At 40.5% G+C, this 57,671-nt stretch carries 56 protein-coding genes and 3 pseudogenes (1 of these 59 running past the window's edge); 51 read left to right on the top strand and 8 right to left on the bottom strand.

All coding sequences use genetic code 11. From position 1 onward, the window contains the following. From pcrA to yhdJ, 10 genes are all read left to right on the top strand, one after another. Positions 1-2,043: the 3' portion of a DNA helicase PcrA gene (gene pcrA / locus C231_RS0105215; RefSeq protein WP_018659578.1), read on the top strand. Its footprint begins 189 nt before the window's first position; 2,043 of the gene's 2,232 nt are visible here — the last part of the coding sequence; its start codon lies beyond the left edge, outside the window; its stop codon occupies positions 2,041-2,043. A gap of 1 nt (position 2,044) precedes the next feature. Beyond that, entirely contained in the window at positions 2,045-4,072 is a 2,028-nt protein-coding gene (gene ligA / locus C231_RS0105210; protein WP_040408055.1) for an NAD-dependent DNA ligase LigA, read from the top strand. A gap of 6 nt (positions 4,073-4,078) precedes the next feature. Further along, positions 4,079-5,203: a CamS family sex pheromone protein gene (locus C231_RS0105205; protein ID WP_018659576.1), complete on the top strand. Its 1,125-nt coding sequence runs from the start codon at positions 4,079-4,081 to the stop codon at positions 5,201-5,203. 19 nt (positions 5,204-5,222) lie between these two features. After that, complete coding sequence (gene gatC, locus C231_RS0105200; RefSeq protein WP_018659575.1) at positions 5,223-5,528, top strand: Asp-tRNA(Asn)/Glu-tRNA(Gln) amidotransferase subunit GatC; 306 nt, start codon at positions 5,223-5,225, stop codon at positions 5,526-5,528. 1 nt (position 5,529) lies between these two features. Beyond that, on the top strand, positions 5,530-7,011 hold the full coding sequence (gatA, locus tag C231_RS0105195; protein WP_018659574.1) for an Asp-tRNA(Asn)/Glu-tRNA(Gln) amidotransferase subunit GatA: 1,482 nt from the start codon (positions 5,530-5,532) through the stop codon (positions 7,009-7,011). Further along, positions 7,008-8,441: an Asp-tRNA(Asn)/Glu-tRNA(Gln) amidotransferase subunit GatB gene (gene gatB / locus C231_RS0105190; RefSeq protein WP_018659573.1), complete on the top strand. Its 1,434-nt coding sequence runs from the start codon at positions 7,008-7,010 to the stop codon at positions 8,439-8,441. The genes gatA and gatB overlap by 4 nt, the downstream gene beginning before the upstream one ends. Positions 8,442-8,456: 15 nt before the next feature. Beyond that, on the top strand, positions 8,457-9,470 hold the full coding sequence (locus C231_RS0105185) for a diacylglycerol kinase (protein WP_018659572.1): 1,014 nt from the start codon (positions 8,457-8,459) through the stop codon (positions 9,468-9,470). 46 nt (positions 9,471-9,516) lie between these two features. Next, positions 9,517-10,893 (top strand): 23S rRNA (uracil(1939)-C(5))-methyltransferase RlmD, encoded by a 1,377-nt coding sequence (gene rlmD, locus C231_RS0105180; RefSeq protein WP_018659571.1) that lies wholly within the window; start codon positions 9,517-9,519, stop codon positions 10,891-10,893. A gap of 264 nt (positions 10,894-11,157) precedes the next feature. Next, positions 11,158-11,340: an AbrB/MazE/SpoVT family DNA-binding domain-containing protein gene (locus C231_RS0105175; RefSeq protein WP_018659570.1), complete on the top strand. Its 183-nt coding sequence runs from the start codon at positions 11,158-11,160 to the stop codon at positions 11,338-11,340. Continuing rightward, positions 11,337-12,242: an adenine-specific DNA-methyltransferase gene (yhdJ, locus tag C231_RS0105170; RefSeq protein ID WP_018659569.1), complete on the top strand. Its 906-nt coding sequence runs from the start codon at positions 11,337-11,339 to the stop codon at positions 12,240-12,242. The genes C231_RS0105175 and yhdJ overlap by 4 nt, the downstream gene beginning before the upstream one ends. Positions 12,243-12,288: 46 nt before the next feature. Here yhdJ and C231_RS0105165 read toward each other — a convergent pair whose 3' ends face one another. From C231_RS0105165 to C231_RS08285, 5 genes are read right to left on the bottom strand one after another with little or no spacing between them, the layout of a single operon-like run. After that, entirely contained in the window at positions 12,289-13,386 is a 1,098-nt protein-coding gene (locus C231_RS0105165) for a hypothetical protein (RefSeq protein ID WP_018659568.1), read from the bottom strand. Beyond that, positions 13,383-13,604, bottom strand: coding sequence for a helix-turn-helix domain-containing protein (locus C231_RS0105160; RefSeq protein ID WP_018659567.1), 222 nt, complete (start codon positions 13,602-13,604; stop codon positions 13,383-13,385). Before C231_RS0105160 ends, C231_RS0105165 begins: the two co-directional genes overlap by 4 nt. A gap of 29 nt (positions 13,605-13,633) precedes the next feature. Next, complete coding sequence (locus tag C231_RS0105155) at positions 13,634-15,463, bottom strand: AAA family ATPase (protein WP_018659566.1); 1,830 nt, start codon at positions 15,461-15,463, stop codon at positions 13,634-13,636. Positions 15,464-15,468: 5 nt separating this feature from the next. Next, complete coding sequence (locus C231_RS0105150) at positions 15,469-15,921, bottom strand: ABC-three component system middle component 2 (RefSeq protein WP_018659565.1); 453 nt, start codon at positions 15,919-15,921, stop codon at positions 15,469-15,471. Further along, positions 15,914-16,915, bottom strand: a complete 1,002-nt coding sequence (locus tag C231_RS08285; RefSeq protein WP_018659564.1) for an ABC-three component system protein — start codon at positions 16,913-16,915, stop codon at positions 15,914-15,916. Before C231_RS08285 ends, C231_RS0105150 begins: the two co-directional genes overlap by 8 nt. Before the next feature lie 95 nt (positions 16,916-17,010). On the opposite strand from C231_RS08285, the gene C231_RS08280 reads away from it, so the two are divergent. The 36 genes and pseudogenes from C231_RS08280 to C231_RS0104965 all read left to right on the top strand — a co-directional run. Further along, positions 17,011-17,307: a hypothetical protein gene (locus C231_RS08280; RefSeq protein ID WP_018659563.1), complete on the top strand. Its 297-nt coding sequence runs from the start codon at positions 17,011-17,013 to the stop codon at positions 17,305-17,307. Between the two features lie 301 nt (positions 17,308-17,608). Further along, positions 17,609-18,151, top strand: coding sequence for an RNA polymerase sigma factor (locus C231_RS0105135; protein ID WP_018659562.1), 543 nt, complete (start codon positions 17,609-17,611; stop codon positions 18,149-18,151). Positions 18,152-18,216: 65 nt separating this feature from the next. Beyond that, entirely contained in the window at positions 18,217-18,996 is a 780-nt protein-coding gene (locus C231_RS0105130) for a phage antirepressor KilAC domain-containing protein (RefSeq protein WP_018659561.1), read from the top strand. Between the two features lies 1 nt (position 18,997). Further along, the gene (locus C231_RS0105125; RefSeq protein WP_018659560.1) at positions 18,998-19,432 is read left to right on the top strand and encodes a DUF7768 domain-containing protein; all 435 of its coding nucleotides are present in this window, start codon (positions 18,998-19,000) and stop codon (positions 19,430-19,432) included. After that, positions 19,429-21,786 carry a virulence-associated E family protein gene (locus C231_RS0105120; protein WP_018659559.1) on the top strand — a complete coding sequence of 786 codons (2,358 nt, stop codon included), beginning with the start codon at positions 19,429-19,431 and terminating at the stop codon, positions 21,784-21,786. The genes C231_RS0105125 and C231_RS0105120 overlap by 4 nt, the downstream gene beginning before the upstream one ends. A gap of 224 nt (positions 21,787-22,010) precedes the next feature. Continuing rightward, positions 22,011-22,292: a VRR-NUC domain-containing protein gene (locus C231_RS0105115; RefSeq protein WP_018659558.1), complete on the top strand. Its 282-nt coding sequence runs from the start codon at positions 22,011-22,013 to the stop codon at positions 22,290-22,292. Further along, positions 22,273-23,625, top strand: a complete 1,353-nt coding sequence (locus C231_RS0105110; protein WP_018659557.1) for a DEAD/DEAH box helicase — start codon at positions 22,273-22,275, stop codon at positions 23,623-23,625. Before C231_RS0105115 ends, C231_RS0105110 begins: the two co-directional genes overlap by 20 nt. Then, positions 23,622-23,846: a hypothetical protein gene (locus tag C231_RS0105105; RefSeq protein ID WP_018659556.1), complete on the top strand. Its 225-nt coding sequence runs from the start codon at positions 23,622-23,624 to the stop codon at positions 23,844-23,846. Before C231_RS0105110 ends, C231_RS0105105 begins: the two co-directional genes overlap by 4 nt. Positions 23,847-23,911: 65 nt before the next feature. Beyond that, positions 23,912-24,295 carry a DUF1492 domain-containing protein gene (locus C231_RS0105100; protein WP_245533377.1) on the top strand — a complete coding sequence of 128 codons (384 nt, stop codon included), beginning with the start codon at positions 23,912-23,914 and terminating at the stop codon, positions 24,293-24,295. Between the two features lie 94 nt (positions 24,296-24,389). After that, entirely contained in the window at positions 24,390-24,773 is a 384-nt protein-coding gene (locus tag C231_RS08455; RefSeq protein WP_425386748.1) for an HNH endonuclease, read from the top strand. A 118-nt stretch (positions 24,774-24,891) separates the two neighbouring features. Next, positions 24,892-25,431, top strand: coding sequence for a P27 family phage terminase small subunit (locus C231_RS0105095; protein ID WP_018659553.1), 540 nt, complete (start codon positions 24,892-24,894; stop codon positions 25,429-25,431). A gap of 1 nt (position 25,432) precedes the next feature. Then, entirely contained in the window at positions 25,433-26,596 is a 1,164-nt protein-coding gene (gene metK, locus C231_RS0105090) for a methionine adenosyltransferase (RefSeq protein ID WP_018659552.1), read from the top strand. Further along, positions 26,586-27,821 carry a site-specific DNA-methyltransferase gene (locus C231_RS0105085; protein WP_018659551.1) on the top strand — a complete coding sequence of 412 codons (1,236 nt, stop codon included), beginning with the start codon at positions 26,586-26,588 and terminating at the stop codon, positions 27,819-27,821. Before metK ends, C231_RS0105085 begins: the two co-directional genes overlap by 11 nt. 102 nt (positions 27,822-27,923) lie before the next feature. Continuing rightward, on the top strand, positions 27,924-28,613 hold the full coding sequence (locus C231_RS0105080) for a hypothetical protein (RefSeq protein WP_018659550.1): 690 nt from the start codon (positions 27,924-27,926) through the stop codon (positions 28,611-28,613). Further along, positions 28,600-28,830, top strand: coding sequence for a DUF4314 domain-containing protein (locus C231_RS0105075; protein WP_018659549.1), 231 nt, complete (start codon positions 28,600-28,602; stop codon positions 28,828-28,830). The genes C231_RS0105080 and C231_RS0105075 overlap by 14 nt, the downstream gene beginning before the upstream one ends. Next, positions 28,820-28,999, top strand: coding sequence for a DUF5049 domain-containing protein (locus C231_RS0105070; protein ID WP_003762693.1), 180 nt, complete (start codon positions 28,820-28,822; stop codon positions 28,997-28,999). The genes C231_RS0105075 and C231_RS0105070 overlap by 11 nt, the downstream gene beginning before the upstream one ends. A gap of 4 nt (positions 29,000-29,003) precedes the next feature. Next, complete coding sequence (locus C231_RS0105065; RefSeq protein ID WP_018659548.1) at positions 29,004-29,228, top strand: DUF7678 domain-containing protein; 225 nt, start codon at positions 29,004-29,006, stop codon at positions 29,226-29,228. A gap of 112 nt (positions 29,229-29,340) precedes the next feature. Further along, on the top strand, positions 29,341-30,942 hold the full coding sequence (locus C231_RS0105060; RefSeq protein ID WP_026314359.1) for a terminase large subunit: 1,602 nt from the start codon (positions 29,341-29,343) through the stop codon (positions 30,940-30,942). Between the two features lie 15 nt (positions 30,943-30,957). After that, positions 30,958-32,280, top strand: a complete 1,323-nt coding sequence (locus tag C231_RS0105055; RefSeq protein ID WP_018659546.1) for a phage portal protein — start codon at positions 30,958-30,960, stop codon at positions 32,278-32,280. Then, entirely contained in the window at positions 32,216-32,947 is a 732-nt protein-coding gene (locus C231_RS0105050; protein ID WP_026314358.1) for a head maturation protease, ClpP-related, read from the top strand. Before C231_RS0105055 ends, C231_RS0105050 begins: the two co-directional genes overlap by 65 nt. 16 nt (positions 32,948-32,963) lie before the next feature. After that, the gene (locus tag C231_RS0105045; protein WP_018659544.1) at positions 32,964-34,160 is read left to right on the top strand and encodes a phage major capsid protein; all 1,197 of its coding nucleotides are present in this window, start codon (positions 32,964-32,966) and stop codon (positions 34,158-34,160) included. A gap of 12 nt (positions 34,161-34,172) precedes the next feature. Continuing rightward, positions 34,173-34,397 (top strand): Head fiber protein, encoded by a 225-nt coding sequence (locus tag C231_RS0105040; RefSeq protein ID WP_018659543.1) that lies wholly within the window; start codon positions 34,173-34,175, stop codon positions 34,395-34,397. 22 nt (positions 34,398-34,419) lie between these two features. After that, the gene (locus tag C231_RS0105035) at positions 34,420-34,728 is read left to right on the top strand and encodes a head-tail connector protein (RefSeq protein WP_018659542.1); all 309 of its coding nucleotides are present in this window, start codon (positions 34,420-34,422) and stop codon (positions 34,726-34,728) included. 3 nt (positions 34,729-34,731) lie between these two features. Next, entirely contained in the window at positions 34,732-35,073 is a 342-nt protein-coding gene (locus C231_RS0105030) for a head-tail adaptor protein (protein WP_018659541.1), read from the top strand. Beyond that, positions 35,060-35,491: an HK97-gp10 family putative phage morphogenesis protein gene (locus C231_RS0105025; RefSeq protein WP_018659540.1), complete on the top strand. Its 432-nt coding sequence runs from the start codon at positions 35,060-35,062 to the stop codon at positions 35,489-35,491. Before C231_RS0105030 ends, C231_RS0105025 begins: the two co-directional genes overlap by 14 nt. Beyond that, on the top strand, positions 35,488-35,832 hold the full coding sequence (locus C231_RS0105020) for a hypothetical protein (RefSeq protein WP_018659539.1): 345 nt from the start codon (positions 35,488-35,490) through the stop codon (positions 35,830-35,832). Before C231_RS0105025 ends, C231_RS0105020 begins: the two co-directional genes overlap by 4 nt. 2 nt (positions 35,833-35,834) lie before the next feature. Then, entirely contained in the window at positions 35,835-36,428 is a 594-nt protein-coding gene (locus C231_RS0105015) for a major tail protein (RefSeq protein WP_018659538.1), read from the top strand. Positions 36,429-36,431: 3 nt separating this feature from the next. Continuing rightward, on the top strand, positions 36,432-36,815 hold the full coding sequence (locus C231_RS08745; protein WP_018659537.1) for a hypothetical protein: 384 nt from the start codon (positions 36,432-36,434) through the stop codon (positions 36,813-36,815). A gap of 205 nt (positions 36,816-37,020) precedes the next feature. Further along, on the top strand, positions 37,021-39,627 hold the full coding sequence (locus C231_RS0105005) for a phage tail protein (RefSeq protein WP_018659536.1): 2,607 nt from the start codon (positions 37,021-37,023) through the stop codon (positions 39,625-39,627). 12 nt (positions 39,628-39,639) lie between these two features. Continuing rightward, positions 39,640-40,416 (top strand): distal tail protein Dit, encoded by a 777-nt coding sequence (locus C231_RS0105000; RefSeq protein WP_018659535.1) that lies wholly within the window; start codon positions 39,640-39,642, stop codon positions 40,414-40,416. 4 nt (positions 40,417-40,420) lie between these two features. After that, on the top strand, positions 40,421-42,946 hold the full coding sequence (locus tag C231_RS0104995; protein WP_018659534.1) for a phage tail spike protein: 2,526 nt from the start codon (positions 40,421-40,423) through the stop codon (positions 42,944-42,946). Positions 42,947-43,148: 202 nt separating this feature from the next. After that, complete coding sequence (locus C231_RS0104985; protein ID WP_018659532.1) at positions 43,149-43,733, top strand: hypothetical protein; 585 nt, start codon at positions 43,149-43,151, stop codon at positions 43,731-43,733. Further along, complete coding sequence (locus tag C231_RS0104980) at positions 43,733-46,201, top strand: glycosyl hydrolase family 18 protein (RefSeq protein ID WP_018659531.1); 2,469 nt, start codon at positions 43,733-43,735, stop codon at positions 46,199-46,201. The genes C231_RS0104985 and C231_RS0104980 overlap by 1 nt, the downstream gene beginning before the upstream one ends. A gap of 60 nt (positions 46,202-46,261) precedes the next feature. Beyond that, the gene (locus tag C231_RS0104975) at positions 46,262-46,672 is read left to right on the top strand and encodes a phage holin family protein (protein WP_018659530.1); all 411 of its coding nucleotides are present in this window, start codon (positions 46,262-46,264) and stop codon (positions 46,670-46,672) included. Between the two features lie 2 nt (positions 46,673-46,674). Next, positions 46,675-47,613, top strand: a complete 939-nt coding sequence (locus C231_RS0104970) for a GH25 family lysozyme (RefSeq protein WP_018659529.1) — start codon at positions 46,675-46,677, stop codon at positions 47,611-47,613. A gap of 157 nt (positions 47,614-47,770) precedes the next feature. Beyond that, positions 47,771-48,055, top strand: a pseudogene (locus C231_RS0104965) (conjugal transfer protein); the annotation flags it as partial. Positions 48,056-48,381: 326 nt separating this feature from the next. Here the strand turns inward: C231_RS0104965 and C231_RS0104960 are convergent. Next, positions 48,382-49,653 carry a helix-turn-helix domain-containing protein gene (locus tag C231_RS0104960; protein ID WP_018659527.1) on the bottom strand — a complete coding sequence of 424 codons (1,272 nt, stop codon included), beginning with the start codon at positions 49,651-49,653 and terminating at the stop codon, positions 48,382-48,384. Between the two features lie 366 nt (positions 49,654-50,019). On the opposite strand from C231_RS0104960, the pseudogene C231_RS08845 reads away from it, so the two are divergent. Continuing rightward, positions 50,020-50,088 (top strand): annotated as a pseudogene (locus C231_RS08845) (hypothetical protein); the annotation flags it as partial. A 216-nt stretch (positions 50,089-50,304) separates the two neighbouring features. Here C231_RS08845 and aph(2'')-IIIa read toward each other — a convergent pair. After that, on the bottom strand, positions 50,305-51,225 hold the full coding sequence (gene aph(2'')-IIIa, locus C231_RS07880) for an aminoglycoside O-phosphotransferase APH(2'')-IIIa (RefSeq protein ID WP_018659526.1): 921 nt from the start codon (positions 51,223-51,225) through the stop codon (positions 50,305-50,307). A 356-nt stretch (positions 51,226-51,581) separates the two neighbouring features. Here aph(2'')-IIIa and C231_RS0104950 point away from each other — a divergent pair, with 356 nt between their 5' ends. From C231_RS0104950 to C231_RS08445, 4 genes are all read left to right on the top strand, one after another. Continuing rightward, positions 51,582-52,145 (top strand): recombinase family protein, encoded by a 564-nt coding sequence (locus C231_RS0104950; RefSeq protein ID WP_425386747.1) that lies wholly within the window; start codon positions 51,582-51,584, stop codon positions 52,143-52,145. A 25-nt stretch (positions 52,146-52,170) separates the two neighbouring features. Then, positions 52,171-55,128: a Tn3 family transposase gene (locus C231_RS0104945; protein ID WP_018659524.1), complete on the top strand. Its 2,958-nt coding sequence runs from the start codon at positions 52,171-52,173 to the stop codon at positions 55,126-55,128. 126 nt (positions 55,129-55,254) lie between these two features. After that, positions 55,255-57,174 carry a tetracycline resistance ribosomal protection protein Tet(M) gene (gene tet(M) / locus C231_RS0104940; protein ID WP_018659523.1) on the top strand — a complete coding sequence of 640 codons (1,920 nt, stop codon included), beginning with the start codon at positions 55,255-55,257 and terminating at the stop codon, positions 57,172-57,174. 118 nt (positions 57,175-57,292) lie between these two features. Beyond that, positions 57,293-57,460: a cysteine-rich KTR domain-containing protein gene (locus C231_RS08445; RefSeq protein WP_000336323.1), complete on the top strand. Its 168-nt coding sequence runs from the start codon at positions 57,293-57,295 to the stop codon at positions 57,458-57,460. A gap of 59 nt (positions 57,461-57,519) precedes the next feature. Here the strand turns inward: C231_RS08445 and C231_RS07875 are convergent. Beyond that, positions 57,520-57,671, bottom strand: a pseudogene (locus C231_RS07875) (XRE family transcriptional regulator); the annotation flags it as partial.

Here is a 57,671-nt window from a genome sequence, read left to right as displayed (position 1 = left end):
ACGAATAAAGCAGCAAGTGAAATGAAAGAACGCGTGAATGCTTTAATTGGCAAAGGATATGATGAGGTACTTGTGTCTACTTTTCATGCATTATGTGTGCGCATTTTAAGACGTGATATTGAAGCAATCGGCTATCAGCGTAACTTTACGATTGCGGATACTTCCGTCCAAAAAACATTAATCAAACAAATATTAAAACGACTGAATTTATCAGAAAAAATGTATAATCCACATCTGATGCTCAGTCTGATTAGTCAGGCAAAAAATGAACTCATAAATGAACGCGACTATAAAGCTAAAGCCAAAACGGTCATTGAACAGCGGGTTGCGGAAGTGTATGAAGCCTATCAGAGAGAATTACGTTTGGCACAGTCTTTGGATTTTGATGATTTAATTATGCAGACCGTTCGTTTGTTTCGTCAGCATCCCGATACTCTAGCATATTATCAGCGCCGTTTTCAATATATTCATGTCGATGAATATCAAGATACAAATCATGCACAATATGAGCTTGTTCACTTATTGGCACAGCGTTTTCGCAATCTATGTGTCGTGGGAGATTCCGATCAAAGTATCTATGGTTGGCGTGGTGCGGACATTACGAATATATTAGAATTTGAAAAAGATTACCCTGATGCGAAAGTGATCTATTTAGAACAAAATTATCGCTCAACGCAAACGATTTTAGATGCTGCAAACTCAGTGATCCATCATAACCCGCAGCGACGATTCAAAAAATTATGGACAGAAAATGAGTCTGGCGACAAAATTAAATTATATGCTGCACAGGATGAACGTGAAGAAGCGCGATTTGTCGTAGAAAAAATCGAAGAAATACGTACCAAAGACTTATCCAAAACATATGGAGATTTTGCTATTTTATATCGTACAAATGCCATGTCACGTGTAATGGAAGAAGTACTCATGGCACATCAGATACCTTATCATATTGTGGGTGGGACTGGTTTTTATGAGCGAAAAGAGATACGTGACATTATGGCATACTTAACGCTCGTAGTGAATCCCACAGACAATTTAAGTTTTCAACGTGTAGTCAATGTTCCCAAAAGAGGAATTGGAGTGGCATCTGTTGAGAAATTGGCGCAAGCGGCTCAAGCACGTAATATTTCTTTATATGAAGTGGCATTGGATGCATCTGATATTGGATTGAGTGCTCGTGCTGCTAACAAGGTCATGGACTTTGCTAAGATGATTAGCGATTTTAAGAAAATGAGTGCCTATGTGTCTGTGACAGAATTGACTGAGACTATTTTAGATAAGACAGGTTACCTTGACGATTTAAAGGCGCAACAAACATTAGAAGCTGATGCACGCATTGAAAATATTGAAGAATTCTATTCTGCAACAAAAGCATTTGATGAACAGATTAAGGCTATTCCTGAAGCGGATGTCTTATTATCCTTTTTGACTGAATTGTCCCTTTTAGCACCTGCCGATCAAATCGAACCTAAAAAAGGCGAAGTGACACTGATGACTATTCATGCTGCTAAAGGTTTGGAGTTCCCTTATGTTTTTATTGTTGGAATGGAAGAAGGGATCTTCCCTAACCCTAGACGGGACGATACACCTGAAGAAATAGAAGAAGAGCGGCGACTCGCTTATGTTGGAATTACGCGTGCTGAGAAGCAGTTATTTTTAACGCATACAAATTATCGGACATTGTATGGCCGCCCTACATATCCTTCTGCTTCTCGTTTTATTGAAGAGATTGATCATCATCTTATAGAAGAAGTTGAAAACAATCGTAGTCCATATTCTTTACGAAGTGAGGGCCTCGATTTTGTTCCCCCTATTTCTGCGACCTCGCCTAAAAGAGGAGCTTCCCATATTGTACGGCCACAAGTTAAGACAGCCTCTGATATGGTATGGAATGCTGGTACAAAAGTACGCCATGCAAAATGGGGTGAAGGAACAATCGTTCAAATTAGTGGTGAGGGTGATGATATGCAGCTCGATATTGTTTTTGAAACGGTCGGCTTGAAGAAATTACTGGCATCATTTGCCCCAATTGAGAAAATGTAAAATGGAGAGGAATCTGGAATTGAAAGAAAAATATTCTAAACAACAGATGGACCAGCTAATTGCTGATTTAAATCGCTACAGCTATGAATATTATGTTCTTGATTCACCGACGGTTACCGATAGTGAATATGATCAACTTTATCGTTTGCTTCAAACAATTGAAAAAGAGCATCCGCAGTGGATACGTCCGGACTCCCCAACGCAACGTGTCGGTGATACGCTTTTGTCGGGGTTTGCTAAAGTCCAACATGAAAAACCGATGCTCAGCTTAGAGAATGCATTTAATGAAGAAGAATTAATGGAATTCGATCGGCGCATTCGAAGTTTGACATCACGACCGATTCAATATCATGTTGAACTGAAAATTGACGGATTAGCCGTCTCTCTCAAATATGAAGAGGGACAATTTGTTCAAGCTGCAACGCGTGGGGACGGAACAATTGGCGAAGATATTACCGCTAATGTGAAGACCATTCAAGCGATTCCGCTTCGTCTGCAGAAGCCGCAGTCCATTGAAGTGCGTGGCGAAATTTATATGCCAAAAGCCAGCTTTAAATTATTAAATGAAATGCAAGAAGAAAAAGGGCAAAACATTTTTGCCAATCCGCGAAATGCTGCTGCAGGAACGTTGCGCAATTTAGATCCTAAAGTAACGGCAGCGCGCAAATTGAATGTATTTCTCTATGCAAGTCCTACGCTTGATGAACAGGACTTTAGTCAATATGAATTATTATCCGAATTAAAAAAGTTAGGCTTTAGAATTAATCCTGAACGAGCTGTTTACGATACTATGGCGGAAGTGCTGAAATATATTGAAAAATATACAGCCAAGCGGCATGAATTGCCATATGAGATAGATGGCATTGTGATCAAAGTCAATGATTCAAAAGCTCAAGAAGAAATTGGCTACACTGTCAAAGCGCCGCGTTGGGCAATTGCTTACAAATTTCCAGCTGAAGTGGCGAAGACTAGAATTGTTCAAGTAGAGTGGACAGTAGGGCGTACAGGTGTTGTGACACCTACTGCAGTAATGGAGCCTGTATTCTTAGCAGGTTCTACAGTTGCTCGTGCAAGCTTGCATAATGTCGATCTAATGAAAGCACGTGATATCCGAATTGGGGATTATGTTTATATACATAAAGCGGGTGATATCATCCCAGAAGTGATTCGTGTCGATTTGGAAGATCGCTCCATTCATAGCAGACCTTATACTTTTCCAGTGGCATGTCCTGTCTGTGGCAGTGAATTAGTCCATATGGAAGATGAAGTAGCACTGCGATGTGTGAATCCAAATTGCCCAGCACAATTGCGGGAGCGCATGATTCACTTTGCTTCAAGAGATGCGATGAATATTGATACGCTCGGAGAATCACGTGTCAATCAATTATATAAAGCAAATCTTGTAAAAGGTATCACTGATTTATATCATTTAAAGCAGCATGACCTGATGACATTGGACCGTATGGGAGAGAAATCTTCCGAAAAATTATTAGAAGCTATCGAAGCATCCAAGCATAATTCATTAGAGCGATTATTATTCGGCTTAGGGATTCGCCATGTTGGAGCCAGCACTGCCAAACTTCTAGCTGCTGAATTCAAGACAATGGACCGCATTGCTGCAGCTACAGTTGAAGATATTATGACAATCGAAGGTATTGGCGCAATTATTGCTGAAAGCATTGTTGCTTTTTTCCAAATGCAAGAAACAAAACAATTGCTTCATGAATTAAAACAAGTTCACGTTAATATGACAATGATTGACCGCTTTTCGGATTTACATGAACATCAAGCGGACTCACCTTTTCATGAATTAACCGTTGTCTTGACTGGAAAGTTAGAACATTTTACTCGAAAAGAATTAAAAGCACGATTAGAAGCCTTAGGTGCAAAAGTAACAGGCAGTGTATCCAGTCAAACGGATCTAGTCATTGCGGGTGCAAAAGCAGGGAATAAATTAGATAAAGCGCAAGAATTAGGCGTTGAGATTTGGAATGAAGAACAAGCATTACAACATTTACCAAAGGAGTAGAAAGCGGTGAAACAATTGACAATTAAAAAACAGTGGCTAGCAGTAGCAACAAGTTGCTTAATGCTTACTGCTTGTGCTGCTCCTCAATCAAGAACTCCCCAAAATAAAGGAGAAGATGTTCAAAAAACAACGGTGATCACTGGCGAAACGAATGATCGCTATTATCGTCCATTGCTTGATGAAGCAGGTCACTATAAAGTGAGCAAAAATCGAGGCATTACAAGCGAGATGAATTCTCCAACGAATATGAAATTGATCGAAAAAGATTTGACGCGCTTATCACAAAAAGAATTCAGCTCTGAAGATCATGTGATGCAAGAAGGGCAATATTTGCCAGCAGATTTAATTAGTACGTGGCTTGCGCGAAAATCCGAAGATAATGAAGAAGGATTGAATCCAGCTAAAAGCGGTGATGGAGAAGATCGTGCTCCAAATTATATTAGCGTAATTGTCGAATATGATTTTTTTAAGAAAAAAGGAGACGGCGTAGAGCTAGCTGGTATCGCATTAGGATTGGGAATGAACTCCGTTGATTACTATCCAGAGTATGAATATGGACCGATTGCTGAGCAAAAAATCAGTCATGACGAAGTACTCACAAGAGGCCGAGAAATGGCGAATGCTATCGTAGCACGTACCCGTCAGATTGAGGGAGCGGAAAAAGTTCCTATCTTTGTTGGAATTTTTGAGCAATCCGAGCAAGATGATTTAGCAGGAGGCGTGTTCTTAGCGACTGGTAAGAGTGAACAAGGCGCAACGAATATTGCTTCATGGAATAAATTAAATGAAAAGCGGCTAATTTTCCCGTTAGAAGGGGACAATACGGCAGAAGGTAATGCCTTTTCTAATTTTCAGTCGGAGGTCGAATCATTCTTTCCAAATATTAGTGGCGTTACAGGACAAGCACACTACATTGATGATAGCTTGTTTGACCTGACAGTTAGAGTTACCCCGCATTTTTATGGAAGAGCTGAATTAGTAGCTTTCACGCAATTACTACATAAATCGGCGACAGATTTCTTGCCAAAAGAAGGCAGTACAGAAATTGTGGTCGAATCTTTAGATGGTGTACAAGCCATTTTAACGCGATACTACGGCGAAAAAGAATATAAATCCTATGTGTTGAATTAAAAAAGAAGGTGAGTGGAGAATGATCGATAAAAAACAAGTTCTAGCGTTAGCTAAAACAATGAAATTTTCGCTAACAGATGAAGAAGCAGATCGTTATAGTCATAAATTATCAGAAATTATCAATTATCTAGAGTTGATTCAAGAAGTAGATACAACAGATGTTACCCCTACCTATTATGGAATCGTCGGACAGTTGGCTTCTTTACGCGAAGATGTGGCGGAGCAAAGCACGCAGTCTGAACAACTTTTAAATAATGCAAGCGACACAGAAGGCGCGTATGTTCGCGTCCCTGCAATTTTAAATGATGGACAAGGGGGAGCGTAGAATGTTCTTAAATGAAACGATTGAATCGTTACATCGTCAACTCGTTAGTGGTGAAACAACAGCGACACAGCTTGTCAACCGAGCTTTCGATGCGATTGCAGAAACTGATCCACAGTTACGTGCTTTTTTGGATTTAGATCCAGAAGGTGCACGCGAAGTTGCTAAGAAGATTGACGAAGAAGGCATCAAAGACGATGAATTGTATAAAGGTATTCCAATTGCGATTAAAGACAATATTGTCACAACGCAAATGAAAACAACCGCTGCAAGCAAAATGTTGGAGAATTTTGTTTCGATTTATGATGCAACAGTTGTACATAAATTAGAAGATGCGGGCATGATTATCATTGGAAAATTGAACTTAGATGAATTTGCAATGGGAGGAACAACTGAGACCTCTCATGCCCACACGACAGCCAATGCTTGGAATATACAACATGTACCAGGCGGAAGTTCAGGTGGATCAGCGGCTGCCGTTGCAAGTGGCATGGTGCCAGTCGCCTTAGGAACAGACACAGGTGGCTCGATTCGCCAACCTGCAGCATATAATGGAATCGTTGGAATGAAGCCAACATATGGCACAATTTCACGTTGGGGTGTAATTGCCTTTGCCTCCAGTCTGGATCAAGTGGGACCTATGACAAAAACCGTTAAAGATAATGCCCAAATGTTGAATATCTTGTATGGACAAGATGGTCATGATAATACATTAGCAACGATTGAAGCAAAAGATTATACTGAAAAAATCGGCCACCCAATCGCTGGAATGGTCATCGGCGTTCCAAAAGAAACGATGGACGCAACGCTTGTGGATAAACATATTATCGACTGTACAAAACATGCTTTAAAGCAACTAGAATCACAAGGTGCAGTCATTAAAGAAATCAGCCTCCCACTATTAAAATATGGAGTACCTGCCTATTACACCATTGCAACGGCTGAAGCAAGCAGTAACTTGCAACGATTTGATGGCATTCGTTATGGATTCCGCGCTGAAAATGCACAAGATTTAGAAGATGTCTATGTCAAGACAAGAACAGAAGGATTTGGTGAAGAAGTCAAAATTCGCTGCTTGTTAGGAACTTACATGCTAAGTGCAGAACGCTATGAAGATTATTTCAAACATGCCGCCAGAGTGCGCACATTAATTTCGCAAGATTTTGAAAAAGCATTTGAGAATGTTGATGTCATTGTAACACCGACCACGACCACGACAGCACCTAAATTGAAAGAATATAACACAGTTGAAGAAGAGGCAGTGGACCGCTACAGTGCGGATCTATTAACCGTACCTGTTAACTTGGCAGGCATTCCTGCACTCAGCCTTCCTTGTGGATTTGTGAATGGTTTACCCGTTGGTTTGCAATTGATTGGGCGCTCATTCGATGAAAGTACATTATATCAAGTGGGCTATGCCTTTGAACAAGCGACAGATTATCATACACAACATCCACATATGATGAAAGGAGAGGAAAGCAGATGAATTTCGAAACAATTATCGGACTCGAAGTCCACGCTGAATTAAATGCAAATTCAAAAATGTTTTCACCTGCGCCTGCGACTTTCGGAGCAGAGCCTAACTCGAATACGAATGTCATTGACTGGGCATACCCAGGTGTTTTACCTACGCCAAACCGCGCCGGTATTGACCTCGCTATTAAAGCGGCCTTAGCCCTTAATTGCAAAATTCATCAAGATACGCGCTTTGATCGTAAGAATTATTTCTACCCAGACAACCCTTCCGCTTACCAAAAAACACAAGACAAATATCCGATCGGCTATGACGGTTGGATCGAAATCGAAGTCAAAGGAAAAACGAAAAAAATTCGCATTGAACGCGTTCATCTAGAAGAAGATGCAGGCAAGAATACGCATGGCACTGACGGCTATTCCTATGTCGACTTAAACCGCCAAGGCTCATGCTTATTGGAAATTGTCTCCGAAGCAGATATGCGAACACCGGATGAAGCCTATGCATATCTTGAGAATTTAAAACAGATCATTCAATTCACTAAAGTGTCTGACGTTAAAATGGAAGAAGGCTCCATGCGCTGCGATGCAAATATTTCATTGCGTCCCTACGGCCAAGAAGCGTTCGGCGTCAAAAGCGAACTGAAAAACTTAAACTCTTTCAATAATGTACGCAAAGGCTTAAATTATGAACAAGCTCGCCATGAAAAAGCACTACTTGCGGGCGAACAATTACTCCAAGAAACGCGACGATTTGATGCGAGCACAGGAGAAACAATCTTAATGCGTATCAAAGAAACAAAAGATGACTATCGCTATTTCCCAGAACCAGACATCTTACCAGTCAAAATAAGCGATGAGTGGATTGAACAAGCCCGTCAATCTCTTCCTGAAATGCCTAAAGCACGTCGCCAACGTTACGTGGAACAATTCAACATTCCATCTTATGATGCACAAGTGCTAACTGCAACAGTCCAAATGTCAGGTTTCTTTGAAGAAATGGTGGAATTTGGTGCAGATCCTAAACAAGCATCAAACTGGTTGATGGGTGAAGTCAGTGCTTACTTAAATAAAGAACAAATTGAACTTGATCACACAACACTTACGCCGAATGCTTTGGCACAGATGATTGCGCTCATTAAAGATGGCACGATTTCCAGTAAGATTGCGAAGAAAGTCTTTGTTGAATTAACGAAACAAGTTGTAGAAGATGTTAATGCCCTTGTCGAAGAAAAAGGCTGGGTACAACTTTCCGATCCGAAAAAACTTTTACCAATTATTGAAAAAGTGCTCGATCAAAATGAACAATCCATTATCGACTATCGTGAAGGTAAGGATCGTGCCCTTGGTTTCCTTGTCGGTCAGATTATGAAAGAAACACGTGGTAAAGCTAATCCAGGGGCTGTTAACCAATTATTGAAACAAGAAATTGATAAGCGATAAAAGGTGAATAATATCATGCAAAAACGTGCAAGACTAATTTATAATCCTACCTCTGGACGTGAATCATTCATTCATCATTTACCAGATATCTTAAAAATTTATGAGCAGGCAGGGTATGAAACGAGCACATTTCAGACCACTTCCGAACCTTTTTCTGCAAAAAAAGAAGCCGCACGCTGTGCAACAGTTGGTTTTGATTTGATTATTGCGGCTGGCGGAGATGGAACACTCAATGAAATTGTGAATGGGATTGCTGAAAAAGAGTTCCGACCTAAAGTTGCGGTTATTCCAGCGGGAACGACCAATGACTTTGCACGCGCTTTACATGTCCCTACACGCGATTTCGTAGCGGCGGCCAAAGTCATTAACAAACATCGCACAGTCTTTATGGATATTGGCAAGCTCAAATCCCATGACACCTTTTACTACTTTACAAACGTCGCTGCAACGGGAACGTTGACGGAGTTAACTTATGAAGTCTCCCCCCAAATGAAAACGGCATTCGGCTATCTTGCATATCTCATTAAAGGATTGCAGATGCTGCCACAAGTTCGCAATGAACAAATTCGTGTAACCTATGACGGGCAAGTATATGAGCAAGAAGTCGCCATGGTCCTGATTGCTTTGACGACTTCCATCGGCGGTTTTGAGAATATTGCACCAGATAAAGTAATGGGTGATGGCGAATTTACTCTGATTATTATCCAACCGTCCAACTTGTTAGAGATGGCTGAAATCGTCCGCCAACTTCTCGAAAGCAGTAATGAACAGATTCATCATCCGAATTTGCTATATATTAAGGCGGATGAAGTGAAGTTGGAAGTCTTATCAGGAGATAGAACCATGCCCGTCAACTTAGATGGAGAATATGGTGGCGACTTGCCTGCTGAATTTATTAATTTACAGCAGCATATTGAATTTGTTGCCGATTGGGAAAAGTTTGAAAGTGTCGATACTGAAGAAAAAAGAATGATGGAGGCTCAAATTCAAGCAGAGATTGATTCCATCGAAAAAGAATATAAAAAGTAAGTCGAAAAGGTACGCTTTGCGTGCCTTTTTTAGAAAAGAGGAGCGTATGCGAACAGTTACATTTAAAGTCGGCGATATACTCTCAGGTGAAGTGACAGATCTAAGCCATATCGGTGAAGGAGTGCTACACATTGACGGATTTCCCATCTTTGTTGCACAAGCCCTTGTAGGAGAACATATTCAATTTGAAATTGATCATATCGGCCAACATCGTGCTTTCGGTCATGTCATTAGATGGTTAAGTAAGAGTCCTGATCGTGTAGAAATAGCGGATACAATCTATGAAGAAACAGGGACAATGCCTCTGCAGCACCTTGCATATCATGCACAATTAGAATTTAAGCAACATCAAGTACAAAAACTTTTTAAAACAGTAGCGCAAATGCCACATATTGAAGTAAAGCCTACAATTGGCATGGAAGATCCTTACGCATATCGCAACAAAGCACAGATTCCAATTCGCATGGTGGATGGACAGTTGACGAGCGGCTTTTATCGCCGAAAAAGTCATGACCTTCTCCCCATGGAAAATTTCATTATTCAAGAACCAGAGATTGACCGAGCCATTATTGTCGTGCGCGATATCCTAAGAGCCTATCAAGTACCTGCCTATGATGAATATTCACATTCAGGAGTTGTTCGACATCTTATTGTCCGCCGAGGGCATTATACCCAGCAACTCATGTTAGTGCTTGTTACAAATGGCCAAGTACTTCCCCACGCAGCAGAGATTGTAAGCGAAATTATCAAACAACTGCCTGAAGTAGTTAGCATTATCCAAAATATTAATGAAGAAAAAACGAATGTTATCTTAGGTCGTCAGTCAATGGTACTTTATGGGCAGGACTATTATAATGATCAACTATGCGGCCACACATTCAATATCTCGCACCAATCATTTTATCAAGTGAATACCATTCAAACAGAAAAATTATACAAAAAAGCAATAGAATTCGCACAATTAACTGCGCAAGACATTGTCGTAGATGCTTATTGCGGCATTGGAACGATGACCCTAGCCTTTGCCGAAAAAGCAAAACATGTATATGGCGTAGAAATAGTACGCGATGCAATAGAAAATGCAAAAGAAAATGCAACCATGAATCAGATCAAAAATGTAACGTTCACAGCAAAAGATGCGGGACAATGGATGGTTCAGCAAAAAAATAAAGGCCTACGTCCGAATGTCATTGTCGTAGATCCACCACGAAAAGGATTAGATCGCAAATTTATTGATGCTGCACTGCACGTATCCCCTGACCGTATCGTATATGTCAGCTGCAATCCAGCAACGTTAGCCCGCGACGTAAAAATAATCACAGACTCTAATTTATACGAAGTCAAAGAAATTCAACCCGTTGATATGTTCCCTCAGACACATCATGTGGAGACGGTAGTATTGATGTCAAGGGTGGATAAGTAAGAGTGTAATAAGATAAGTAAATAAGGGTTTTCCGTGGTTTGAGGTCTGGTTCTAAGCCGGAGGGATAATCACGGATTTTTGCTTTGAGGGAAGTTATCCAAGATTGATGAATTTGAAAAGTCATCGGCTAATACGGTTATTGAGTTGGTGAGTTGATAAGATGGTTGGCAAAACAATGCTGAGTTGACAAGATGATTTATGAAAAGCAATTGACATTAGTCTGTTTTTGGTCTATAATCAGACTGAAAGATTGGAGGGGTTACTATGGGTAACGAATTAGTTTACTTAGACACATATATTTTGCAACAAGATATGAGGATACGTTTGCCAAAAACAATTCTACAAAACATGAACGTTGAAAAAGGGGAGACACAGTTTGATATATATCTGAATAAGGAAGATCAGTCACTTATTCTGAAACCAACGAAAAAGGAGAACGATGAATGATAGAGCTATTTAAGGATACTAACTTTGAATATGTAGAATCTGAGGATTCTTTAATCATATTCAATGACTGTATAGCGACATTAAAATCAATTAAGGATAAATCAGTAAATCTGATTTTTGCAGATCCACCTTATAATTTAGGGAAAGATTTTGGGAATGATAGCGATTCATGGGAAAATAAAAACGAATACCTAAATTGGTGTTACAGTTGGATCGATGAATGCTTTAGAGTATTAAAAGATAACGGTACATTTTATTTAATGAATTCAACCCAAAACATACCTTATATATCCATTTATATCCAAAATAAATACCATATAATTAATGATATTGTATGGGTATATGATAGTTCTGGGGTTCAATCTAAGAAGAAATACGGCTCCTTATATGAGCCAATATTGATGGCCACAAAAAGCGATAAAACAAAGTACACTTTTAATCATGAAGATATTTTAGTTGAAGCAAAAACCGGTGCTAAGAGAGGGTTAATTGATTATAGAAAAACCCCACCCCAACCTTACAACACACAAAAAGTACCAGGGAATGTTTGGGAATTCCCTCGAGTTCGATTTAAAATGGATGAATATGAGAACCACCCTTCACAAAAACCCGAGGCGCTACTTGAACGTATTATTAAAGCGTCTAGTAATTTAGGTGATGTTGTACTAGATCCCTTTGGAGGAAGCTTTTCCACCGGTGCAGTTGCTGTACGTTTAGGTAGAAAAATAATTAGTATGGATATCAATAAAGAGTACTTTAAAATTGGGATTAGACGGACAGGTATTGCTACAAAATATGAGGGGGAAATCTTGCAAAAGGATAAAAGTAGAAAAACGAAGAATACATCAAAAAAAGACCATCAACAAAATCAGGATGGTCAGATGAGTTTATTGATTGAATAATGAGATTAGGAAGCTGATAGTTAATATCAACTTCCTATATTTTCTTTTACTCAATATTATATTCTACTTTACATTGAATTATAAGTTCATCTACCATTTCAGTTAAGAATCCTTTTGTTATATTACTAATTAACATCTTATTTAATGTTGGAATAGTTATAATCTCTTCAAAACTTGAAATATAGGAATTAAGTATAGATGGATCAGAATAATTCATTTGAGCTTCATTAACAATGCGCTCCATAGCTTCAGTAGGTTCAATATCTTGTTTCACCACAAATGTGATCGGATAATGAATTAGTTTGTCAATATCTAAAAAATATTTTCTGAAATCAAGTACCTCGGTGACTTGAAATATACGCCCTAGTGGTTTCATTATATAATCAATTCCACCATCATTAGCGTTAGTTCTTCCAACCTTATAGACCATTAAGGAAACTGAATGGTCTTTTTCATCATTTATGGAATAAGTAATTTTCTGAGTTATGAAATGATACTTGATGATGACATAAGAAACAATCTCAAAAATTCGAGCATCAGAATTAGGATTCAATAAGTCAGAAACATATTCAACAACAGATTCAGGATTAGTTGTAACAATTTTCTTAAGTCCAATTAAATCATCAAAAAATGTATTAAAATTCATCATTTTTAGAGCAACATATTTTTCTACAATCTCATTACAAATAGGAGCAATATTTATGACTTGATCGCCAATATCAATTTTTAGCAATGATTCATTAATCCAGTACCTTCTTGTGACTAGGTCCCTTATAATGGGTACTTCGTGCGTATACGTGCTAAAAAATTTCCTGAATTCATCATTGCAGCGGTTGTTCAAAGCATGATTTTGTATTTTTGCACCAAAAGGGAGTTCCCTTGTTCTCCTGAGCGCCTCTGTGAAAATCAAGCCATCATAAGTAGAATAATCTGTTGTTTTATCTAAAAAGCCTTTTTTTATATAATCTTCTATCAAAACATAAATAGCGTAAAGATTGGCATAAGAACCTCTCGCCTTTGACGATCTATCAACAGATCTGGTTTTTTTATCTAAATATTGCAATATATACGAACTTGTGTAAACCTGTTTTGCCATATCTTCTGTAAAATGGTCATCCAAAATATCAATTATAAAATTCTTCATTGTTTAGTCTCCTTGTCTAGAATCGTCTCCATAATGTCTTCAAGCCTACAATCAAGTGCTTCACATATTTTAAGCAGAATATCTGTAGTGATATTCTCACCTTTACCAAGCTTTGCTATGGATGCAGAGCTTATTCCGGTGGCATTTTTTAAATCTTGTTTGTTCATATTTTTATCAATTAACATTTTCCAGAGTTTGTTGTAGCTAATCTTGAGCATATTTCTATCTCCTTTATTGGATTCTCATCCTAATTACTATATACATCATGTAAAAAACCATAACGGCTTTCTTTATACTTGCTTTTATACTTGTCTTGAGTAAATTCTATGACCTTCGCCCCACTTTCTTCATAATCCAATTCTGGAAGATCCTTTGTGTTTTCTACAACTATCATCTGTCCTTCGGATTGATTGTCAATAAAGTATTGGAATAACGCGGTTCTCATACTATTAGGAGCACTATCATCAACACCTTGATCTAAACCTAATAAAGGTGTATCTACTACAAAAAGCCCTGGCTTATAAACAGCATCTTCCTGTAAATACTGCCTGAAAGTTAATCCTACAATGGTATTTATAAAAGCCCAATAACCTTTACCGTGACTATCTTCTTTTGCATAGCCGTTTATTTCCAAATCAAATGTTCCCATGTTGAAATGAGCCGTATTCAAATTTTCGTATTTACAGTCAACTAGAATTGAATATGCTATTTCATCTATACGTGTATTAAAATCGACTGGGAAGTGTTCTTTTGGCTTAAACTTAGGGTTATCCGAATCATCACTTTCTTGCTTTTGTAATTCAACAATCCATTCTTGTGAAACGCTTTGCAATACAGTTGATTCTTGTTGTAATTGTATATAAGAGCGATATTGTTTTATTCCTTCTCTTAGTTTATTAGATTGAGGAGTAAGTTCAGTTTCGATTAATTTATCTATCCCCGATCTTTGTCTTTCAAGATGATCGATTTTTTCACGAACTTCATTTAATGATGAAACGACATCTTCTTCACTCTCAGACAAGCCCTGCAATTGAGTAATGATGCGATTCAGTTCAGCTCTTGATGCTTTAATGTATGATTTTCTCTCTGCTGGTTGCATATTACCATCACAAAAAGGACATTTTTTATTTTTATCAACAGAGTGTAGATGTACCTCTCCATCTACAATAAATGATAATCTTTTTATATCAGCTGTATATTGGCTTCGTAGCGATTGAAAGTGAGAATAAGTAACTTGGTTTTCTGCTTCTTTTTCCTTTAAATCGAGTAAAGTACCTAGTAAATCCTTACTCTCTTCTGTAGCAGCCGCAATAGCAGCTTCAGTTTCAGAAAGATTGTCAATTAGCTTTTGCATTTCATCTTCCACATCTAAATCGCCATAGGCCGATAATGCTTTTTGTAGTTCTTCTCTCTTTTTAGACATCTGAGAAATTCTACCGTTTACAAATTGGCGAACAGCATCTTTTTTAGCTTTGCTGATTTCATCCTTGTCATGTTCCTCCATATCTGGGAATTCATTTCCTGTGAGAAGATATAGAAGGGATGCAAAAAAATAAGGATTCTGAGTAGGCGATGAAGGTAAAAGCACCGATTTTGGATTTTCAATTTCTTGTTCTTTTAACCAAAACAATCCCATAAGAGTTTTCCATGAGAGGCGTTGTCTAGCAAAATCTTGATTTTTTATTATCATTGGCAGTTTTTTAATACCAATCAATTTAAGCCAAAGTTCATTTAAAACAGGATTTTTATTCCCGATACTCTTATATTTAACGTCATAGTCACCACCATCAATTGAGTTAATTTGGCTGACCACGTTTACTATATTCTTTCCAACTATCCGAGAGAGATGAATAGTACCTTCTGGGGTGTTAATATCTAGGCTGACGCTATCATATCCTGTTTGTTCTTTTTCAAAAGGCTTTTCAATTACACCCATAGCAAACTGGATGCATTTTAATATGCAGGTCTTTCCGGAATCGGAAACTCCACAAATGATATTTAATCCTTTATCAAAAGTTACAATAGCAGGGGACTTCCCTGTGCCGGTTGCTGTGACTTTAGAAATATAAAACGCCATACAGGTTACTCCTTCCTTAACGATTTAGACGCTTCTCTACTAATCAAATTAAGAAGTTCTTTTTCGTTTTTCGAATCCATATAAATAATAGCTTTGTGTGCATACAATCTATATTCATTGGCATAATCAGAAGCTAGAGAATTGCTTAAGGCAAGTCCACGTTCTGTAATGGAATATATAAAGCCGTCATTTGAATAAGAAACCTTAACCAAGTTTTCTAAAACAAGCTGTTTAATAGCTAGTTGAGATAAGGCTCTCCTCGCAGAAAATTCAGAAAAACTAAACTCATTTTCACCGTGAAGGTTATTGTGAGATAGTCCAAACTCTTTTGAGTAATTTGAAATAAAATCTGCTGTCACCAGGTTATCAAATGTAAGCTTTCTCTTTTTAGATAAAGTTAAGAGAAGTAGTAATCTCATAGATATTTCAAATTCAGTATTGAAAACCTTATCATTCATCTTCATCCACCCAGCGAACGCAACCGTCATTAACCAATAGATGACAGGTTCCTTTCTTTTCTTTTGGACCTACAAGATTTTGGAAATTATCGACAACTGATGTGGTAGAACAATCTACAACCTTTTTCATTACAGCTAAAAGCCTCTTGTATCCATCATCGTAATCATCCCATAAAGTATCTTTAATGTAATCATGTGTTTCAGACTTCCACTTCTTTGAATGTTCTTCGCCTTTATCTATAGATTCTCGAATAAAGCGGTCAATACGCAATGCACTATAATAATTGATTCGTTGATCAGAGAAGTTTCTTTTGAATTTTGTAGGTAACGAGTCTAAATCAGCTTTTGTCAAATTACCAGATTTTATAGCTTCTGCATAAGCTGCAAGAAGCTCACTAACATATTTCTCTTCTTCAGGAGCAATGTCTTGTGGAGGCTCGATCTCCTTAGGAATAGATATTTCAACATTACCTATATGTAATTTTCCATCAGATTCGTCATAATAAATAGTTTGAGAAGGTAAAGATGCTAATTTAGAAGAGGAAGTTGCATTATTAGAAACATTGATGCTAGACGATTCTCTGCCTTCATAAATGTCATCTAGAATTTGAAGAAACAAATCAGCACAAGCATATCCTAAAACTTCATCGGGATTGAAGCCTGGAATCATTTTTTTGATTTCATCCTCAATAGCCATCTGATTATGATCGTTTAAATTACTTATGTAATTTGCAAATTTATCTGTATCTTTACGACTAATAACTACATGTACCTTTTTGGGGTTCAAAGGATTACTACCCTTTAGCAATCGATCTAATGAGTCTGGTTTGAGAACACCAAAAGGGTTATATCTATCATTCTCAGACAATTTTATTTCTTCCACCGTTTGAGGGGCTCTCATGATATTGTCAAAAAGCGACAGAAAAAACTCATATGGTTTATATGATGTACCACTGTGTTTATAAAGTATATTCGCAAATTCACTAAAGAGCATTATCTGCCACCTCCAACTATATTTCCGAATCTTTCCGAACCTCTCCGAGTCCTTCCTTAATGGAAGGTCTTTTTTTTATACAATTTTATTAGTGATTGAGTGATATTGAAGAAGAAATTGCAAGCAAAAAAGACTGCTTAAATTATATCACGAAAAATCACACATTACCAGAAGAAAAATTCACAAAAGCAAATATTTTATCATTTATTGTTGAATTTATCTTCAAAAATGGAAAGGAGGTAGTGCAGATGGCCAAACGTAATACGAAGCAAACATCAAAAAGAGTTGCGTCAAAAGCAAGCAAAATTCTTAACGATGGACGCTACAGTAAGAAATCCAAGTCAGTGGCTGGCAGTGCTTTAAGTCAAACTAGACCAAGCAAGAAAAAGTAATTTTCAGAACAGATGATAGGTAGCGACAGATTTGAATAATCAGCCTACTTATCCTCCCTAAGGGAGAAATCTATCCAGAGCGGTTATCGCTCAACAAAATCAATCTCAAAGTCCTAGTGCGCATACGGACGGCGGGATGCATAAGAGTTCAGAACACAGTAATAAAGACTGTGTTTGGAATGAAGATGCACCCACCGTAATTTCGTGCGCTCTTTTTTTGGACAAGCGAAATTTGTGGTCATCTTATCCGCAGGCTCTTTTGCATTCCGCCACCCATTACCGGGACGGAAAGGAATGCAAAATGAAAATACGAGTTTTATATGAAGAAAACATCAAAAACGGTCACAGGAACTACACCACAATTGAAATTCCAGATGGAGATTACAGCGTCATGCTGGATATCGACTATGAACAACGTCTTGCAGATGCAAAGCCTGAAAAGAAATCGGAGGTGAAGCGCTGTGAGACTCTACAAGAAATGTTCGACCTCATGAACAACAAGGAATACAACCATTGGCGCCGCTACCATAGGCATCTTGGTAATCCAAAGACACCATATCGAAAAGATGATGAAGTTGAAATAGATGTCATGGATACTTTTGCTGATAATTCTCAGGAGATAGAACGCATCCGAGAAAGTGAACGTGAAGAAGTTTACCAATGGATACGCACCGCTCTTGGTAAAAAGCAGGATTGGGCAGATATGTTTATCGCAGTACGCATTGACGGTATGTCGATTCGAGAATATGCCAGTTCCATCGGTGTAAGTGAAAACAATATTACTCAGAAATTGAAGCGAGCCACTAAGAAATTAGAACAAGAATATAAAAACCGTCAGATTTGACCTTCTCCCAAGGCTACTAGGTAGGAGGTCAAGACCTCCAAAAAAAACACAAGGAGGTAATTCGAATGGAATTACAAGTATACAAAAATGCAGAGTTTGGCTCTGTACGTACTACAACGATTGGCGGTCAACCATATTTTGTTGGCAAGGATGTAGCAAGCATTCTTGGTTATGCAAATACTCGAAAAGCATTAATTGATCACATTGATGAAGAGGACAAGGGGGTAACGAAATGTGACACCCTTGGTGGGAAACAGGATTTTATTATCATCAACGAATCCGGTCTGTACAGCCTCATCCTCTCAAGCAAAATGCCAAATGCTAAAAAGTTCAAACGCTGGGTCACCAGTGAAGTCCTTCCTGCTATTCGTAAACATGGACTTTATGCAACAGATGATTTAATCGCAAATCCAGACCTTGCCATTGCAGCTTTTACTGCACTGAAAGAGGAACGAGAAAAGAACAAGGAACTGATGGCGGCCGTTGCGATTGGACAGCAGCAGATTGCTGAGATGAAACCCAAGGCTACTTATTATGATGTGGTTCTTAAATGCAGGGATGCAGTCAATATTTCTGTTATTGCCAAAGATTATGGCTGGAGTGCTATGCGTATGAACGAACACCTTCATGAAAAAGGGATTCAGTTTAAGCAAGGTGACATTTGGCTTCTTTATCAAAAGTATGCTCCAAACGGATATACCAAAACCAATACTCACATTTATGAAGATAGCAAAGGTATCCAACATACGAAAGTCCATACCAAGTGGACGCAAAAAGGCAGACTCTTTATCTATGAACAGTTGAAAGGCGACGGCATTTACCCGCAAATTGAGATGGAGGTGTGATATGGGAATCAATAAATTCAATGCAGAAGGATATTATGACACAACTCCCCATGAAGCACTTAACAATATCACCCGTGAGGAAAAGGCAGCAGCAAAAGCTGCCTTTAAGCCCCTTGTCTATATTTGCTCTCCATTTAGTGGCGATATTGAAAACAACAATAAGCGCACACGAGCATTTTGCCGTTTTGCTTTAGATAAGGGAAATATTCCTCTGGCTCCCCACCTCATGTTTCCACAATTCATGAATGACAATGATGAGAAAGAGCGTGACCTTGCTATTTTCATGGACATTATCTTGATGGGAAAATGCCAAGAAGTCTGGGTACTCGGTGATGTGATTTCAAGAGGTATGAGTATTGAAATTGAAAAAGCAAAGAAACGCAGACAGCCGGTCAGATACTTTAATAAAGATTTTGAGGAGGTAGAGTCTCTATGAAGATAGCATACGGCAACAGCCGAATGGATAAAAAGTGGAAAAACACAGACATCAGCTGGGAGGACTTCTGCTCCCGGGTTAAGAACACACAGCGTACCACTGAAACCGTAGAAGAATATCGAAAAATGAGAAAAGGTGGTCAAGATTCCATTAAAGATGTCGGAGGTTTTGTTGGCGGTCACTTAAAAGATGGTAGACGTAAAAAAGGGAATGTTCTATCACGCTCAATGCTAACCCTTGATATGGATTATGGCACAAGTACTATCTGGGAAGAAATTTCTACCTTTTTCCCTTATCAGTGTTGTATCTATTCTACTCATAAACATACTCCAGAAAAACCAAGACTAAGGCTGATTATTCCTCTCTTTCGTGATGTGGGAGAGGAAGAGTATGCTGCTGTTAGTCGCATGGTCGCAAAAGAAATCGGCATCGACCTTTTTGATGATACGACCTATGAACCAGAACGATTAATGTATTGGCCGTCTACTTCTAGAAACGGCATTTTTGTGTATGAGGAAAAAGATGGTTCTCTCCTTGATCCTGATGTATTTCTAAATAAATACGATGATTGGCGAGACACCAGTACTTGGCCCGTATCCTCCAGGCAGTCAGAAGTACTTGATCGCTCATTAAAGGAACAAGCCGATCCACTTTCTAAAGAAGGTGTCATCGGTACTTTTTGCCGTACCTACTCAGTTAGCCGAGCGATTGATACGTTTTTAAAGGATATATACGAGCCTTCAGTAATGGTTGGTCGATATGATTATATCCCGGCTGACTCCAGTGCAGGGGTTATCCTCTATGATGATAAGTTTGCCTATTCTCACCACGCAACAGATCCTGCAAGTGGGAGGCTGCTTAATGCTTTCGACCTTGTTCGCATTCACAAGTTTGGTCATTTAGATGATCGAGCGACAGAAAGCACACCTCCAAGTAAGTTACCATCCTTTATCAATATGTGCGAATTTGCCATCCAAGACGATGAAGTAAAAGCACAGTTTACGAAAGAGCGGATGGAACAGGCAACAATCGATTTTACTGAAGATAACTGGCAGACAGCACTTGAACTAGATAAGCAAGGAAAGATTAAGGACACCTTGGATAATATCGTTCTTATCATCCGCAACGATTCAGAACTAGAATCCATTGCCTTTAATAAGCACCGTGATGGAATCGATGCTAGAGATGGATTGCCTTGGGAACAGATGAAGGGTGGCTGGAATGATTCAGATAATGCAGCCCTTAAAGTTTATCTATCTAATAAATATGGCATCTACTCCCCAACCAAAACAAAGGACGCAATACTAGCAGTCGCAGCAGAGCGATCCTATCATCCTATAAAAGAATACCTGGATCATCTACCAGAGTGGGATGGAACCGATCGCGTTGAGACCTTACTGATTGATTATTTTAATGCAACAGATAATTCCTATACCAGAGCCGTTACTAGAAAAATGATGGTGGCAGCAGTCGCTAGAATTGTTCATCCTGGCACGAAATTCGACAGCGTTTTAATTCTGAATGGACCACAAGGCATCGGTAAGTCTACCTTCTTTGCAAAGCTTGCAGGCGATTGGTTTTCTGATAGTTTAACCCTCACGGATATGAAAGACAAAGCAGGCCCTGAAAAACTTCAAGGATACTGGATCTTAGAACTGGGCGAACTAGCTGGCATGCGAAAAACCGATGTGGAGGTTGTGAAATCCTTTATTTCAAGATCGGATGATAAATATCGTGCCAGTTATGGTGTGAATGTTGAAAGCCACCCACGTCAATGTATCATTGTCGGTTCTACCAATGCAGAGAGTGGATTTTTGCGAGATATCACGGGTAACCGAAGATTCTGGCCAGTGCGTATTAGTGGTGATGGTAAAAGAAAAGCATGGCAGATGTCCGTATACGATGTAGAGCAGATTTGGGCAGAAACTTTGGTGCTTTATGCCAAAGGTGAAAAGCTCTATTTAGAGGGCAGTGATGTAGAGTTGGCAACGAATGAGCAGGCAGATGCCATGGAAAGTGATGAGCGAGAAGGCCTTGTTCGCAGCTATCTCGATACGCTTTTACCCGATGATTGGAATGCCCTGTCCTTATACGAGCGAAGAAATTACCTAAACGGTAGTGAATTTGGTGGGGAATCCCGTGTTGGCACGGTAGAACGTACGATTGTTTGCAATATGGAAATTTGGTGTGAATGCTTTGGAAGGGATGCCTCCGCCATGAAGCCTGCGGACTCCTATGCCATTGCAGGCATTATGAAAAAGATTAATGGGTGGAACAAGTACCAAGGGAACAAGAACGGAACAAGTAATTTTCCCATTTACGGTAGGCAACGTTGTTACGAGAAGAATGAGTAAGGTCGTTCCTTGTTCTATGGTTGTTCCTTATGCTTGTTCTCTTAAAAACCCAGTCATTACCGACATTTTGGCTTTACTGGAATGAGTGGAACAAGAGTTTTACTACTTAGTAATAAATTAATAAATAGTAGTAGTAAAGCATCGTGAGCGTGTGTATGCGCGCGTATAGGAAAAAACGTTAAAAGTTGTGCTTGTTGTTCCTAATCAATTTATGGAGGTCATTTATGCAAGAAAAATATATAGAACAAAAACTGGTAGCGACAGTAAAAAGCATGGGAGGTATGGCACCTAAATTTGTGAGTCCTGGGATAGATGGAATGCCCGACCGTATTGTGTTACTTCCCATGGGAAGAATCGCCTTTGTCGAATGTAAGGCGACAGGAAAAAAGATGCGACCTTTACAGAAAAAAAGAAAGAAGCAATTAGAGGCATTAGGTTTTCTAGTCTATTGCCTTGATGATGTAGAACAGATTGGAGGGATACTTAGTGAAATACAAGCCACATGAATATCAAAGTTATGCCACTGAATTCATTTTATCCCATCCCATATCGGCTGTATTTCTTGAAATGGGTTTAGGTAAAAGTGTGATTACCTTATCTGCCATATTTGATTTGTGTTTAGACAGTTTTCTCGTATGTAAAGTGCTAGTCATTGCTCCGCTTCGAGTAGCAAGAGATACATGGCCTGCTGAAATTAATAAGTGGGATCATCTAAAAGGACTCTCTTATTCGGTGGTAGTGGGAACAGAAAAAGAAAGAATCGATGCCCTCAAGAAACAATCAACGCTATACATCATCAACCGTGAGAACGTGGATTGGCTGGTTCATAAAAGTGGTATTCCTTTTCATTTTGATATGGTGGTCATTGATGAATTGTCATCCTTTAAGTCCTATGGTGCAAAGCGGTTTAAGAGTCTACTTAAAGTAAGACCCTCTGTAAAAAGAATAGTCGGCCTTACCGGAACTCCCTCCAGTAATGGATTGATGGATTTATGGGCAGAATTTCGAATTCTTGATTTGGGTCAAAGGCTTGGACGCTACATTAGTCATTATCGAAATACCTATTTTAAGCCAGATAAGCGAAATGCTCAGATTATATTTTCTTATAAACCACTACCCGGTGCGGAAGAGGAAATCTACAAACAAATATCAGACATCACCATTTCTATGAAATCTACTGATTATCTCAAGATGCCTGAATATGTCAGCAATGAAGTATTTGTCACTTTAAGTGATAAGGAATGGAAGGTTTACTCAGATTTCAAGGAAGACATGGTGGCTAACTTAGGTGATGAAGATATTGATGCGGTTAATGCGGCAGTCCTTTCTGGAAAACTGCTACAGATGGCAAATGGTGCAGTATACGATAGCGAAAATAAAGCTCATGTGATTCATGACAAAAAGCTAGATGCCTTGGAAGATTTAATCGAAGGAGCAAATGGGAAACCAGTCCTTGTTGCTTATTGGTATAAGCATGATTTAGAACGGATTAAAGAGCGATTTCCAGTCAGACAGATTCAGTCATCAAAGGATATTGAGGCTTGGAATGATGGAAAGATACCCATTGCTGTTATTCATCCAGCCAGTGCCGGTCATGGTCTTAATCTTCAAAGCGGCGGTTCAACGCTTATCTGGTTTGGTCTGACCTGGTCACTAGAGCTGTATCAACAAACTAATGCAAGACTTTATAGGCAGGGTCAAAAGGATACAGTTATTGTTCACCACATCATCACCAAAAACACCATCGATGAAGACGTACTGCTTGCACTCACAAAAAAAGAGAAAACTCAAGATGCCTTGATTGATGCGGTAAAGGCAAATTTAGAGGTGATGCGATGACAGAACCTTATCAAAACTTAGCCAATGCCATCATTTTAATGGCTGTTAAGGATTATCGGACAGCCTTAAAGAAACTAAAAAAGCGTCCAAAGTATGGACCTGCACAAGATTTGAAAAACGAGGTGGAGAGGTTCTTCCGCTCTGATTGGTATAGAGAACTTACCTCTGTTGATGGAGAAATCCTAATCAAAAAGCTACAAGCGGAGGTGAGCGAGAAATGAAAGCAAAAGAATATTTACATCAAGCCTACAGGCTAGATAAAAGAATTCAATCCAACATTGAGGAAATGGAAAGGCTAAGAGAGTTATCGACCAGTGTTTCCTCCCCCAGTTGGGGTGAGAGAATACAGACACAACGGCATACCGATGCTTTGTTTGTCAGATACCTGGAGCGAATTGAAGAACTTCAAATCAAGATTAATGATGAGGTGGATCATCTTGTAGCACTTAAAGCAGAGATTCGAGATGTGATTAATAAAGTAACGGATATCGATGAACGCATGGTGTTACGTTACCGCTACGTTCATAACTTTACCTGGGAGCAAATCGGTGATGAGCTGAATGCTGATAAGAGTACCATTCGCAGATGGCATGGCAATGCCTTAAATCATGTTGTCGTACCTGAGAATCCAATTGTTATTCAAATGTTGAACAGCAATGAGCACTTTTGAGCAGAGATAAGCACCTCATCTTCATGTTACATTATAATCAGCAAGATAGAATACTTACCAAGCCTTGTGGGATGCGCCCTGCAGGGCTTTTTCTATGCCCAGAAAGCGAGGTGATATGATGCCAAGAAAACCAAAACGACCATGCAGTACACCAGGCTGTCCCAACTTAACCGATGGCCAGTACTGTGAAGACCATCGAGTAGAAGAGCGTAGGCGCTATGACAAATATCAACGGTCAAAGGATGTTAATAAGAAATACGGCAGAGCCTGGAAAAGAATCCGTGACCGCTATGCACGAGAACATCCCCTGTGTGAGATGTGTAAAGAGGACGGACGACTGACTCCCACTGATGAAGTGCATCACATCCTCCCTGTTTCTCAAGGTGGTACACACGATAGAAGTAATCTGATGTCCTTATGTAAATCCTGTCACAACAAGATTCATTTAGAACTCGGTGATCGACAAATTCGCAACTGAGCCAAGGGGGAGGTCAAATCTCTAGACCTTTTATGGCGGACAACGGCCTGGGGCTTCGCGTGTAAAAATCAGAAATCAAAGGGGGTATTAAAGACTTTTAGGAAAGTGGGGTGAAAACATGGCGAAAGACGGTACAGCAAGAGGCGGTCAGCGTGTTGGTGCTGGAAGAAAATCAAAGGCTCTAACCGACAAAATCGCTGATGGCAGATTAAATGGTGCCATGATCCTGCCAGAGCCAACGGATATAGAAGGTGCAGATGTGCCAGCTGTAAAAGATTATTTAAAGGCTACTCAGAAAAATGGCAAAGACCTCTGTGCAGAAGATATTTATATCGAAACTTACAAGTGGCTGAAAGATCGTAGCTGCGAAATGTTAGTAAACAACCAGTTAATCGAGCAGTATGCCATGAGTGTTTCTCGTTGGATTCAGTGCGAAGAGTGCATTTCAGAGTATGGCTTTCTTGCCAAGCATCCAACCACTTCCGCTGCCATCGCATCACCTTACGTTGCGATGAGTCGTGAATACATGAAACAGGTCAACCAGTGTTGGTATCAGATTTACCAAATTGTAAAAGAAAACTGCTCTGTGGAGTTTGGTGGCAGAAGTCCACAGGATGATTTGATGGAGCGGTTATTATCTGCTCGGAAAGGAAAATAAAATGGAAAAATATAGAACGTGTGAAAGCGTATGTAAAGGTCATCCTGATAAATTATGTGACCTTATTTCAGATAGCATTTTAGATGCGTGTTTAAGAAAAGATAAATCCTCTCGTGTTGCTTGCGAGGTGATGGCTACCAAAGGACACATCATTGTTGCCGGTGAGATTACCTGCTCAAAGAGAATTGATATCAGAGGTGTTGTTCGCCGTGTTCTGACGGATGTGGGCTACAATCCTAGAAAGTTTTTAGTCTTTGTCTATGTCCATCAGCAAAGTAAAGATATCGCAGGTGGTGTAGATCAAGCTTTGGAATCTCGTGAGGGTGATACGTCATGGTATTCCATGTTAGGAGCGGGTGACCAAGGTACAGTCTATGGCTATGCCACTAACGAAACCAGTGAGAAGTTACCTCTCCCCTTAGTCTTATCTCATGCCATTTGCGAAAAGCTAGATAAGGTGATGAAGAATGGTGTGATCAAAGACATTGGCCCTGATGGTAAGGCTCAAGTTACCGTTGAATATGAAGGTGACAAACCAAAACGAATTAAGACCATTGTAGTTTCCGTTCAACACAGTGCAGATAAAGATTTAGATGTCTTGCGAAATGAAGTCATCGCTCAGGTGCTGTGGCCCGTCTTTGAGAAGTATCCATTTGACGATGAGACTGAGATCCTCATTAATCCTAGTGGACGATTTGTTGAAGGAGGACCAGCAGCTGATACCGGTCTTACGGGAAGAAAAATCATGGTTGATACCTATGGCGGACTCGCCGCTCATGGTGGCGGTGCATTTTCAGGCAAAGACCCGACCAAAGTTGACCGCAGTGGTGCCTATATGGCAAGAGCCATTGCAAAGAACATCGTTCGGTGTGGCTTTGCTAAACGATGCCAGGTAGCAATTTCCTATGCCATTGGAAAAGCAGATCCTGTTGCCCTTGAGATTGATACCTTTGGAACAGGGACGGTTGAGGAAAGTATCCTTTGCCGTGCTGTGTTAGATGTATTCAATCTAAGGCCTGCAGCCATTATTGAAAAGCTAAAGCTGACGGATGTCATTTATGCAGATACAGCTACTTACGGCCATTTCAGATATGGCTTAAGCACGTGGGAATTTCTAGATTGCTATACAGAACTAAGGGAGGCGGTAAACAAATATGTTGATTGAAAAGAAGAACACAAAAGACCTCATCCCTGCAACATACAATCCTCGTAAAGATTTGAAACCAGGAGATGCAGAATACGATAAATTAAAACGATCCATTGAACAATTTGGTTATGTAGAGCCGGTTATCTGGAATAAGGTGACCGGCCATGTTGTTGGTGGGCATCAAAGACTGAAGGTTCTCATGGATATGGGCATCACAGAAGTTGAGTGTGTCATCATTGAAATGGACGAAGAAAAAGAAAAAGCACTCAACATCGCACTCAATAAAATCAGCGGTGATTGGGACAAGGATAAATTGGCCCTTTTAATTTCAGATTTACAAGGTGTAGATTTTGATGTTTCCCTAACTGGATTTGACCCTAAAGAACTGGATGACTTATTTAAAGACACGCTGAAAGAGGGGATCCACGATGATGACTTTGATGTGGAGACAGAACTAAAAAAGCCTGCCATCAGCAAGCTTGGTGACATCTGGACGCTTGGCAGACACAGGCTTATCTGTGGTGACTCCACCAAGGAAGAAACCTATGATGTGCTGATGAATAAAAAGAAGGCAAACTTGTGTGTAACAGACCCTCCCTACAATGTGAATTATGAAGGCACTGCAGGAAAGATTAAAAATGATCATATGGCAAATGATGCCTTTTATCAATTCCTCTTAGATGCCTTTATCAATATCGAAGAAGCACTGGCAGACGATGCCTCCATCTATGTATTCCATGCCGACACCGAAGGGTTTAATTTTAGAAAAGCCTTCTCGGATGCCGGTTTTTATTTATCCGGATGCTGCATATGGAAAAAGGACTCCCTTGTACTGGGTCGTTCTCCCTATCAGTGGCAGCACGAACCAGTGCTGTTTGGTTGGAAAAAGAAAGGCAAGCATCAGTGGTATACAGGCAGGAAAGAAACCACCATCTGGGAATTTGATAAGCCAAAGAGAAATGGCGACCATCCTACGATGAAGCCTATTCCTCTTCTCGCCTATCCAATTTTGAACTCCTCTATGAGTAACACCATTGTGCTTGACCCATTTGGCGGAAGTGGTAGTACCCTAATTGCCTGTGAGCAATCAGAACGCATCTGCTACACCGTGGAACTAGATGAGAAGTTTTGTGATGTCATTATTAAACGCTACATTGAGCAGGTTGGAACTTCCAAAGAAGTCAGTGTTCAAAGGGATGGACTAAGTTATAAATATGATGAATTGGTGGAAACCAATGAATAAGGAATACTAGTAAAGTTTCCCACAAGATAATTGATAAAAAGCTTGCTATATAAGTGTTTTAGAGTGATATATGTACATACCAAAACAAAGGAGGTTTTGTACATGGTCATTAAATACAATGTAACAGGAGCAGAAAGAAAAAGGCTGGTAACGACTCTTAGTACTCTCACAGGAGTTAAAGCAAAGTACCTAGGAATGCCTAGTATGGGATATGAGGTAGGTGACTTTACCATCGACAAGAATGGAAACCTTGAACTCAGTGACAAGGTAAACAGCGAAGAAATCGAACGTGTGGCAGGACATTTAGCCAGCGAGGGTTTTATTGCTGAGGAAGAGATAAGCGTTACAGAGGGCAGACAAACGGCAGACAGCGAGGAGTTTGGCCTTACAGTTTCCATGCTAAGGAGCAACTTTTCTGAAGGCGCACTTGAAAACTTACAAGCACTTGTTGAGGCAAAAGGAGAACTAATTCGTCATGCACTTGATGTAGAAGAATTGCCGATTGAAATTTCTGAAGATGAAGTTTCATTCCCTTGGTTTGAAGAGTTACCAACACCAGAAGAGGTAAAAGCATATAACCACTTCATTTCAGCTCTAAGTCAGATGGCGATAAATCAGAAACGCATCACGGTAAAAGAGAAAGAAGTAGAAAATGAAAAATACGCTTTCAGATGCTTTTTACTCCGCCTTGGCTTTATTGGCAAAGAATACAAAGATGAGCGAAAAATACTGCTTAGAAACCTGACAGGTTCATCGTCATTTAAAGGAGGAGCAAAAAATGAGGATAATTAGTAAAGAACGGTTACAGAATCTTCGTGAGAAGTACCCTGTAGGATGCCGAGTAGAACTTCTAAGAATGGATGATATTCAAGCTCCTGCGATTGGAACAAAAGGAACAGTCATAGGTGTTGATGACATCGGATCAATCATGGTGTCTTGGGAAACTGGCTCCAGTTTATCAGTCGTTTTTGGAGAAGACCTGTGCAGGAGGATTGAAGATGACAAGTAAGATAAAAGAACAGATTCTTGCCATTCGAGATACCGGTGAAACCAATATGTTTGATGTGCGAAAAGTACAGGAAATCGCTCTGAGGGAAGGGTATAACGAGCTACTTGTTTACCTTGCAGATAACGTGGGGGCCTATTCCAGATTCATTCTGACAGGCAAGGAGGAATAAAACCGTGTGGAAAGAAGGTAGCATTAAAGTTCATGACAGCATCATCCATTATTGGGTAAAGTGCTATGAGAAAAGTTCGGAATTTGGCATTGACAAGGGGCTCATCTCAAAGCTGATGCTTAAGCGCAAAGAAGAGATTATTGCAAATTATGACCGAGGCTGGGACATTGAGCCTGTGGATGAGGATGCAGAAATTGCACTTGCAATCTTATTATTAGAACACAACTAAATAGCAATAGAGGACAGTGCCAACATTGGCTCTGTTTCTCGTATAGAAAGAGTAATAAGGCTTGCTTGATGCGGGTCTATTTTTATGCTCATTTTGAAGGGAGGTGACCGCAATCAGAAAACTTAAGAAATATAAACCAACTCCTTTTATGGCAAAGGACTCTATCTACGATAAAGATGCTGCAGATTATGCGGTCAACTTTATTGAGTGTTTAAGTCATACCAAGGGGAAATGGTCTGGAAAACCATTTGAACTGATTGATTGGCAAGAGCAAATTATCAGAGATCTCTTTGGAACACTGAAACCAGATGGCTATCGGCAGTTTAATACAGCCTATATTGAGATTCCTAAGAAAATGGGGAAATCTGAATTAGCGGCAGCTGTCGCATTACTGCTTACCTGTGGTGATGGCGAAGAAAGAGCCGAGGTTTATGGATGCGCTGCAGACAGGCAACAGGCGTCCATCGTATTTGAAGTGGCTGCTGATATGGTACGTATGAGCCCGGCTCTAAGTAAACGAGTTAAAATCTTATCGGCAACAAAGCGGATCATTTTCCAACCGACTAATAGTTTTTATCAAGTGCTTTCAGCAGAGGCTTATTCAAAGCATGGTTTTAATATTCATGGTGTTGTTTTTGATGAGTTGCATACGCAGCCCAACAGAAAACTCTTTGATGTCATGACCAAAGGTTCTGGTGATGCCAGAACGCAGCCTCTTTATTTTCTGATCACCACGGCAGGATCTGATACAAAATCAATCTGCTATGAAACCCATCAGAAAGCCAAAGACCTCATGGAGAAAAGAAAGATTGACCCTACTTTTTATCCGGTTATTTATGGAGCAGATGAGTCAGATGATTGGACAGATCCGAAGGTGTGGAAAAAAGCGAATCCAAGCCTTGGCATAACGGTAGGGATTGATAAGGTAAAAGCCGCTTGTGAATCAGCCAAGCAAAACCCTGCAGAAGAGAATGCCTTTAGACAGTTACGACTTAATCAGTGGGTCAAACAGGCGGTTCGCTGGATGCCAATGGACAGGTGGGATAAATGTGCCTTTGCCGTAAATGAAGAGGATTTACTTGGAAGGGTATGCTATGGCGGACTAGACCTTTCTAGCTCCATTGATATTACTGCCTTTGTATTGGTGTTTCCTCCCCTAGATGAGGATGATAAATACATCATTCTTCCCTACTTTTGGCTGCCAGAAGAAACTCTAAGTGCCAGGGTCAACCGTGACCATGTTCCCTATGATGTCTGGGAAAAGCAGGATCACATTAAAACAACCGAAGGAAATGTAGTTCATTACGGTTTTATTGAGAAGTTTATTGAAGAACTTGGCGAAAAGTACAATATTCGTGAGATTGCCTTTGACCGTTGGGGAGCCGTACAAATGGTTCAAAACCTAGAAGGCATGGGTTTTACTGTTGTCCCCTTTGGTCAAGGATTTAAGGATATGAGTCCACCGACTAAGGAACTGATGAAACTAACGCTAGAAGAAAAGGTTGCTCATGGTGGGCATCCTGTACTTCGTTGGATGATGGATAACATTTTTGTTCGAACAGACCCGGCAGGCAACATCAAGCCGGACAAGGAAAAATCATCAGAAAAGATTGATGGTGCAGTGGCAACGATTATGGCTCTTGATCGAGCGATTCGTTGTGGCAATGATACGAGTGCTTCGGTTTATGACAACCGAGGCATTCTCTTTATATGAGGGAGGTGATTGGTTTTGGGATTTTTATCATCCATTTTTAAGGCGAGAGATAAGCCTACTGATAGAGCGGTGAGTTCCAACTATACCTTTTTAATGGGTTCAAGCACAGCAGGTAAAACAGTGACCGAGCGGTCGGCACTTCAAATGACGGCCGTATACTCTTGTGTTCGAATATTAGCTGAAGCAGTAGCAGGGCTTCCTCTGCATCTTTATTGTTATACAGAAGATGGTGGCAAGGAAAAAGCAATTGACCATTCCTTGTATCGACTTTTGCACGATGAACCAAATGCTGAGATGAGTTCTTTTGTGTTTAGAGAAACACTGATGACTCATCTTTTATTATGGGGGAATTGTTATGCGCAGATTATTCGCAATGGCAAAGGTGAAGTTGTAGGACTCTACCCCTTGATGCCAAATCGGATGTCAGTTCATCGAGATGAGAGTGGGCAGCTCTATTACTTATATACCAGAGGTGCAGATGATGTGAACAGTACGAAGAGAATGACAGTAAAACTTAGTACCTCCGATGTACTTCATATTCCCGGACTCGGGTTTGATGGACTGGTTGGCTACTCCCCGATTGCGATGGCTAAAAATGCGATTGGTCTAGCCATTGCAACAGAGGAATATGGAGCCAAGTTCTTTGCTAACGGTGCTGCTCCAAGTGGTGTGTTGGAGCATCCGGGAACGATTAAAGAACCTGGGAAAGTCAGAGAGGCTTGGCAGTCACAATTTGGTGGCAGTGCCAATTCCAATAAAATAGCCGTGCTTGAAGAAGGGATGAAATATACACCGATTTCCATTTCACCAGAACAAGCACAATTCCTTGAAACAAGGAAGTTTCAAATCAATGAAATTGCTCGGATTTTCAGAGTCCCTCCTCACATGGTAGGCGACCTTGAAAAATCGAGCTTTTCTAATATTGAGCAACAATCCCTTGAGTTTGTGAAATACACCTTAGACCCGTGGGTAGTGCGTTGGGAGCAAACCTTAGCCCGCACCCTTTTTACAACGGAAGAAAAGAAAAAGTACTTCTTTCGTTTCAATGTGGAAGGCCTACTGAGAGGGGATTATGTCAGTCGTATGAGCGGATATGCCACAGCAAGGCAGAACGGTTGGATGAGTGCAAATGATATTAGGGAACTTGAAAACCTAGACCGTATCCCTTCAGAGGATGGTGGTGACATGTACCTTGTCAACGGCAATATGCTCCCTCTTACAAAGGCAGGTGCATTCGCAAATACAAACGAGGATGGAAAGGAGGAAGACTTGGATGAAGAACAAGATGTTTTGGCGATGGAAGAACCAAGCAAGCGAACAAGAAGAACGAGTTCTTGAGCTTTATGGAACAATCGCTGAAGAAAGCTGGTTTGATGATGATGTAACCCCACAGATGTTTAGAAACGAACTCTTTAGTGGAAAAGGACCCATCACCTTATGGATTAACTCACCGGGTGGAGATTGCATTGCCGCAAGTCAGATTTATACCATGTTGATGGATTACCCAGATGAGGTAACCGTCAAGATTGATGGGATTGCAGCATCAGCCGCTTCTGTCATTGCCATGGCAGGAACAAAGGTACTAATGGCTCCGACAGCACTCATGATGATTCATAACCCAGCAACCATCACGATGGGTGATCATGAAGACATGAAACGAGCGATTGAGATGTTAGATGAGGTGAAAGAAAGCATTATCAATGCCTATGAGATTAAGACTGGAGTATCTCGCATCAAACTATCTCATCTGATGGATGCTGAAACCTGGATGAATGCCAACAAAGCCATAGAACTTGGCTTTGCAGACGATGTGCTAAAGGATGAGAAACAATCCGAACCCACTTTTTCTGCCTATGCGTTTTCTAGAAAAGCAGTGGCTACGAATCTGCTAAATAAAATTGCAGAAAAGACAATACCAATTCAGGCGGAGGAATCTGCCAAACCCCAAGGGCGCTCAATTGATGAACTCAAGGAGCGTCTTTTAATTATCAAAAAATATATGTAAATGGAGGAATTTTACTATGACGATTACAGAAATGCGTAACAAGCGCAAAAAGCTTATTGAAACGATGGACGGGTTCTTGGACACTCATAAAACCAAGAATGGCACATTATCCGGAGAAGATGATAAAACCTACAAAACCATGGAAGATGAGATCACTGAACTCACGAATGAAATCCATCGCATGGAAAGACGTGAAGCAATCGAGGCTGAACTTGAAAAACCTGTCAGCAAGCCAATCATTGAAAATCCGATGAATGGTCGAATGGATAACAGTGAAATTAAAACTGGCCGAGCAGCTGATTCTTATAAGACAGCAATGCTTTCAGCTCTTCGTTCAAACTTCCGTAATGTATCCAATATCCTGCAAGAAGGTGTTGATGCTGATGGTGGATATCTGGTTCCAGAAGAGTATGACACGAGACTGATTGATGGGCTGAAAGACGAAAATATCATTCGTAAGCTGAGTCATACCATTACCACATCTGGTGAGCGAAAAATTAATATTGCAGCTACAAAACCTGCAGCTGCATGGATTGATGAGGGCGAGGCACTGACCTTTAGTGATGCAACCTTCTCTCAAATCAATCTGGATGCCCACAAACTTCATGTAGCCGTAAAGGTTACTGAAGAACTACTTTATGACAATGCCTTCCAACTGGAGAACTACATCATTGAGGAGTTTTATAAGGCACTGGCCAATGCCGAAGAAGATGCCTTTATTAATGGTAATGGTACAGGAAAACCACTGGGCATTCTAGCTGCAAGCGGTGGAGCTGAAGTCGGTGTGACTGCAGCATCCGCGACGGCTATTACTGCTGACGAATTGATTAACCTGGTGTATTCACTGAAGCGTCCTTACCGTAAAAATGCCGTGTTCATTTTAAACGACCAGACCATTGCAGCCCTTAGAAAACTAAAGGACGGTAACGGAGCCTATATGTGGCAAGCAGCTCTTGTTGCAGGTGAACCAGATAAACTACTGGGCTATCCTGTGTATACATCCGCTTATATGCCTACTATTGAGGCAGGTGCTAAGACCATTATCTTTGGCGATTTCTCTTACTACAACATTGGAGATCGTGGTTCTCGTTCCTTTGCAGAACTTCGTGAGTTGTTTGCTGGTAATGGCATGGTCGGTTTTGTTGCGAAAGAACGTGTAGACGGCAAACTTGTCTTGCCTGAAGCCATAAAAGTGCTTCAGCAGAAAGCCTAGTGAGGTGGCACGATGAGTTATTCAGCTAAAAACTATACCGAACAAGGCGGTAACAAAACCGTTATCGGTGGAACGCTAGAGATTAAGGAGGGAGCAACCGTGACAGGTCTCCCTTATTCTTTTACTCCTGCAGAAAACCAAGCACCTAGTGTGGCAGAAGATATTACGAGTTTAGTTGCTGATTTTAATGCATTGCTTTCAAAGCTAAAAACAGCCGGACTCATAGAAGCTGATTAAAAAGAGAAAGGATGGTAGCGGTATGACACTGATTCAAAAGGTAAAGGCAAACTTGATTTTAGAGCATGAAGCTGATGACGAACTCTTAGAGATGTTCATCGTCGCTGCTGTCAGTTATGCCGAGAGTTATCAGCATGTACCAGAAAATTTCTATAGCGACAATCCTATGCCACCGACTACAGAGCAAGCCATTATTATGCTTTCCTCTCATTTCTATGAAAGTAGAGATGGCAGTACGGGTGGCTTCTTTGCTGACAATGTGCAAGCCGGTCAGCAGGTGTGGAATACGGTCAATCTTCTTTTGCGACTTGATCGGGATTGGAAGGTGTAAGAGATGAGTTTTGGAAAAATGAATAAATTTGCTGATATTAAAGCAATTACAACAACGAAAGATAGTGAGGGATTTGCCACTACATCACAGACCATACTTGCCTCAGTTCGAGTTTATAGAGAAGGACGTCATGGCAGTGAGAAATGGGCAAATCTCGCTGCTTTTTCTGAAGCTACGGATCTCTTTAGATTTCGTGCCATTCCTGGAGTGCTGGTAACCACAGAGCATTTTATCGAGTGTGAAAGAGAATTATTTGATATTACATCGGTGGAAAACGTAAAAGGTCGAGGGATGTATACAGAAGTATTGGCAAAGAAGGTGGTGAGCAGTATTGGCAAAAGTTGATATTAAGGTGCCCGATGATTTTTTGCTCAAGATTTCAAAGCTTGGATCTGACTTTGACCCTGTTGCCGAAAAGGTGCTAAAAGCAGGTGGTGAAGTCGTCTTTAAGAGAACGAAAAGTAATCTATCTGCAGTGATTGGTAAAGGTACAAAGCATGAATCACGATCAACGGGTGAATTAGAAAAGGCACTCGGTGTCACTTCAGTCAGGCTAGATAGGAACGGAAACCACAATATAAAAATTGGATTTTCTGAACCAAGGCCTGATGGTGAGAGTAACGCAAAAATAGCAAACATCCTTGAGTATGGCAAACACGGTCAACCTGCAAAACCTTTTTTGAAACCAGCTAAAAGTGCATCAAAGTCTGAGTGTATCTCAGTAATGAAAAGCACTTTTGAAGAGGAGGTCAAAAAGATATGAGCATTCTAGCAGACTTACAAGTCGCTTTAGAATCACTGGATGTTCCAATAGAAACAGGCGTGTTCTCGGATGCTGCGCCGTCAAAGTACATGGTGATTGTTCCGATGAGCGATAGCTTTGACCTTCATTCGGATAATCTACCATGCATCGATGTTCAAGAGGCACGGATTTCAATTTATAGCAAAGGCAGTTATACAGCGATAAAAAATCAAGTGGTGCAGTTATTGTTGGATTCCAGTTTCACCATAACCGCACGGAGCTACATCGGCTTTGAAGATGATACGGGCTATTACCACTACAACGTGGATGTAGCCAAACATTACGAAATAGGAGGTAATTAAAAATGGCAACAATTGGTCTGGATAAACTTTATTATGCGACCATCACAGATGATGAAAATGGCGAAGAAATCTATGGCACACCCACTCAGCTGGCAAAAGCAATCTCAGCAGAGTTATCTGTTGAACTGGCAGAGGCAACTCTCTATGCAGATGATGGTGCGGCAGAAATCGTTAAAGAATTTAAAAATGGCACTATCTCTCTTGGAGTGGATGATATTGGCTCGACTACTGCAGCCGCCTTAACCGGAGTCACGGTTGATAAGAACAACGTTATGGTTTCTAACAGTGAAGATGGCGGAGATCCTGTAGCCGTTGGTTTTAGAGCAAAGAAATCCAATGGCAAGTATAAATACTACTGGCTCTATCGAGTGAAATTCGGTATTCCTGCGACAAACCTAGCAACAAAAGGTGACAGCATCACTTTCTCAACACCAACAATTGAAGGTACGGTTCTCCGAAGAAACAAGCCGGATACAAGCGGTAAACATCCGTGGAAAGCGGAAGTGACCGAAGGCGATAAGGATGTACCGGCATCGATTATCAGCAGTTGGTATACAGAAGTCTATGAACCGGATTACACAGTTACGGAGGGCTAAGCGATGGATAACGAACGAACAGCAAGCATTCGTATTGGTGGCGATGAATATGTGCTACTACTTACTACAAAAGCAACAAAGGAAATCGCAGGACGATATGGTGGTCTTGAAAACTTAGGCGATAAGCTAATGAAGTCTGAGAATGTCGAGATGGCACTTTCAGAGATTGTGTGGCTGATTACCTTACTGGCCAATCAAAGTATCCTTGTTCATAACATCAAGCACAAGGATGCTCCGAAGGAATTACTGACAGAAGATGAGGTAGAAATTCTCACAAGCCCGATTGATTTGGCAGAGTACAAAGAGGCAATTATGAATGCCCTTTACAAGGGTGCAAAAAGAAATGTACTCAGTGAGGAAAGCCAAAAAAACGCAGTAGCCCCGTAAGTGACGAAGAGTTATTTACGAGGCTTTTATATTACGGCATCAGCGTATTACATCTGACCATGGATGAATTTTGGCTGATGCCGTTTGGTTTGCTACTAGACTTGTGGGAGTGTCACAAACAGTATCAGGGGCTGGCAAAACCAAAAAGAGAGATATTTATTGATGACATCATCCCTGATGGAATCTGACAAAGGAGGTGGAAAGCATGGCAGATAATTTTGGTTTGAAGATTGGTCTTGAAGGCGAGAAAGAATTTAAGAAGGCATTAACAGATATCAATCGCTCCTTTAAAGTACTTGGCTCTGAAATGAAACTGGTAGCTTCAGAATTTGATAAAAACGATAAGTCTGTCCAGGCTCTTTCCGCCAGAAATTCAGTCCTCAATAAAGAGATTGAAACCCAAAAAAGCAAAATTGATACCTTGAGGTCGGCTCTTGAAAATGCAGCTACTTCCTTTGGAGAAACCGATAGAAGAACGCAAAATTGGCAGATTCAGCTAAATAACGCAGAGGCGGCACTCAACAATATGGAGCGAGAGTTAAGTAGCAATAATGCTGCTCTTGAAGAAGCTAACTCCAATTATGATGATGCTGAAGATGCTCTCGATGACATGAACCGTGAAATGAACGATGTCACCGACAGTGCAGATGATATGGGAAAAGAGATTGATGAGGCGGCTGACTCTGCTGAAAAATCCGAATCTAAGTTTAAAGGCTTAGGTACAACTTTAAAATCTATCGGCATTGCCATGGGAGCAGTTGCTGTTGCAGCAGGTGCGGCGGCTGTCAAACTTGGTAAAGAAGTCATTTCTGCCTATGCTGATTACGAACAATTAGTCGGTGGTGTGGATACGCTTTTTAAAGAAAACTCTCAGCAGTTACAAGACTATGCATCGAATGCCTATAAGACGGCAGGTCTTTCTGCCAATGACTACATGGAAACCGTGACTTCTTTTTCTGCAAGCCTTATTTCTTCTCTTGGAGGAGATACAGAAAAAGCAGTTAAATATGCGGATATGGCGATCACCGATATGTCTGACAATGCCAATAAAATGGGTACAGACATGGAGTCCATTCAAAATGCCTATCAGGGTTTTGCCAAGCAAAATTACACCATGCTAGATAACCTTAAACTAGGCTATGGTGGTACAAAAAGTGAAATGGAGCGGCTCCTTGCCGATGCCGAGGCTATCTCTGGCATTGAGTATGATGTTTCTTCTTATGCCGATGTAGTTTCTGCCATCCATGTCATTCAAGAAAGCATGGGTATTGCTGGTACGACTGCTCTTGAGGCAGAAGAAACTATTTCTGGATCGTTGAACGCATTCCAATCTGCATTCCAAAATCTTTTAGTTGGTTTTGGAAATGCCGATGCGGATATGGAACAACTCAGTAAAAACATGGTGGATGCCTTTCAGTCTGTGGTAAAAAACATTACTCCAGTGATTGAAAATATCGTAAAAGCACTACCTATAGCCATTGAAGCATTGCTAGATGCCATCTCAGATTTGTTACCGACATTGCTTGTTACGGTGACCGATTTGTTTACTCAGGTACTAAACGCACTGATGAACCTACTACCTACCTTAATACCGGTAGCAGTTGATTCCATTCTCACGATTGTGAATGCGTTGATTGAAAACTTACCACTGCTAGTGGATGCGGCCGTTCAGTTAATTGCAGCTTTAGTGGATGGTCTTGGGCAGGCTCTCCCAGAACTTATTCCTGCGGCAGTTAATGCAATTACTACGATTGTGCAAGGTTTGGTGGATAATCTACCCATGCTGCTCGACGCAGCACTGCAGTTAATACTTGGTTTGGCTCAGGGGCTTATCGAGGCGATCCCGCAACTAATTGAGGCTCTCCCTACGATTATTTTGGCAATCGTTGATTTTATTATAAGCGCAATTCCTCAGATTATAGATGCAGGTATTCAGCTATTATCATCGCTGGTTACAGCCTTGCCTGAAATTATTACGGCTATTGTAGAGGCGATTCCACAGATAATTGATGGAATATTAAATGGGATTTTAAGTTCGATTCCACAACTCATACAAGCGGGTGTCGACTTACTTGTTGCACTGATTCAAAATCTACCGACCATTATTACCACCATTGTGGCGGCAATCCCTCAAATCATTTCAAGTATCGTAAATGCCTTAATTGGAAACATCGACAAGATCATTATGGCAGGGGTTCAGCTATTTGTAGCACTCATTCAGAATTTACCAACCATTGTGGTAGAGATCGTAAAAGCAGTGCCTCAGATTATTGGCGGCATCGTCAGAGCATTTACAAACTCCATGGGTTCCATCGTGACGGTGGGTGGCAACATTGTAAAAGGGTTATGGCAGGGTATTCAATCCCTTGCTTCTTGGTTATGGAATAAAGTGAGTGGTTGGATTAGTGGCATTTGGACGGGTATCAAGGATTTCTTCGGTATCAAATCACCCTCGAAACAGATGGGTTGGGTCGGCGAGATGCTTGTGAAAGGTCTTGCAGGTTCTATCCAAGATAACGGTGATGAGGCTGTAAAAGCAGCTGAAATGATGAGCGAGGATATCAACGATGTGATGACCAGTCTTGCCAGTGATATGAGTACATCCTTGCCTACAGACTTTTCAGTGGATACTTCTGTAGGCGGCGTGATTTCAAATGCAGCGACCTCTTCCCTAGGTGGTGTCAGTGGGTCGCTAGTTACTGTACAGCAGATGATTGTACGAAGTGAAGATGATATCAGAAGGGTATCTCAGGAACTTTATAACTTAATTCAGACAGGCTCTCGTGCTCAGGGTCGGTTTTCTACAACGTAAGGAGGTGTGCCGATGGGTTTTTCATATGACGATATTTCTTCAAAAAGCATGGGACTAAAAGCCAGGCTCACTTCCTGGCAGGTCTGTGGAGGAATGCGAAATTTCATCACCACCGTACCTGGAAAGTATGGGGTGACAGACTTTGGAGCTAATTTTGATTACAAAGAAATCAGTGTAGCTTGTAATATTTATCCGAAGCATAGCTTTTCTTCTCTGGTGAGTACCCTTGACGAACTTTCAACATGGCTTGATCCCATGCAAGGTTTAAAAGAACTTGTTTTTGATGATGTACCAGACAGGTATTTCATGGCGAGGCTGAATGAGAAAGTGGACTGTGAACGACTCATTCGTTTTGCAGGAAGTTTCAACTTGAAGTTTTTCTGTCCTGACCCTTTTGCTTATGCCATTACGGATGAAAATTATTTAATAGAAAGCGAAGGCGACCACACGGTTACAAGACTGACCGGCAATGTTGATTCCAATCCTATGTATCGTTTGAAGGGAATCATAACTTCTGGTGTAAATAATTCTATTTCTGTCACAACCAATGGCTTGGAAATGAAAATAGTGAATGCTGTACTTTTGGCAGAAGAAACACTTGTCATTGATACAGATAAGATGACGGCTTATGTGGAAGACGAAAACGGGATAATCTTAAGAAACGCTTTGCCTTACCTAGAGGAGATAGATTTTCCAAGTCTTCATGTGGGCACGAATACCCTAGCAATAACAACGAATAATGCTGTGTTTACAGCGCTTGAAATAAAGGCTCGCAGTAGATGGAGGTGATCCAGTGGCACTAAAAACAATATTAAATAAACAGACAGATTTTACGGGAGAGTTCCCAGTCGAATATGCAAAATCTGGACTGTGGCGATTTAATGATGTATCGGTAGATGAAAACGGTTATCTTGCAGACTCTTCTGGGTTAGACAGAAAAATAGAGCTTGTCAATTATCTAGGAACAACTGCAAGCCTTCAAAGCGGCCAAAAAGGGAGACAAATCCGAATCAACATCAACAATCCCGCTACAGAAAAAACCTACCTTAAAGTGGCCAATGATGGTACTTTCTTTTCGGAGATAGGAGAACGAATCCTTGTTGGCGGTTGGATGATACCGACTACTTATTCGGTGGGGAATACCTATTGCCCCATATTAAATACGCGCTATGGTCCTGGTCAGCCTATCTTTTATCTTTCGCTCTTTTCTGGTAGACCTAGAATCATGCTTTATAACGCTAGTGGTTCTCTCATACTCGACCAAACAACTACACCGCCTTTTTCTCTCATCAATGGTGGTGTGTATTTTATTTGCATGGTCATAGAGCCAAACAATAAAAATGCATGGATTGTCCTGGGTGATAAGACGAATGAAATAAGCTGGGTATCCCCGACCTATTCCTTTACAGGCTCACTAAACCCTTCTTGTACGGCCGACATCATTATGGGCATGCATGCGGATGCCTATTGGTATGCTGGCAGATTTGATGACTGGTTTTTTGATATGGATTCCAGTCTTACAACGGATGAGTTGATTGATTATTTCAATGGGTCTCTTTTGACTAACGGGGGTGATATGGGCGGTGCTGTTGATGCCCTTAGCGTACCGGGAGTGGTGAGTTTAAGGGAGACAGAAGGTGTCTATCCAACGGAAGGAACACTATATACGGCTCCGGCAACGTGCAATCTGTCTGGCACAGGTCGGGTATCTGTTACAAGTGAATATATTTCTGGGGTAACTGCAGTTGGGCCAATAGAAACCTCAACAAGCGATGACCTTGTTCATTGGAGTGATTGGGCAGCCATCGCACTTGATGGAAAACTGGTATCTCCAAATAAGGCATACATTCGTTTTAGGGTCACACTTACTACGGCAGATACGAGTAAGACCCCTCGAATTATTGATATCAGGCTATATGATATTCCAAAGTCACCTTATGAGAGGATTGGTTTTTCAAGACCAGTCGTACTGGATTCAAATGGAGCCTGGGAGGCTGTGTTAGAAAATGCTTATAACATTGTAGTAACCAGTGAAATCAATGGCGAAGATACGCTCTCTTTTATGATCCCCTATCGTGATACCAAGAGGGGATTCATTGATAGCGAAAAGAAAATCCAGATTGTTGATGACGTCTACAAAGTAAGGACTTTGACGGATACAAAAGACAGCGAAGGAAATCTAGCGACTGAAGTGTATGCTGAGGCAGAGTTTTATGACCTGACCTTTTCAGTGCGAAAAGAAGAGCATAAATTTGATGCAGAAACTGCTGAAGTCTCTATGGCTTATGCCTTAGAAGGAACAGAGTGGAGCGTAGGCACAGTCAATGTGCGAACTAAAAGAACCTGGACGAGTACAGAAAAGAATGCTCTGTCCATCCTTCGCACGGTTGCAGACTTGCATGGTGGAGACCTTGTCTTTGATAGCCCTAATAGGCTAGTCCATCTCTTAACGGTCTATGGTACGGATAGCGGTGCATTGTTTGCCTATAAGAAAAATATGAAGAGCATTAAAAGAGTCGTGGATACTAGAAGTCTAGTGACAAGGCTTTATGCCATTGGTAGCGATGGTCTGAGCTTTGCAGACATTAACGGAGGAAAAGCCTATGTGGAAGACTATACTTATTCGTCTGATATTCGAATATCAACGCTTGATTGTTCTTCCTTTACCAATCCCTATCAGATGAAAGAATATACGGAAATGAGGCTTGCTCAGTATGCAAAACCAAATATCTCTTATGTTTTAAACGCAATGGATTTATCGGTGTTAACGGGTTATGAACATGAGGCATGGTCACTTGGCGATTATGTTCATGTGGAAGATAAAGATTTAGGGCTGTCGGTAACCACTCGTGTTATACGAAGAGAATATAACTTACAAGAACCATGGAATACAGTATTAGAACTATCTACTACCCTTAAAAATCTGGGTAGTTCTGCAAGCCAGTGGGACAATGTAGCAGATTCTCTTGAAGGCACAAGTATGGTGACGAACAATGATATCCGGGAAATGGTGCCTTTTAATCTGCTGCGAAATTCTCGTGCTGATGATGGCATGGCTTACTGGATTAACTCAGGATTTGAAGTAGATGGTGATAACGGTGTAAGTGGGTCGACATCCTTTAAGGCAATGGGTGTAGCTAATATGACAAAAAGTATGGCTCAGACCATCTATCCAGCGAATCGTTCTAGCTACACGCTCTCGGCACAAATCGCATCTGAAAACCTTGAAAAGCTGAGTAGCAACTCACAGGTTGGCATTGAAGTGGTTATTGAATATGAAGATGGAACGACAGAAACAAGATTTATTGATTTGTATTAAGGAGGTGGATTGGTGGCTTATTTTTCAAGAACATCAGAAAAGATACTCCCAGAAAGCTACTCTTCTAAAGTAAAATCCATTACCATCCGTGTCTGTGTCACAAATTGCACAGGCACTTTTTATATTACGGATCTCTTTTTACAAGCAGGGTCAGTGGTCACGGGATGGGTAGGTCATCCCTGTGAAATAAGGTGGACGTTAGATGGCTAAGGTTAAATTTATAAGGTTGGCAGAAGTCATAAATAAAAAACAAGATAAGCGTGTCATGAGTGTAAGCATAAAACCTACCCTCTATGATTGCACTGGCATGATTTGGTTTACGGACATCCAGTTACAAGAAGGACCTGTTCTAAATGGTTATGCGCCTCATACAGAAAGTAGGTTAGAAAAACTAAAGGAAGATGGCAGTATCAAGAATCCTGTTTGGTTTAACGGTGTGGTCCGTTCAGAGGAAACCATTATTTTATTTAATGTTGGTGAAACCTCTGCAGGACTTGATATTCATATCTATCCAAAGCTTTCTATGTCTGCTGGAACAGTGAAACTAAGCCAAGGTATAGGAGGGCAACAGGTCTCCTTCCCTGGAACCATTGGAAAAGATGTTGATTTGGCGCTCCTAGCATCTACACGAGCATGTACCAAAAACGGAGCAAACGAACCCAAAGAGGGGTTCTATCAATACAGTGCTGCCTGGGACTCAAAGCACAAAGTGACCCTTGAAAAAGGGAAATCTGCAAGGGTGCTGTTTACCATGCAGGAAATGCAAGACGGAGGTGAACCATTCTAATGGAACGACTAAAAGGCAAGAAAATCATGGTGTGGACTTTTATGGGAAATGCACGGATGTATGAAGCTTTAGAGAAATATGGAGACCGGATTGATACCATCGGTCTTTTTTCTTTTAAGGTACGAGCTACGGGTGAAATTGTTGAGAGTGGTGTCACCATCAGCAGTATGCTCCCCTACATTAACCGTTATCGTCACATCAAATGGTTACTTACCATTGCCAATGATGGAGCAAATAGTATTTTCAGAGCATTGAGAGATAACACGAATGGTGCTCAGGAACTGTTTCTATCCGAGCTTATTCGTATTATGAAAAAGTATCCTTGGTGCGATGGTATTGATATTGACCTAGAAAGAGGCGATGACTATTCCACTCATGCTGAGTCAACCGCCATGTTCAAAAATATTTACAACACCATCAAAGCCCATGATTCAAGTAAACTGATGAACATCTGCCTTCCCGGTATGACCAGCGTGAATGGTTCAGTAGGCGGTGAGAATTGGTGCGTTTATGGTGACCTAGACCCTTATTGCGATACCGCATCAATTATGAGTTATGGTATGGCTTGGTCAGGTTCTGCACCGGGACCTGTATCTCCAAGGAGCTGGCTTGAAGGGATTTATGATTATGCCGTTACAGTGATGAATCCCGATAAGATTTTCTTTGGGATGCCTGCTTATGGATGGAACTGGCAAATCTATGACACACCAGAAAACCTAGGTAAAGCCTATAGGGGAACGTCTCATACCTACTATGCGGCAAAATACTGGATGACAGGAGTCTATAATTTCACAGACGATGCGCCTCCTCAACCGTTTATTCCCATCGTGGCTTATTGGGATGATGATAATAAAGTGCCCTGGGCATTGCCGCATGTCTACGATTATATGGAAGGAAGAGATGCCACTCGCTATAGCTATCCACTCTTATCTGCAAGCTACAATGGAAGACAGTATCTGACGGCCTATGGCAAACAACAAAAGTCAGCCTTTGGAACTGTTTATGTGGATCATGATGCCATGCCGGATAGTTATTCTGGTGTTGTTTCTGTTTCTAATAGCGTCACAACACTGGGGGATGAAGGTGCGGCAACGTATCACTTTACGATTGCTCAGGCAGGTACTTATGATGTAGCAGTAAAGCTAGGCTTTCCCTTTTGGGATAAGAATAATATTCATATCTCCCTTGATGGGAGTGTTGTAGATTTTTCTGAAAACAGACTGTGGTGGCCTTATTGGAGAACGACTTTCTGGGCGGTGCTTAAAAAAGGAGTGAGCCTTTCTCAAGGAACACACACCATCACCATTTCCCTTGGTACAAAAGGAGTACAGTTTTATGGATTTAGGGTTTGTTCTTCATTTTCTGAGGAGCCAACAGTAGGTGAAGCAGAATATACCCTTGCTCCTAGACATTTCAAAGATGTAAATGGTGATATGGTAGAGCCTGCAACTGGTTTTAAGTTGACGCTTGAAATACTTAGAAGAAAAGCAGATTCTGCCCTTGTGTGGTATGAGGATTTTAGAGATGATAACCCTCTCCCCCAAAGCTACTGGACAACATTATCAGGCGAATGGAGTGTTTGGCAAGATACAAGCAGTTCGATGAATAGACCCTATTCCCAACTGGAGGGTAAGGGGCAGTTAGCATGGAACTACAACAATTTTTCAGATATCCATTTAAGGGCGCAGATTATTTTTCCTGAGACCTTTAGTGGCAAGGCAGGTGTTTTTATTGGAACGATTTATTGTTGCTTTAATTATGATAACCAGCGTATTGAACTGTATGAAGGTTCTACTTTAAAAGGTAGTTATGCCACCAGCTTTTCAAAAACATCGGCCGCAAACATTCGATCGAATCCAAGCTTTTACACTCTAGAAATTCGAAAGCGTGGCAATCAAGTGCGGGTCTATTCCTCTGCATCCAATACACTGCGCTTTACAGCCACTTGCTCGGATGTGACAGGGTATGCAGGTATTCGTTCGGATAATAAAGTCCATTGCCAGTTGCTTCGCTTAGGCGATGCTTGGACCTATGAGCCTTATGAACGCTTTGACGTGCTTATGCCCGATGGAACATTTAAAACTTATGGTCGGCTATCAAGAAGTAACTGTTCTTGGGATGATGAGTTTCAAGTGTTTACTTTAACAGCAGACCTTGAAGAATCAGCCACAAGAAGCGAAAGCATCTCCCTAGATTATGATTTTTTTCATTCAGATATGATGCCATCCATCCAGTGCGGAAAGGACTACAGTGTCACCATCATTCCAAGGGATATTAACATCTGGATATCTCGTATTTTCTTAGGTGATGGTGACGGATTTTCCATTCTTTATTATCAGGATGTGGATAGCCTTGTGTACTGGGCAAATGAAGCAGCTTATCGGTGGAAACTTCGAGGCATGTGTATGTGGTCACTAGGGCAGGAGGATTTAAGACTCTGGGAGTGGCTACCAAAACAAATAGAGTAATCAAAGGAACATCTGCAAAAGTAGGTGTTCTTTTTATTTCATCAAAAGGAGGAATTTTAAATGAAAGAAATATGGAACTGGATCCAAGTTGTGATAACAGCAATCGGTGGATTCTTCGGATGGTTTTTAGGAGGAGCAGACGGATTTTTATATGCGCTACTAGTCTTTGTAGTCATCGACTATCTAACAGGTGTCTTATGTGCAATCGCTGATAAGACCCTATCAAGTGAAGTGGGATTTATCGGAATCAGCCGTAAAGTGCTGATTTTTGTTTTAGTGGGTGTAGCCAATATTTTAGACGTCTATGTGATTGGTGATGGGAGCGTACTAAGAACAGCGATTGTTTTCTTCTATCTATCAAATGAGGGAATTTCGCTGTTAGAAAATTCAGCTCACCTTGGACTACCGATCCCAGAAAAACTAAAAGATGTATTAAAACAGCTCCATAACAAGAGCGACGAGGAGGAATAATCATGAAAACTAAAGGAATCGATATCAGCACGTGGCAAAAACCAAGTCAGATAAACTATGACCATCTTGCAAAAGAGGTTGATTTTGTCATTCTACGTGCAGGATACACCGGTCACGGTACAGGAGTGAGTTTACACAAAGATGATGCTTTTGAGCAACACTACAAAGCCTTTCACGAGAGAGGTATTCCTGTCGGTGTTTACTGGTACAGCTGTGCCAATACCAAAGCCAAGGGCATAGCAGAAGCGAAGAAATGCCTTGAAATTATCAAAGGCAAGACCATCTCCTACCCTGTATTTATTGATACAGAGGATAATTATCACCAGCGACCAAGTGGCAAGAAAGCCATTACCGATGCTTTAGTAGGCTTTTGTGAAACCGTAGAAAGTGCTGGCTATTACACCGGCATCTATGCGTCTAGTTCTTGGTTTCAAGATTTAACAGAACTGGATCGTCTAGAACCTTATGATTTCTGGGTCGCTCAGTGGTCCAGTAAAGAACCGACTCTTCGTCATGGTATCTGGCAGTACACAAGCAAAGGTAAACTAAGTGGTTACTCAGGAAACTTAGACATGAACTATGCCTATAAAGATTACAAAGCGATTATCCGAAGTGCAGGGCTTAATCATCTTGGTAAAGAAGAAAATATACCTGCTCCTACAGAAAAGAAATCGATCGAGACGCTGGCCAAGGAAGTCATTCAAGGCTTGTGGGGTAATGGTGAAGAACGAAAGAAACGCTTAACGGATGCAGGCTATGATTATGTGGCGGTGCAGTCAAAGGTTAATGAAATACTATCTAGTAAAAAGTCGATTGATACCATCGCAAAGGAAGTTATTCGTGGTGATTGGGGTAACGGACAAGAACGAAAAAACAAACTGACAAAAGCCGGTTATGACTATATTTCAGTACAAAAAAGGGTCAATGAACTCTTGAAATAAGAAGTATCAAAAATGCTTATTGTACACTTTGCATATATTGAAAGTGACTAGAAATAAACTCAAAAATTCTATTTAATCTCAAAAAGAAAACCTGTGAAATCAATCTTTGTTATGGACTGATTTCACAGGTTTTAAATTATTTAGGGTTTATTTCCTAGTCCCAACCAATGAAATCAGTGAGTTTATAACCACGTTCTTTAAGCTCTATCCTATAGCTACAGCCAATGAACTTTCCTACTATGTGAATGATGGGATATTAAAACCAATCGGCAAATATTATATCTTTCAAGAACTGGTAAATCCTATTTACAATCGCAAGGGTAATCAAATCACGGTATCGCTGACAGTGGAGTATATCGACCAGCAGACCAAAGCAACGCAGGTATCTCAATTTGATTTGGTACTTGAAAAGAACGGGAGTAATTGGAAGATTATAGAATAACAAATATTGGTACATTATTACAGCTATTTTGTAATCACGTACTCTCTGCTTGAGTGAAAACGTAAATTCCAGTGTGAAACCCTGACGCAGAGAACTGGTTTTAAGTCTTACAAAATCTTTTTGTTCCTGAACTTAGGGCTTAGTTTTTAGTGTTATCTCATGGAATTTACTTGTGTCTGTGAAGCCAGGTCCTTATACTCATGTATGAAGAGCAGAAAAAAGGGCGCACGAACGTGCGTGGCAGGCAGCAAACATTTTTCGTGAGGACTGACTTCCACTTATGTGTGTCTTGATAGGTGTGTTTGCCGGCAACCGGATGAGAGATCTTATTTAAGAAGGTAGGGTTTCAAAATTACCTGCTCTCTGGGGATTTCGCGTATGCCGAAGGCAGCAAACGCCTCCAGCATGTCGGAACGGAAAAAGCGCATGAGCTCAAACGGGGTTTTCCCGTGCCGCTTCTCACGTGGGGTGGAATTTACGTGAGAGAGAACAAGGTTGAGTGCCTGCTGATCTTTGAGGCCGAGCCTGAGCAGATCTGTTCCTTTTGGCAGAATATAGCGCAGTTCGGTATGCCTTTTTTCTAAACTTCCTTTCTGTCCAGAAGCCATGGGGTCGCAGTAGAAGACACGGGTACGTGTCAGGCCGCTGCGGGTATTCTCCATGGCTTCAGCATTTTGGAACTCTGATCCACGGTCGGTGAGCAGGAGTGCTACCTGCTGGATAAACAAATCCAGTCCTAGAATGTCCTCCAAAAGGTTTATCCCCTCTACCATGGCATTCGCCGTGCGTTCTTTGTGAAAGAATGCGAAGAGGAAGTCGTAATCCAGCATGAGAAACGTCTGTAGATAAGGACCGCCCGGGTCGTTATAGACGGTATCCATCTGAACAATGCTTACATCCGGTTCTTCCTGAACACTGCTCAGATAGTCGGCATAGGTACGGCCTTTGAGATACTGACGATCCTCGCGTTTTTTATACAGAACCTGGGCATGCTTGGGCAGTTTGCGTCCGGTCTTCTGGCGCAGATCCAGATCGATGAGGCCCCAGGGACGGAAGACACCCTGAGCGATGTAGGTATACAGTGTTTTCTCACACAGACCGATGTCCGGATGATTCTCGACTACATGGTAGGGGGAAAGTCCTCTCTTGATCGCCGGGACGACCAGACCAGCTAGACGTTCTACATCCTTCTCGTCCAGATTCAGCCCCTGTCTGCTTTCCACAAGCCGTTTCTCATAGGCCAGCTGTGCCTGGTGCGCTTCGTATTTGAACTTGTCGAAGCGACAGCTTCGGTACTCGGGACAGCTATTACAAGCGCCGGGCGAGCGGTCGCGTCTGGTACAGCGAAACGGTTGATAGTCCACGCAGTCCAGATGACAAGCTCTGCCGTGCAGACAGTGTTTGTAGGCAGAGCATTCTAAGAGCAGGCGGCAACGGAAGACCTGTGCCCGGTGCAGGGCAATTTCCTTGCCAACGGTCGAATTGTCCTTGCCAATGGTTCTTGCAATCGCTGTTTTCGTAGAGCCTGATTCGATGCCTTTTTCTATGAGTTTGCGTTCTTCTAAGCAAAGATGTCTGTTTCGATTTGTTGCAGCCATAGTCTAAACTCCTTTCTGATGCGGCTGCCGGCAAGAAAAAGTGTACTACAGAGTTCTAAAAACTTTATAGAAGAACTGAATGCCAGTTCAACTGCCTTATACTGGAATTTAGGTTTTCACTTAAATTCACGTACTCTCTTTGATAAAAAATTGGAGATTCCTTTACAAATATGCTCTTACGTGCTATTATTTAAGTATCTATTTAAAAGGAGTTAATAAATATGCGGCAAGGTATTCTTAAATAAACTGTCAATTTGATAGTGGGAACAAATAATTGGATGTCCTTTTTTAGGAGGGCTTAGTTTTTTGTACCCAGTTTAAGAATACCTTTATCATGTGATTCTAAAGTATCCGGAGAATATCTGTATGCTTTGTATGCCTATGGTTATGCATAAAAATCCCAGTGATAAGAGTATTTATCACTGGGATTTTTATGCCCTTTTGGGGGTACTACCAACAAAAAGCGGAAAACATACGCTAAGCAAAATTCGACATAAAGAAAGCCGATTTTTCCTACGCTAAGGATTTTGAAAGATAAAAAAGCCTAATCCCTGCTAAATTGAAGGGGAAATTAGGCTTTTGGTCTTCCACAATCGCGCCCGTTTGTGGAAGATAGCGATTTCCTCTCCTAATATTATCTGAAAGGAATCATTAAGCACTGTTCGCACCAAAATTGTTGGCCTTATCCTCTTCCAAAAGCTCTAACCCTTCAGAAATCCAGTCCTGATCCCTTGCCCTTAAGCCTTCTAACAGGTAACTGACTTGATCGAACGTTACGAACAAGGAGACTTTTCTGATGTGAGTATCCAAGTCAACCTCGCCTCTATAAGCCATCACTTGCCGAGTAAACAGCTCGCCGCAATCTTCCAAAAGGTATACATAATCATAATCGGGATCACTTATTGCGGCATCACCAAAATCGATAATGCCTGTTAATGGGGTCTGACGTGAATTCAAATTCGTCAAAAAATGATCAGGTGACAAATCGCCGTGAATTAGTCTCGGCGTATATCGTGTATATACCGGATGAGTCATATAGGATTGGAAGCGCAGCGTGAGATAGTCCCTTAAAGACTCATCAAGAAGAGGGAACACCTGATCCTCCACAGCTTCCGATAGCAAGAGAATTTTATTTTTCAGGTTTGTAACAGGAACCCCGGCTGATATGGCAGTTTCAACAGGAAATGCGCTTAGCTCATTCATGAACTCAGCAAGTTGCAGCGCCAGTCGATCTTTTGCATCATCGGGAAAAACGGCCATCCCGTCTTCACCCAAGATTTGGCCTTGGACTTTACGGTAGCCCACGAAGGGATTTCCATCACTTCGCTTTCCGATATATACATACTGTGGAATATTCACCTTAACACAACCGACCAACAGAGGTAGCAATTGGATTTCTTTGTTCAATTCGTCTGCACCTTGTTGACTCTTGGGAAAACGAAAAACCCAATCTCCATTGACGAGGATCGCGTAATTCCTAAAGCCCTCACCAAGCGACTCGACGGATTGTATGCTTATATCTGGGAACTGAGTCATTATCATTGTGGTATAGTGAAGTTTATTTTGTTTCATTTATTCTCCTATCTCATTATGCAGCTCTCCTGCTTAGTTTAATAAGTCTTACTCTACAATATGGCCCGATTGCTGAATAAAGTTGAAAGAACGATCATTGGCTATTTATTATTTCAATCCATGGATCAGATTCCGCAATTCAGCATTTACACTTTATCATATAATAACCTTTGACAATCGTGGGTGCTACTGTTTGTTCCAAAACTCTCCCTTTTCTGTACATACAACTTTTTCCCTTTTAGGAAGTGTCTTTTAACGCTTTAAATATAACATATCTCTGTACATTAATCTATGTCTACTAACCTATTATTATTTAACTTATGTTACAATGAAGCAAAAGGAATAATAGAGAAAGAGTGATTTTTGTGTTTATTGGATACGCACGTGTATCAACGGGATTACAAAACTTGGATTTACAAACAGATGCGTTAGCCCAACATGGTTGTACGAAAATTTTCCACGATAAAATGAGCGGGGCGAAGAAAAAACGTCCCGGTTTAGAAGAGGCGCTCCAGTATGTACGCGAGGGGGATACAATTGTCGTTTGGCGATTAGATCGTCTCGGTCGAAACATGCAGGACTTAATACAAATCGTAAATACTTTGAATGAACGAGGAATAGGATTCCACAGTCTACAGGAAAACTTGACTATGGACAAAAGCAACGCAACGGGGCAATTGATGTTTCACTTATTTGCGGCTTTTGCAGAATTTGAGCGTAATCTAATTGAGGAACGCTCGGCTGCTGGACGAGCAGCTGCAAGAGCGCGTGGACGACTAGGTGGTCGCCCAGAGAAATATGGATCAAAAGATATTGAAATGATGAGAGCTCTAATTGAAAATGGCACTCCGATTAAAGATGTTGCTGAAAAATGGGGTGTATCCCGCACAACAATTTATCGCTATTTGGAAAAAAAATAAATACTTTTTACGAAGGTGGGGTAATATGGCATCTAGAGGAAAAGAATTACTCACAGCAGATCAAAGGGAAGAATTTGTACGAATACCATTGGATATGACCGAACGTGAATTAGAAATCTATTATACTTTTTCGCAATATGATCTCGAAATTATTAATCGACACAGAAGGGATCATAACCGTTTAGGATTTGCCGTCCAATTATGCGTTTTACGATACCCTGGATGGTCACTCTCATATGTTGAACCTATACCGGATTTGGTAATTCAATATATAGCGAAGCAAATAAATGCTGACCCCGATTCTTTTTCTTTATATGCTAAACGTGATCCAACCAAACATGAACATTTGGAAGAAATTCGACAAGTATTTGGTTATCAGAATTTCTCTCCAAGTAAGTATCGTAAGACTGCACAGTTTTTAATGCAACATGCCTTGCAAAATGGAAATTCAATGTACCTACTTCATACAGTTCAAGAACAATTACGGAATCAAAAAATAATACTTCCTGGAATAACCACCATAGAAAGACTTGTTTGGGAAACCCGTCGGAGAGCAGAGGAAAAAATATTCAAATCCTTAATGAAACCCCTTTCAAATTGGCAAAAACAAAAACTGGAGACACTTATCGACCCCTTTGTTGAAAACAGGAAAACTCCATTAGCATGGTTAAGGGAACTTCCTGGCCAATCGTCACCCGATGCCTTTTTAAAAGTAATTAAGCGTTTGGAATATATCAGGGACTTGAAACTTCCAATGATTACACAAGAAGTGCATCCCAATCGATTGCTTCAATTATCACGTATTGGAGCACGTTATGAACCTCATTCATTTCGCAGATTTAAAGAAAATAAGAAATACGCCATTCTGGTAGCATACCTTGTGACACTCAGCCAAGACTTAATTGACCAAGCAATTGAAATTCATGATAGGCAAATGATGATTTTACAATCAAAAGGTCGAAAAACACAAGAAGAAATGCAAAGGGAAAATGGAAAAGCAGTTAATGAAAAAGTTATTCATTTTGCAGACATTGGAGCCGCGCTTATTCAAGCGCGTGATGAAGGACTCGATCCATTTAGCACCATTGAAAAAGTAATGCCATGGGATAAAATCATTACCTCCGTTGAAGAAGCGAAAAAATTAGCTCGACCAATGGACTATGATTATCTTGATTTGCTTGGAAATCGATTCACTTATCTGAGAAAGTATACTCCTGCCCTTCTTAAGTCTTTAGAGTTTCGTTCCACAATAGCATCAGAGCCATTAATACGTGCTTTAGAAACATTGAAAGAAATGAATGAATCTGGAAAAAGAAAAGTACCAGATGAGGCTCCGATAGATTTTGTTCCAAAACGTTGGCAGAAACATGTTTATGATGAAGAAGGAACAATAAATCGACATTATTATGAAATGGCTGCCCTAACAGAATTGAAAAATCATATTCGCTCTGGAGACGTATATGTTGTTGGTAGCAGACTACATAAGGACTTTGAAGAGTACCTTGTTGCTAAAGAGGACTGGAAAGCAACAAATCTTGAAGAAACTAAGTTAGCAGTTCGCTCCTCAGCTGAGGTATATCTTGAAGAACAAAGGAAGGCACTAATTCAACGACTCACATGGATTTCAAATAATCTTGATGATCTTGAAGGAGTAAACATCGAAAAATCTAAACTTAGACTAGATCGTTTAGAAAAAGATACTCCAGAAGAAGCACGAAACTTCAGTCTATCCTTGTATAATATGCTGCCAAAGGTAAAGCTCACTGATCTTTTAATGGAGGTAGCCCACTGGACAGGATTTGATAAAATGTTGGTACACGCTTCCACTAATAGACCTCCAAAGGGAGAGGAAAATCCTATTCTGATGGCTGCACTTATGGCAATGGGAACTAACATCGGTTTGACTAAAATGGCAGATGCTACACCTGGAATTACTTATCACCAAATGGCTAATGCTGCTCAATGGCGTTTGTACGATGATGCTATTAGTCGGGCGCAATCCACATTGGTAAATTTTCAGAAAAAATTAACCCTTGCTTCATATTGGGGTGATGGTACCACTTCTTCATCTGACGGAATGCGAGTACAGGTTGGTGTATCATCTTTGCACGCTGAAGCAAATCCTCATTATGGTACAGGTAAAGGTGCAACCATTTATCGGTTTACAAGTGATCAATTCTCTTCTTTTTATACGAAAGTCATTAATACAAACGCAAGAGATGCTGTACATGTCATCGATGGATTACTTCATCATGAAACGGAGTTAAATATTGAGGAGCATTATACTGATACAGCAGGTTATACCGATCAGGTTTTCGGTTTAAGTCATTTGTTGGGGTTTCGATTTGCACCAAGACTTCGTGATTTAGCTGACGCTAAACTTTACACAATTCAAAAACCAAATGATTTTCCTAAATTGGAAAACTTACTTCGTGGACGGATTAACACAAAGGTTATTCAGGAAAACTTTGATGACGTGCTCCGATTAGCCCATTCTATTAGAGAGGGAAAAGTATCCGGTTCGCTTATTATGGGGAAGTTAGGTTCGTATGCAAGACAAAACAAATTAGCCACCGCTTTACGGGAAATGGGAAGAATCGAAAAAACTATTTTTATCCTAGATTATATATCTAGTGAGACATTACGTAGACGTATCCAGCGAGGACTAAATAAAGGGGAAGCCATGAATGGTTTGGCAAGAGCATTATTTTTCGGAAAACGAGGCGAGTTACGGGAAAGAGGTTTACAGGATCAGTTGCAGCGCGCAAGTGCATTAAACATTATAATTAACGCAATTAGCGTATGGAATACCGTATATCTAACTGAAGCAACGAAATTGTTAAAGGAAAAAGGAAATTTACGGGAGGACCTATTAAAACACATTTCACCTCTGGGATGGGAACATATCAATTTTCTTGGTGAATATACCTTTGATATGACGAAAATAACAAGCTTAGATTCACTGCGCCCTCTTAATCAATAAAATGAAATCCGAAAATTCCTTAGCGTAGGAAAAATCGGCATTCTTTATGTCGAATTTTGCTTAGCGTATGTTTTCCGCTTTTTGTTGGTAGTACCCCTTTTGGGCTTTTGAATGGAGGAAAATCACATGAAAATTATTAATATTGGAGTTTTAGCTCATGTTGATGCGGGAAAAACTACCTTAACAGAAAGCTTATTATATAACAGTGGAGCGATTACAGAATTAGGAAGCGTGGACAGAGGTACAACGAAAACGGATAATACGCTTTTAGAACGTCAGAGAGGAATTACAATTCAGACGGCGATAACCTCTTTTCAGTGGAAAAATACTAAGATGAACATCATAGACACGCCAGGACATATGGATTTTTTAGCAGAAGTATATCGTTCATTATCAGTATTAGATGGGGCAATTCTACTGATTTCTGCAAAAGATGGCGTACAAGCACAAACTCGTATATTGTTTCATGCACTTAGGAAAATAGGTATTCCCACAATCTTTTTTATCAATAAGATTGACCAAAATGGAATTGATTTATCAACGGTTTATCAGGATATTAAAGAGAAACTTTCTGCGGAAATTGTAATCAAACAGAAGGTAGAACTGCATCCTAATATGCGTGTAATGAACTTTACCGAATCTGAACAATGGGATATGGTAATAGAAGGAAATGATTACCTTTTGGAGAAATATACGTCTGGGAAATTATTGGAAGCATTAGAACTCGAACAAGAGGAAAGCATAAGATTTCATAATTGTTCCCTGTTCCCTGTTTATCACGGAAGTGCAAAAAACAATATAGGGATTGATAACCTTATAGAAGTGATTACGAATAAATTTTATTCATCAACACATCGAGGTCAGTCTGAACTTTGCGGAAAAGTTTTCAAAATTGAGTATTCGGAAAAAAGACAGCGTCTTGCATATATACGTCTTTATAGTGGCGTACTGCATTTGCGAGATTCGGTTAGAATATCGGAAAAGGAAAAAATAAAAATTACAGAAATGTATACTTCAATAAATGGTGAATTATGTAAAATCGATAAGGCTTATTCCGGGGAAATTGTTATTTTGCAGAATGAGTTTTTGAAGTTAAATAGTGTTCTTGGAGATACAAAGCTATTGCCACAGAGAAAAAAGATTGAAAATCCCCTCCCTCTGCTGCAAACGACTGTTGAACCGAGCAAACCTCAACAAAGGGAAATGTTACTTGATGCACTTTTAGAAATCTCCGACAGTGACCCGCTTCTGCGATATTATGTGGATTCTGCGACACATGAAATCATACTTTCTTTCTTAGGGAAAGTACAAATGGAAGTGACTTGTGCTCTGCTGCAAGAAAAGTATCATGTGGAGATAGAAATAAAAGAGCCTACAGTCATTTATATGGAAAGACCGTTAAAAAAAGCAGAGTATACCATTCACATCGAAGTTCCACCGAATCCTTTCTGGGCTTCCATTGGTCTATCTGTAGCACAGCTTCCATTAGGGAGCGGAGTACAGTATGAGAGCTCGGTTTCTCTTGGATACTTAAATCAATCGTTTCAAAATGCAGTTATGGAGGGGATACGCTATGGCTGTGAACAAGGATTGTATGGTTGGAATGTGACGGACTGTAAAATCTGTTTTAAGTATGGCTTATACTATAGCCCTGTTAGTACCCCAGCAGATTTTCGGATGCTTGCTCCTATTGTATTGGAACAAGTCTTAAAAAAAGCTGGAACAGAATTGTTAGAGCCATATCTTAGTTTTAAAATTTATGCGCCACAGGAATATCTTTCACGAGCATACAACGATGCTCCTAAATATTGTGCGAACATCGTAGACACTCAATTGAAAAATAATGAGGTCATTCTTAGTGGAGAAATCCCTGCTCGGTGTATTCAAGAATATCGTAGTGATTTAACTTTCTTTACAAATGGACGTAGTGTTTGTTTAACAGAGTTAAAAGGGTACCATGTTACTACCGGTGAACCTGTTTGCCAGCCCCGTCGTCCAAATAGTCGGATAGATAAAGTACGATATATGTTCAATAAAATAACTTAGTGTATTTTATGTTGTTATATAAATATGGTTTCTTGTTAAATAAGATGAAATATTTTTTAATAAAGATTTGAATTAAAGTGTAAAGGAGGAGATAGTTATTATAAACTACAAGTGGATATTGTGTCCTGTATGTGGAAATAAAACACGATTAAAGATAAGGGAAGATACTGAATTAAAAAAATTCCCCCTCTATTGTCCGAAATGCAGACAAGAAAATTTAATTGAAATAAAGCAGTTCAAAGTAACTGTGATTACAGAGCCAGACGCAAAGACGCAGAGCCGATAAAATGAGATTAATACAATCTCATTTTATCGGCTCTTTCCGTTATGTATGGATTCTTTTAATTAGTCTTCGATGTTTCTTGCTTCGTTGATACCGCTGGCTAAAGATTCCATTAAGGATAGTTCTTTGTCTGTAAAGCTATCCATGTATTTCTCTATCTGTAATCGTCGGGTGCTTTTTACCAAGTTATTAGCAGGTAAGAAAAATTCATCAA

The organism is Allofustis seminis DSM 15817 (assembly GCF_000374325.1).
Classification (GTDB): Bacteria; Bacillota; Bacilli; order Lactobacillales; family Carnobacteriaceae_A; genus Allofustis; species Allofustis seminis.
Note: the sequence above shows the minus strand (reverse complement) of the source record. Positions and strands in the feature narration are given on the sequence as shown.

Bases quoted from the DNA above. Each gene is read 5' to 3' on its own strand.
- C231_RS0105045 (WP_018659544.1), top strand. From the start codon at position 32,964: ATGACGATTACAGAAATGCGTAACAAGCGCAAAAAGCTTATTGAAACG.
- C231_RS0105185 (WP_018659572.1), top strand. From the start codon at position 8,457: ATGCAAAAACGTGCAAGACTAATTTATAATCCTACCTCTGGACGTGAA.
- ligA (WP_040408055.1), top strand. From the start codon at position 2,045: ATGGAGAGGAATCTGGAATTGAAAGAAAAATATTCTAAACAACAGATG.
- C231_RS0105155 (WP_018659566.1), bottom strand. From the start codon at position 15,463: ATGGCGTTTTATATTTCTAAAGTCACAGCAACCGGCACAGGGAAGTCC.
- metK (WP_018659552.1), top strand. From the start codon at position 25,433: ATGGAAAAATATAGAACGTGTGAAAGCGTATGTAAAGGTCATCCTGAT.
- C231_RS0104980 (WP_018659531.1), top strand. From the start codon at position 43,733: ATGGAACGACTAAAAGGCAAGAAAATCATGGTGTGGACTTTTATGGGA.
- C231_RS0105130 (WP_018659561.1), top strand. From the start codon at position 18,217: ATGGAATTACAAGTATACAAAAATGCAGAGTTTGGCTCTGTACGTACT.
- yhdJ (WP_018659569.1), top strand. From the start codon at position 11,337: ATGATAGAGCTATTTAAGGATACTAACTTTGAATATGTAGAATCTGAG.
- C231_RS0104945 (WP_018659524.1), top strand. From the start codon at position 52,171: ATGGCATCTAGAGGAAAAGAATTACTCACAGCAGATCAAAGGGAAGAA.
- C231_RS0105100 (WP_245533377.1), top strand. From the start codon at position 23,912: ATGGAAAGGCTAAGAGAGTTATCGACCAGTGTTTCCTCCCCCAGTTGG.
- C231_RS0105035 (WP_018659542.1), top strand. From the start codon at position 34,420: ATGACACTGATTCAAAAGGTAAAGGCAAACTTGATTTTAGAGCATGAA.
- C231_RS0105085 (WP_018659551.1), top strand. From the start codon at position 26,586: ATGTTGATTGAAAAGAAGAACACAAAAGACCTCATCCCTGCAACATAC.
- C231_RS0105125 (WP_018659560.1), top strand. From the start codon at position 18,998: ATGGGAATCAATAAATTCAATGCAGAAGGATATTATGACACAACTCCC.
- C231_RS0105115 (WP_018659558.1), top strand. From the start codon at position 22,011: ATGCAAGAAAAATATATAGAACAAAAACTGGTAGCGACAGTAAAAAGC.
- C231_RS0105040 (WP_018659543.1), top strand. From the start codon at position 34,173: ATGAGTTATTCAGCTAAAAACTATACCGAACAAGGCGGTAACAAAACC.
- gatC (WP_018659575.1), top strand. From the start codon at position 5,223: ATGATCGATAAAAAACAAGTTCTAGCGTTAGCTAAAACAATGAAATTT.
- C231_RS0105075 (WP_018659549.1), top strand. From the start codon at position 28,600: ATGAGGATAATTAGTAAAGAACGGTTACAGAATCTTCGTGAGAAGTAC.
- C231_RS0105120 (WP_018659559.1), top strand. From the start codon at position 19,429: ATGAAGATAGCATACGGCAACAGCCGAATGGATAAAAAGTGGAAAAAC.
- C231_RS0105160 (WP_018659567.1), bottom strand. From the start codon at position 13,604: ATGCTCAAGATTAGCTACAACAAACTCTGGAAAATGTTAATTGATAAA.
- rlmD (WP_018659571.1), top strand. From the start codon at position 9,517: ATGCGAACAGTTACATTTAAAGTCGGCGATATACTCTCAGGTGAAGTG.
- C231_RS0105095 (WP_018659553.1), top strand. From the start codon at position 24,892: ATGGCGAAAGACGGTACAGCAAGAGGCGGTCAGCGTGTTGGTGCTGGA.
- C231_RS0104970 (WP_018659529.1), top strand. From the start codon at position 46,675: ATGAAAACTAAAGGAATCGATATCAGCACGTGGCAAAAACCAAGTCAG.
- C231_RS0105000 (WP_018659535.1), top strand. From the start codon at position 39,640: ATGGGTTTTTCATATGACGATATTTCTTCAAAAAGCATGGGACTAAAA.
- C231_RS0105005 (WP_018659536.1), top strand. From the start codon at position 37,021: ATGGCAGATAATTTTGGTTTGAAGATTGGTCTTGAAGGCGAGAAAGAA.
- C231_RS0105050 (WP_026314358.1), top strand. From the start codon at position 32,216: ATGAAGAACAAGATGTTTTGGCGATGGAAGAACCAAGCAAGCGAACAA.
- C231_RS08745 (WP_018659537.1), top strand. From the start codon at position 36,432: ATGGATAACGAACGAACAGCAAGCATTCGTATTGGTGGCGATGAATAT.
- C231_RS0105135 (WP_018659562.1), top strand. From the start codon at position 17,609: ATGAAAATACGAGTTTTATATGAAGAAAACATCAAAAACGGTCACAGG.
- C231_RS0105105 (WP_018659556.1), top strand. From the start codon at position 23,622: ATGACAGAACCTTATCAAAACTTAGCCAATGCCATCATTTTAATGGCT.
- C231_RS0105175 (WP_018659570.1), top strand. From the start codon at position 11,158: ATGGGTAACGAATTAGTTTACTTAGACACATATATTTTGCAACAAGAT.
- gatB (WP_018659573.1), top strand. From the start codon at position 7,008: ATGAATTTCGAAACAATTATCGGACTCGAAGTCCACGCTGAATTAAAT.
- C231_RS08285 (WP_018659564.1), bottom strand. From the start codon at position 16,915: ATGCTCTTTAGTGAATTTGCGAATATACTTTATAAACACAGTGGTACA.
- C231_RS08455 (WP_425386748.1), top strand. From the start codon at position 24,390: ATGCCCAGAAAGCGAGGTGATATGATGCCAAGAAAACCAAAACGACCA.
- gatA (WP_018659574.1), top strand. From the start codon at position 5,530: ATGTTCTTAAATGAAACGATTGAATCGTTACATCGTCAACTCGTTAGT.
- C231_RS0105150 (WP_018659565.1), bottom strand. From the start codon at position 15,921: ATGAATGATAAGGTTTTCAATACTGAATTTGAAATATCTATGAGATTA.
- C231_RS0105165 (WP_018659568.1), bottom strand. From the start codon at position 13,386: ATGAAGAATTTTATAATTGATATTTTGGATGACCATTTTACAGAAGAT.
- C231_RS0105080 (WP_018659550.1), top strand. From the start codon at position 27,924: ATGGTCATTAAATACAATGTAACAGGAGCAGAAAGAAAAAGGCTGGTA.
- C231_RS0104960 (WP_018659527.1), bottom strand. From the start codon at position 49,653: ATGGCTGCAACAAATCGAAACAGACATCTTTGCTTAGAAGAACGCAAA.
- C231_RS0105020 (WP_018659539.1), top strand. From the start codon at position 35,488: ATGAGCATTCTAGCAGACTTACAAGTCGCTTTAGAATCACTGGATGTT.
- C231_RS0105070 (WP_003762693.1), top strand. From the start codon at position 28,820: ATGACAAGTAAGATAAAAGAACAGATTCTTGCCATTCGAGATACCGGT.
- C231_RS0105030 (WP_018659541.1), top strand. From the start codon at position 34,732: ATGAGTTTTGGAAAAATGAATAAATTTGCTGATATTAAAGCAATTACA.
- C231_RS0104985 (WP_018659532.1), top strand. From the start codon at position 43,149: ATGGCTAAGGTTAAATTTATAAGGTTGGCAGAAGTCATAAATAAAAAA.
- C231_RS0104975 (WP_018659530.1), top strand. From the start codon at position 46,262: ATGAAAGAAATATGGAACTGGATCCAAGTTGTGATAACAGCAATCGGT.
- C231_RS0105015 (WP_018659538.1), top strand. From the start codon at position 35,835: ATGGCAACAATTGGTCTGGATAAACTTTATTATGCGACCATCACAGAT.